The 54,980-nt window shown below is 66.5% G+C and carries 52 protein-coding genes and 2 pseudogenes (1 of these 54 only partly in view); 26 read left to right on the top strand and 28 right to left on the bottom strand.

What is annotated here, in order from left to right:
• Window positions 1-1,199: the 5' portion of a Cdc6/Cdc18 family protein gene (locus tag CHINAEXTREME_RS07395; RefSeq protein ID WP_007140188.1), read on the bottom strand. It extends 1 nt beyond the left edge of the window; the window shows 1,199 of its 1,200 coding nt (coding positions 1-1,199); the start codon lies at window positions 1,197-1,199; the stop codon is cut by the window's left edge — 2 of its three bases fall inside, at window positions 1-2.
• Window positions 1,200-2,043: 844 nt separating this feature from the next.
• Window positions 2,044-2,706 carry an imidazole glycerol phosphate synthase subunit HisH gene (gene hisH / locus CHINAEXTREME_RS07390; protein ID WP_007140189.1) on the bottom strand — a complete coding sequence of 221 codons (663 nt, stop codon included), beginning with the start codon at window positions 2,704-2,706 and terminating at the stop codon, window positions 2,044-2,046.
• Window positions 2,707-2,904: 198 nt separating this feature from the next.
• On the opposite strand from hisH, the gene CHINAEXTREME_RS07385 reads away from it, so the two are divergent.
• Window positions 2,905-3,741: a glycerophosphodiester phosphodiesterase gene (locus CHINAEXTREME_RS07385; RefSeq protein ID WP_007140190.1), complete on the top strand. Its 837-nt coding sequence runs from the start codon at window positions 2,905-2,907 to the stop codon at window positions 3,739-3,741.
• A gap of 48 nt (window positions 3,742-3,789) precedes the next feature.
• On the opposite strand, the gene CHINAEXTREME_RS07380 is transcribed toward CHINAEXTREME_RS07385, so the two are convergent.
• Complete coding sequence (locus CHINAEXTREME_RS07380) at window positions 3,790-5,376, bottom strand: FAD-dependent oxidoreductase (RefSeq protein WP_007140191.1); 1,587 nt, start codon at window positions 5,374-5,376, stop codon at window positions 3,790-3,792.
• 154 nt (window positions 5,377-5,530) lie between these two features.
• Between CHINAEXTREME_RS07380 and CHINAEXTREME_RS07375 the strand changes: the two genes are divergently transcribed.
• A complete protein-coding gene (locus CHINAEXTREME_RS07375; RefSeq protein WP_007140192.1) occupies window positions 5,531-5,977 on the top strand; it encodes a response regulator in 447 nt (148 codons plus the stop codon).
• Window positions 5,978-6,013: 36 nt separating this feature from the next.
• Here the strand turns inward: CHINAEXTREME_RS07375 and CHINAEXTREME_RS07370 are convergent, their stop codons facing one another.
• Window positions 6,014-6,901: a TIGR01548 family HAD-type hydrolase gene (locus CHINAEXTREME_RS07370; RefSeq protein ID WP_007140193.1), complete on the bottom strand. Its 888-nt coding sequence runs from the start codon at window positions 6,899-6,901 to the stop codon at window positions 6,014-6,016.
• A gap of 99 nt (window positions 6,902-7,000) precedes the next feature.
• Window positions 7,001-7,417: a UPF0146 family protein gene (locus CHINAEXTREME_RS07365; protein WP_274520351.1), complete on the bottom strand. Its 417-nt coding sequence runs from the start codon at window positions 7,415-7,417 to the stop codon at window positions 7,001-7,003.
• Between the two features lie 39 nt (window positions 7,418-7,456).
• On the opposite strand from CHINAEXTREME_RS07365, the gene CHINAEXTREME_RS07360 reads away from it, so the two are divergent.
• On the top strand, window positions 7,457-7,978 hold the full coding sequence (locus CHINAEXTREME_RS07360) for an archaemetzincin family Zn-dependent metalloprotease (RefSeq protein ID WP_007140195.1): 522 nt from the start codon (window positions 7,457-7,459) through the stop codon (window positions 7,976-7,978).
• Window positions 7,979-8,083: 105 nt separating this feature from the next.
• Here CHINAEXTREME_RS07360 and CHINAEXTREME_RS07355 read toward each other — a convergent pair whose 3' ends face one another.
• Together CHINAEXTREME_RS07355 and CHINAEXTREME_RS07350 are read right to left on the bottom strand one after the other, a co-directional pair.
• Window positions 8,084-9,898: a ribosome biogenesis/translation initiation ATPase RLI gene (locus CHINAEXTREME_RS07355; protein ID WP_007140196.1), complete on the bottom strand. Its 1,815-nt coding sequence runs from the start codon at window positions 9,896-9,898 to the stop codon at window positions 8,084-8,086.
• 2 nt (window positions 9,899-9,900) lie between these two features.
• The gene (locus tag CHINAEXTREME_RS07350) at window positions 9,901-10,230 is read right to left on the bottom strand and encodes an EMC6-like membrane protein (protein ID WP_007140197.1); all 330 of its coding nucleotides are present in this window, start codon (window positions 10,228-10,230) and stop codon (window positions 9,901-9,903) included.
• A 185-nt stretch (window positions 10,231-10,415) separates the two neighbouring features.
• Here CHINAEXTREME_RS07350 and CHINAEXTREME_RS07345 point away from each other — a divergent pair, with 185 nt between their 5' ends.
• The 5 genes from CHINAEXTREME_RS07345 to CHINAEXTREME_RS07325 all read left to right on the top strand — a co-directional run bounded on the left by CHINAEXTREME_RS07345 (window position 10,416) and on the right by CHINAEXTREME_RS07325 (window position 14,484).
• On the top strand, window positions 10,416-12,026 hold the full coding sequence (locus CHINAEXTREME_RS07345) for a long-chain-fatty-acid--CoA ligase (protein ID WP_010546534.1): 1,611 nt from the start codon (window positions 10,416-10,418) through the stop codon (window positions 12,024-12,026).
• Window positions 12,027-12,218: 192 nt separating this feature from the next.
• The gene (locus CHINAEXTREME_RS07340) at window positions 12,219-12,512 is read left to right on the top strand and encodes a MarR family transcriptional regulator (protein WP_007140198.1); all 294 of its coding nucleotides are present in this window, start codon (window positions 12,219-12,221) and stop codon (window positions 12,510-12,512) included.
• A gap of 98 nt (window positions 12,513-12,610) precedes the next feature.
• The gene (locus tag CHINAEXTREME_RS07335; RefSeq protein ID WP_007140199.1) at window positions 12,611-13,024 is read left to right on the top strand and encodes a hypothetical protein; all 414 of its coding nucleotides are present in this window, start codon (window positions 12,611-12,613) and stop codon (window positions 13,022-13,024) included.
• A 126-nt stretch (window positions 13,025-13,150) separates the two neighbouring features.
• Entirely contained in the window at window positions 13,151-13,810 is a 660-nt protein-coding gene (locus CHINAEXTREME_RS07330) for a metal-dependent hydrolase (protein ID WP_007140200.1), read from the top strand.
• Window positions 13,810-14,484: a metal-dependent hydrolase gene (locus CHINAEXTREME_RS07325; protein ID WP_007140201.1), complete on the top strand. Its 675-nt coding sequence runs from the start codon at window positions 13,810-13,812 to the stop codon at window positions 14,482-14,484. Before CHINAEXTREME_RS07330 ends, CHINAEXTREME_RS07325 begins: the two co-directional genes overlap by 1 nt.
• A gap of 24 nt (window positions 14,485-14,508) precedes the next feature.
• On the opposite strand, the gene CHINAEXTREME_RS07320 is transcribed toward CHINAEXTREME_RS07325, so the two are convergent.
• On the bottom strand, window positions 14,509-15,111 hold the full coding sequence (locus CHINAEXTREME_RS07320) for a hypothetical protein (RefSeq protein WP_007140202.1): 603 nt from the start codon (window positions 15,109-15,111) through the stop codon (window positions 14,509-14,511).
• 167 nt (window positions 15,112-15,278) lie between these two features.
• Between CHINAEXTREME_RS07320 and CHINAEXTREME_RS07315 the strand changes: the two genes are divergently transcribed.
• Window positions 15,279-16,004 (top strand): bacteriorhodopsin, encoded by a 726-nt coding sequence (locus CHINAEXTREME_RS07315; RefSeq protein ID WP_076738706.1) that lies wholly within the window; start codon window positions 15,279-15,281, stop codon window positions 16,002-16,004.
• A 402-nt stretch (window positions 16,005-16,406) separates the two neighbouring features.
• Here the strand turns inward: CHINAEXTREME_RS07315 and CHINAEXTREME_RS07305 are convergent.
• A pseudogene (locus tag CHINAEXTREME_RS07305) lies at window positions 16,407-16,652 on the bottom strand (ATPase); the annotation flags it as partial.
• A gap of 11 nt (window positions 16,653-16,663) precedes the next feature.
• A pseudogene (locus tag CHINAEXTREME_RS07300) lies at window positions 16,664-17,011 on the bottom strand (hypothetical protein); the annotation flags it as partial.
• Between the two features lie 167 nt (window positions 17,012-17,178).
• Between CHINAEXTREME_RS07300 and CHINAEXTREME_RS07295 the strand changes: the two are divergent.
• Window positions 17,179-17,904 carry a bacteriorhodopsin gene (locus CHINAEXTREME_RS07295; RefSeq protein WP_076738706.1) on the top strand — a complete coding sequence of 242 codons (726 nt, stop codon included), beginning with the start codon at window positions 17,179-17,181 and terminating at the stop codon, window positions 17,902-17,904.
• Window positions 17,905-18,315: 411 nt separating this feature from the next.
• Here the strand turns inward: CHINAEXTREME_RS07295 and CHINAEXTREME_RS07285 are convergent, their stop codons facing one another.
• Window positions 18,316-20,202: a PINc/VapC family ATPase gene (locus tag CHINAEXTREME_RS07285; RefSeq protein ID WP_007140205.1), complete on the bottom strand. Its 1,887-nt coding sequence runs from the start codon at window positions 20,200-20,202 to the stop codon at window positions 18,316-18,318.
• Between the two features lie 143 nt (window positions 20,203-20,345).
• Between CHINAEXTREME_RS07285 and CHINAEXTREME_RS07280 the strand changes: the two genes are divergently transcribed.
• Window positions 20,346-22,037 carry a globin-coupled sensor protein gene (locus CHINAEXTREME_RS07280; protein WP_007140206.1) on the top strand — a complete coding sequence of 564 codons (1,692 nt, stop codon included), beginning with the start codon at window positions 20,346-20,348 and terminating at the stop codon, window positions 22,035-22,037.
• Window positions 22,038-22,089: 52 nt separating this feature from the next.
• Window positions 22,090-23,190, top strand: a complete 1,101-nt coding sequence (locus CHINAEXTREME_RS07275; RefSeq protein WP_007140207.1) for a M20 family metallopeptidase — start codon at window positions 22,090-22,092, stop codon at window positions 23,188-23,190.
• A 134-nt stretch (window positions 23,191-23,324) separates the two neighbouring features.
• Here CHINAEXTREME_RS07275 and CHINAEXTREME_RS07270 read toward each other — a convergent pair whose 3' ends face one another.
• Window positions 23,325-23,681 (bottom strand): hypothetical protein, encoded by a 357-nt coding sequence (locus CHINAEXTREME_RS07270; protein WP_007140208.1) that lies wholly within the window; start codon window positions 23,679-23,681, stop codon window positions 23,325-23,327.
• Window positions 23,682-23,825: 144 nt separating this feature from the next.
• Here CHINAEXTREME_RS07270 and CHINAEXTREME_RS07265 point away from each other — a divergent pair, with 144 nt between their 5' ends.
• The 6 genes from CHINAEXTREME_RS07265 (at window position 23,826) to CHINAEXTREME_RS07240 (ending at window position 30,287) form a co-directional block, all read left to right on the top strand.
• Window positions 23,826-25,355, top strand: a complete 1,530-nt coding sequence (locus tag CHINAEXTREME_RS07265) for a carboxypeptidase M32 (RefSeq protein ID WP_007140209.1) — start codon at window positions 23,826-23,828, stop codon at window positions 25,353-25,355.
• 92 nt (window positions 25,356-25,447) lie between these two features.
• Window positions 25,448-26,983, top strand: a complete 1,536-nt coding sequence (locus CHINAEXTREME_RS07260; protein WP_007140210.1) for a carboxypeptidase M32 — start codon at window positions 25,448-25,450, stop codon at window positions 26,981-26,983.
• Window positions 26,984-27,190: 207 nt separating this feature from the next.
• Window positions 27,191-27,619, top strand: coding sequence for a universal stress protein (locus tag CHINAEXTREME_RS07255; protein WP_007140211.1), 429 nt, complete (start codon window positions 27,191-27,193; stop codon window positions 27,617-27,619).
• 105 nt (window positions 27,620-27,724) lie between these two features.
• A complete protein-coding gene (locus tag CHINAEXTREME_RS07250; RefSeq protein ID WP_007140212.1) occupies window positions 27,725-28,477 on the top strand; it encodes an SDR family oxidoreductase in 753 nt (250 codons plus the stop codon).
• 86 nt (window positions 28,478-28,563) lie between these two features.
• Window positions 28,564-29,244, top strand: coding sequence for a hypothetical protein (locus tag CHINAEXTREME_RS07245; protein WP_007140213.1), 681 nt, complete (start codon window positions 28,564-28,566; stop codon window positions 29,242-29,244).
• Window positions 29,245-29,315: 71 nt separating this feature from the next.
• Window positions 29,316-30,287 (top strand): cobalamin-binding protein, encoded by a 972-nt coding sequence (locus CHINAEXTREME_RS07240; RefSeq protein ID WP_007140214.1) that lies wholly within the window; start codon window positions 29,316-29,318, stop codon window positions 30,285-30,287.
• 87 nt (window positions 30,288-30,374) lie between these two features.
• On the opposite strand, the gene CHINAEXTREME_RS07235 is transcribed toward CHINAEXTREME_RS07240, so the two are convergent.
• The 10 genes from CHINAEXTREME_RS07235 to CHINAEXTREME_RS07190 form a co-directional block, all read right to left on the bottom strand.
• Entirely contained in the window at window positions 30,375-30,812 is a 438-nt protein-coding gene (locus tag CHINAEXTREME_RS07235; protein WP_193790362.1) for a hypothetical protein, read from the bottom strand.
• A gap of 107 nt (window positions 30,813-30,919) precedes the next feature.
• The gene (locus CHINAEXTREME_RS07230; RefSeq protein WP_007140216.1) at window positions 30,920-32,416 is read right to left on the bottom strand and encodes a sulfatase-like hydrolase/transferase; all 1,497 of its coding nucleotides are present in this window, start codon (window positions 32,414-32,416) and stop codon (window positions 30,920-30,922) included.
• A gap of 42 nt (window positions 32,417-32,458) precedes the next feature.
• A complete protein-coding gene (locus CHINAEXTREME_RS07225) occupies window positions 32,459-33,184 on the bottom strand; it encodes a helix-turn-helix domain-containing protein (RefSeq protein ID WP_007140217.1) in 726 nt (241 codons plus the stop codon).
• A gap of 455 nt (window positions 33,185-33,639) precedes the next feature.
• Window positions 33,640-34,938, bottom strand: coding sequence for a histidine--tRNA ligase (gene hisS, locus CHINAEXTREME_RS07220; RefSeq protein ID WP_007140218.1), 1,299 nt, complete (start codon window positions 34,936-34,938; stop codon window positions 33,640-33,642).
• A gap of 121 nt (window positions 34,939-35,059) precedes the next feature.
• The gene (locus CHINAEXTREME_RS07215) at window positions 35,060-36,073 is read right to left on the bottom strand and encodes a hypothetical protein (protein WP_007140219.1); all 1,014 of its coding nucleotides are present in this window, start codon (window positions 36,071-36,073) and stop codon (window positions 35,060-35,062) included.
• Window positions 36,070-37,083 (bottom strand): S49 family peptidase, encoded by a 1,014-nt coding sequence (locus CHINAEXTREME_RS07210; protein ID WP_007140220.1) that lies wholly within the window; start codon window positions 37,081-37,083, stop codon window positions 36,070-36,072. Before CHINAEXTREME_RS07210 ends, CHINAEXTREME_RS07215 begins: the two co-directional genes overlap by 4 nt.
• A 239-nt stretch (window positions 37,084-37,322) precedes the next feature.
• Window positions 37,323-37,985 carry an HAD family hydrolase gene (locus CHINAEXTREME_RS07205; RefSeq protein WP_238593365.1) on the bottom strand — a complete coding sequence of 221 codons (663 nt, stop codon included), beginning with the start codon at window positions 37,983-37,985 and terminating at the stop codon, window positions 37,323-37,325.
• Between the two features lie 126 nt (window positions 37,986-38,111).
• Complete coding sequence (locus tag CHINAEXTREME_RS07200; protein ID WP_007140222.1) at window positions 38,112-38,702, bottom strand: alpha hydrolase; 591 nt, start codon at window positions 38,700-38,702, stop codon at window positions 38,112-38,114.
• A 10-nt stretch (window positions 38,703-38,712) separates the two neighbouring features.
• The gene (locus CHINAEXTREME_RS07195) at window positions 38,713-39,060 is read right to left on the bottom strand and encodes a DNA-binding protein (RefSeq protein WP_007140223.1); all 348 of its coding nucleotides are present in this window, start codon (window positions 39,058-39,060) and stop codon (window positions 38,713-38,715) included.
• A 170-nt stretch (window positions 39,061-39,230) separates the two neighbouring features.
• A complete protein-coding gene (locus tag CHINAEXTREME_RS07190; RefSeq protein WP_007140224.1) occupies window positions 39,231-39,686 on the bottom strand; it encodes a 30S ribosomal protein S19e in 456 nt (151 codons plus the stop codon).
• A gap of 133 nt (window positions 39,687-39,819) precedes the next feature.
• Between CHINAEXTREME_RS07190 and thiL the strand changes: the two genes are divergently transcribed.
• Window positions 39,820-40,752: a thiamine-phosphate kinase gene (gene thiL, locus CHINAEXTREME_RS07185; protein ID WP_007140225.1), complete on the top strand. Its 933-nt coding sequence runs from the start codon at window positions 39,820-39,822 to the stop codon at window positions 40,750-40,752.
• Window positions 40,753-40,754: 2 nt separating this feature from the next.
• On the opposite strand, the gene CHINAEXTREME_RS07180 is transcribed toward thiL, so the two are convergent.
• From CHINAEXTREME_RS07180 to CHINAEXTREME_RS07170, 3 genes are all read right to left on the bottom strand, one after another.
• Window positions 40,755-41,918 carry a site-2 protease family protein gene (locus CHINAEXTREME_RS07180; RefSeq protein WP_007140226.1) on the bottom strand — a complete coding sequence of 388 codons (1,164 nt, stop codon included), beginning with the start codon at window positions 41,916-41,918 and terminating at the stop codon, window positions 40,755-40,757.
• A gap of 187 nt (window positions 41,919-42,105) precedes the next feature.
• Window positions 42,106-42,351, bottom strand: a complete 246-nt coding sequence (locus tag CHINAEXTREME_RS07175) for a DUF7123 family protein (RefSeq protein WP_007140227.1) — start codon at window positions 42,349-42,351, stop codon at window positions 42,106-42,108.
• A 251-nt stretch (window positions 42,352-42,602) separates the two neighbouring features.
• Window positions 42,603-43,490, bottom strand: a complete 888-nt coding sequence (locus tag CHINAEXTREME_RS07170; RefSeq protein ID WP_007140228.1) for a molybdopterin synthase — start codon at window positions 43,488-43,490, stop codon at window positions 42,603-42,605.
• A gap of 103 nt (window positions 43,491-43,593) precedes the next feature.
• On the opposite strand from CHINAEXTREME_RS07170, the gene CHINAEXTREME_RS07165 reads away from it, so the two are divergent.
• From CHINAEXTREME_RS07165 to CHINAEXTREME_RS07145, 5 genes are all read left to right on the top strand, one after another.
• Window positions 43,594-44,631, top strand: a complete 1,038-nt coding sequence (locus CHINAEXTREME_RS07165) for a CapA family protein (protein ID WP_007140229.1) — start codon at window positions 43,594-43,596, stop codon at window positions 44,629-44,631.
• 217 nt (window positions 44,632-44,848) lie between these two features.
• On the top strand, window positions 44,849-45,595 hold the full coding sequence (gene pyrH, locus CHINAEXTREME_RS07160; protein WP_007140230.1) for a UMP kinase: 747 nt from the start codon (window positions 44,849-44,851) through the stop codon (window positions 45,593-45,595).
• Complete coding sequence (lysS, locus tag CHINAEXTREME_RS07155; RefSeq protein WP_007140231.1) at window positions 45,592-47,292, top strand: lysine--tRNA ligase; 1,701 nt, start codon at window positions 45,592-45,594, stop codon at window positions 47,290-47,292. Before pyrH ends, lysS begins: the two co-directional genes overlap by 4 nt.
• 108 nt (window positions 47,293-47,400) lie before the next feature.
• On the top strand, window positions 47,401-49,239 hold the full coding sequence (locus CHINAEXTREME_RS07150) for a site-2 protease family protein (RefSeq protein WP_007140232.1): 1,839 nt from the start codon (window positions 47,401-47,403) through the stop codon (window positions 49,237-49,239).
• Between the two features lie 254 nt (window positions 49,240-49,493).
• Window positions 49,494-50,408: a formyltransferase family protein gene (locus CHINAEXTREME_RS07145; RefSeq protein ID WP_007140233.1), complete on the top strand. Its 915-nt coding sequence runs from the start codon at window positions 49,494-49,496 to the stop codon at window positions 50,406-50,408.
• Between the two features lie 14 nt (window positions 50,409-50,422).
• Here the strand turns inward: CHINAEXTREME_RS07145 and CHINAEXTREME_RS07140 are convergent, their stop codons facing one another.
• Window positions 50,423-50,944: a PadR family transcriptional regulator gene (locus tag CHINAEXTREME_RS07140; protein ID WP_007140234.1), complete on the bottom strand. Its 522-nt coding sequence runs from the start codon at window positions 50,942-50,944 to the stop codon at window positions 50,423-50,425.
• Window positions 50,945-51,076: 132 nt separating this feature from the next.
• On the opposite strand from CHINAEXTREME_RS07140, the gene CHINAEXTREME_RS07135 reads away from it, so the two are divergent.
• Complete coding sequence (locus tag CHINAEXTREME_RS07135; protein WP_007140235.1) at window positions 51,077-52,618, top strand: heme-binding protein; 1,542 nt, start codon at window positions 51,077-51,079, stop codon at window positions 52,616-52,618.
• 93 nt (window positions 52,619-52,711) lie between these two features.
• Window positions 52,712-54,049 (top strand): dicarboxylate/amino acid:cation symporter, encoded by a 1,338-nt coding sequence (locus tag CHINAEXTREME_RS07130; protein WP_007140236.1) that lies wholly within the window; start codon window positions 52,712-52,714, stop codon window positions 54,047-54,049.
• On the opposite strand, the gene CHINAEXTREME_RS07125 is transcribed toward CHINAEXTREME_RS07130, so the two are convergent.
• Both CHINAEXTREME_RS07125 and CHINAEXTREME_RS07120 read right to left on the bottom strand, forming a co-directional pair.
• The gene (locus CHINAEXTREME_RS07125; protein WP_007140237.1) at window positions 54,050-54,235 is read right to left on the bottom strand and encodes a hypothetical protein; all 186 of its coding nucleotides are present in this window, start codon (window positions 54,233-54,235) and stop codon (window positions 54,050-54,052) included.
• Between the two features lie 125 nt (window positions 54,236-54,360).
• Entirely contained in the window at window positions 54,361-54,750 is a 390-nt protein-coding gene (locus tag CHINAEXTREME_RS07120) for a DUF5611 family protein (RefSeq protein ID WP_007140238.1), read from the bottom strand.
• Between the last annotated feature and the right edge of the window lie 230 nt (window positions 54,751-54,980).

The raw sequence follows: 54,980 nt of genomic DNA, 5'->3' as shown, positions 1-54,980 counted from the left end.
CACTCCGACTCGTTACAGGCCGCGAGGATAACCGCCGGATCGTCGATCAGCCGGTTTTCCATGTAGTTACCCTTCCCCTTGCCGGCCCACTTGCGCTCCTGTTCGATGATCGAAAGGAACTCGAGTTCCGAGAGGATGTCCCGAACCCGGCGCAGTTTCAGGTGGTCGGACTGGTCCCGCTCGCAGAGGCGCTTGTAGAGATCGTAGGCCTCGTTGGTCGTCACGGGCGCGTCGTCGCCCTCCTTCTGCTGGGTCAACAGCGCCATCGCCTCGAGCACGAGTTTCGCGTGGCTGGGACTCTTGGAGATCAGTTCCGCCAGCCGGCTTGTCTCCTCGCGCTCGTGGGCCTGATCGACGCAGCCCTCGGTGACCGTCTCGAGGTCGTTCTCCTCGGCGATCTCGCCGGCAAAGCGGAGGATGTCGATCGCCTTTCGCGCGTCGCCGTGTTCCCGGGCAGCGAGCGCCGCGACGCGGGGGACGACGCCGTCCTCGAGGACGCCCTCGTGGAACGCGTCCGAGCGCGACCGCAGGATCTCCCGTATCTGGGTCGCGTCGTACGGCGAAAAGACGTACTCGCGTTCACAGAGGCTCGATTTGATTCGCTCGTCCAGCGAATCCTTGTACCGGACCTTGTTCGAAATGCCGATGACTCCAACGGTGCTCGAGGTGAGTTTGCCGGACTCGACGGCCCTCGAGAGTTGCATCAGGATGTCGTCGTCCTCGATCTTGTCGACCTCATCGAGGATAATGAGGGCAACGTCGTAGCGGGTATCGATGATCCGCCACAGCCGCCGGTAGTACTCCGACGTGCTCAACCCCGAGTGGGGGATCGAGATGTCGGTCTCGGGATCGTCGTTGAGCTGGTGGCCGGCGGACTGGACGGCCTGGGTCTCGGTCGACTCCTGAAGGCAGTCGACGTAGGCGACGCCGATCGACACGTCGTTGCGCTCTGCCCGTTCGACGGCCTGTGTCGTGATGAACTTCGAGCACAGCGATTTGCCGGTCCCCGTCTTGCCGTAGACGAGCACGTTGTTGGGCGTGTTGCCCCGCGTCGCCGGTTTGATCGCGTTCGCGAGGTTCGACAGTTCGTCCTCGCGGCCGATGATACGGTCGCCGTCGGGGAGATGGGAGACCTGCAGGAGTTCCTTGTTCCGGAAGATCTCGTTCTCGCTCCCGAAATAGTCCATCGAATCCGACATTCAGATACGAGTACCGTTTCGCGGGTTCAACTTAAGCGTTCGGGACCGAAGTTCCGCTGTATAGCGTGACTTTCGGATCTTGACGTCCGCTGAATAGGAATACGGACCCCGGATTTCCGCTGTATGGCGGATCAGGCACCCCGCGGTTCCGCTGTATAGCCGCCGACCCCGCGGTGCCGCTGTATAGGTGCGGCCGACCCCGGAGTGCCGCTGTATCGTGTCCTCTCCGGTCGTCTCCAGTCGTTCCACGAGCTTCCGCCCACGTCGCGACAGGCGACGCGAAGTCGGATCGCCGACCTCGAGCGCGGCGCGAACACCGTATTTCCGCTGTATCGATTCAAAAGGTTTGTCATCGAGGTCGAACGGATCGTTCGACACCCCTCGGTGCCGCTGTATAGGGAGACACACACCCCGGAGTGCCGCTGTAACGGTGTGGGAAGGCCGTCGATTCGAAACAGAGGTTCGGCTGTCCTGGGATCGGAAGGGGCGGCCGTAAGAGCCGAAAACACGCAGTGGACGTCGAGGAAGGCGTCTCCTCGAGAGCGTACGGCCGTTCGACCCCGCCCGAAGGCCAAACCGTTCGATCCGCTCGATGGAATTTAACACAAGTTTTCTAGTTAATGGTAGCGATTCATAGTGGCCCCGCCTCTCACTCGCCCTCTCCTTCGGACGATTAATATGAGTTATAATCCCTGTATTCAGCACACTCCGTCCGTCTCGAGAACCTATACAGCGGCACCGAGGGGTGTGTCTCCGGACGGATCGCGACTCTCCACTGGTCACCGATCCCGAGGGTCGCCCATACCGATCCGGAACGTACCCCTCGAGAGGGAGAATCGAAAAACTACTCGTCGGCGCAGATTTCGACGAAGTTCCGCAGGATCCGCAGTCCCGTCTCACCGCTCTTCTCCGGGTGGAACTGGGTCCCGAAGACGGTGCCCTCCTCGTTGGCGACGATCGAGGGGAACTCCCGTTCGTAGTCGGTCGTCGCGACCACGGCGTTCCCGTCGTCCGGAACGGCGTAGTAGGAGTGGACGAAGTAGGCGTGCTCGCCATCTACTCCGTCGACGAGCGGGTGCTCGCGCTCGACCTCGAGCTGGTTCCAGCCCATGTGCGGGACCTTCTGGCCGTCGTCGAAGCGAACGTTGGTGCCGGGGATCAGATCGAGTCCACGGACGGCCGACTCGCCGTCGTTTTCGCCCTCCTCGCTGGTCGTCAGCAGCATCTGCATGCCAAGACAGATGCCGAACAGCGGCGTGTCGCTTTCCGCGACCGCGAGCAGGTCCTCGCGGAGGGGGTCGGCGTTCTCGACGCCCTCACGGAACGCGCCGACGCCCGGCAGGACGACCCCATCGGCCGCCTCGAACGCCGCGGGATCGTCGGTGATCTCGACGTCTGCGCCCGCGCGCTCGAGGCCACGGGTGACGCTGCGCAGGTTCCCTAACCCGTAGTCGACGACGACCACGGAGGCGAGCAACTGCGTCGGTTCGGACGGGACGGTGCTCATACCCGTACTCGGAGGAGAATGCTCAAGTGTGTTGTCTTTCGTGCAACGAGCGGCACGCAGCGCTCAAGTATGTCGTCTTTCCTGCAACGAGCGTGCCGCTCGAGACCGGGAACGAGGACGCGAACCCCTCCTGCGGGGGAAACGCAGACGACGGAAGGGCAGCACAGCCTCCATTACCCGGGCCGTCGTCGTTCCGGTATGCACGCGTCCGCGCCCGAGGTCATAGATATCGCCCACAGGGGGTACGCCGGCGTCGCACCGGAGAACACCCGCCGCGCCGTCCGGGAGGCCGCCGCGAGCGACGCGACGATGATCGAGATCGACGTCCAGCCCGCCGCCTGCGGAACGCCAGTCGTCGTCCACGACGAGCGCCTCGAGGGCACCCAGGAGCGCGACGGTCGGCCGCTGACCGACGCCGAGGGACCCGTCCGGGAGACCCCCCTCGAGGAGATCCGGTCGGCTCGAGTGCTCGGAACCGACGAGACGGTGCCGACGCTGGCCGAGGTGCTCGAGGCGGTCCCCGAGACGATGGGCCTCAACGTCGAGTTGAAGAACCCCGGCGCAGCAGACCTGCGCGTCGGCGAGTCGCTCGCGCCGGACGAACGCGACGATCGGCGGGCGGTCTGGGAACCGTTCGTCGAGCGCGTCGTCGAGGTCTGTGACGGCTTCGACGGCGAACTACTGTTCTCCTCCTTCTGTGAGGGCGCGCTGGCCGCGCTCCGGGCGGTTGACTCCCGGTACGCCGCCGCGGTCCTCGTCTGGGACGACCTCGAGGCCGGGTTCGAGGTCGCCGACCGGTACGACTGCGAGGCGATCCATCCGCCGCGAAACGCGGTCGCCGGAACGGCGCTCGCGACGACGGCCTACGCCGGGTTCCCGGCCGACGAGCCGTCGATCGACGTGCTCGAGCGAGCCCACGAAAAGGGCCGAGCGGTCAACGTCTGGACCGTCGAGACCTGGTCCCAGTACGACCAGCTCGCGGCGGCCGGCGTCGACGGGATCATCGCGGAGTATCCGGGGCTCTCGAGTCGCTGATCCCCGCTGCCCCCCGCTGCTCCCGCCTACGCTCGGACGACGGTCCCGTCATTCGCCGGGCGATTCCCGTGAGGACAGCCCCTCCGTCGCCGGCCCCTCGAGAAGCGTGCCGTCGGGCGAAAACCGCGAGCCGTGACAGGGACAGTCCCAGGTCGCCTCGGCGTCGTTCCAGTCGACCAGACACCCCGTATGCGGGCAGATCGCCGAGACGGCGTAGCGCTCGCCGGCGGCGTCGCGCGCGCAGGCGATCGGTTCCCCGCCGCGTCGCAAGACCGTCCCCTCGCCCCGCTCGAGGACGGAGCGGTCGGGCGAAAAAAACGTCCGCAGCCAGTCGGTCGCGAACTCGCTAACGGCGTCGGCGTTCTCGGTGAGCGCCGTCCCGAGCGAGACCTTCGGCGTCAGCCGCAACGGGTCGAAGACCTCGAGTTCGGCCGGCCCCTCCCCGGGCGTCGTGATCCGCTCGGCGAGGAGCCGTCCCGCCGCGACGCCGTTCGTCATCCCCCACCCGCGAAAGCCGGTCGCGACGAAGACGTTCGCGACCCCCGGCCCGGCACGGCCGACGAACGGAACGCGGTCGGCGGGAACGTAGTCCTGGGCCGACCACCGGTAGGCGACGGACCTGACGGGGAACCGCTCCCGGGCCCACCGCAGCAGGCGGCGGTACCGCTTCCGCGTCGATCCACCCTGGCCCGTCTTGTGGTTCTCGCCGCCGACGAGCAGGAGCCGACCGTCCTCGTCGCGGTGGGGCCGTACCGACCGGTAGTTCTCCCCCGTCCGGTAGTACATCCCCTCGGGTGCGCGGCCGTCGAGCCGGAGCCCGAGCACGTAGGAGCGTTTGGGGTGCAACCGGGTGAAATAGCCCGCCCGATCGAGGATCGGGTACCCCGTCGCGACGACGGCCCGACGCGCGACGAGCGTCCCGTCCGGACTCCGGACGCGAACCGGCGCGCCGGGCTCGAGGTCCGTGACCCGCGTCCCTTCGAACAGGAAAGCGCCCTCGTCCGCCCGCAGTTCGTCGGCGACCGCGAGCAGGTACTTCCGCGGGTGGAACGCCGCCTGGTCGTCGAACCGGACCGCGGCCCGAGCGCGCTCGAACGGCGGGACCGAGGTGACGTAGCTCGCTGGCAGCCCCGCCGCTTCGGCGGCCTCGGCCTCGCGCTCGAGCGGGTCCGCGTCGTCGCCGTAGAGATAAGCAGGTCGACGCTCGAAGGCGGGGTCGATCCCAAGTTCCTCGATGCGGTCTTCGACCGCGTCGATGGCCTCTTCCTGCACGCGCCCGTACGTGGCGGCCGTTCGCGGTCCGAACTCCCGGCGCAGGTGATCGTAGATCAGTCCGTGCTGGCTGGTCAGTTTGGCCGTCGACCGCCCCGTCGTCCCGGCCGCGACACGGTCGCGCTCGAGAACGGCGACGGTCTCGCCCCGGTCCCGGAGTTCGATCGCGGTAGAGAGGCCGGTGATCCCTGCCCCGACGACGGCCACGTCGACCGACCGGAGGGACTCGAGCGAGCGGTCGGATGCCGGATCGCCGGCGTCGTCGCTTGCCTCGCGGTCGCTTCCGGTCTCCCCTCGAGTCGTCGCCAGCCACGGGGAAGTCGGTTCGCCGGGGAGATCGTCGTCGCGGGTAAACGACGGCATGGATTGACACCGCTACACCGGCGGCGGGCAAAAAACGGGCGGCGGTCAGCGTTCGGCCCTCGCTGCGTGATCCGTCACGCCCCGTCGGACATCCGTAGAATCGAGGAATCGACGTCACCGAGACGTTGATCCGATTCGCCCCGTACTATCCCGTATGGACCCCCCACAGTCTGCAGATGCCGTCACGATCCTGCTCGTCGAGCCGAACGAAGGGGACGCCAGACTGTTCTCGGAGTCGTTCGAAGAGGCGGGCATCGCCTGTGACGTCCACACCGTCTCCGACGGCGAGGCCGCGCTCGATTTCGTCTACGGACGCGACGAGTACGCCGATCGTCCCGACCCGGACCTGGTGTTGCTCGACTTTCACCTGCCCGGGATCAGCGGCGCGGACGTCCTCTCGGAGCTGAAATCCGAACCCGAACTCCGCCGGATCCCGGTCATCGTGATGACGAGTTCCGACGCGGAGGAGGACATCGCACGCTCGTACGACCTCCACGCGAACGCCTACGTCCAGAAGCCGGTCGAGCCCGAGGAGTTCGTCGACCTCGTCAGCTCCTTCGAGGAGTTCTGGCTTACCTTCGTGCGGCTCCCCTCGAAGTGACGGCTCCCCTCGAAGTGACGGCTCCGACGATGGCAGTCAGGACTCGAGCAGTGCCGGCAGATCGTTGACCGACTCCAGGACCGCGCTCGCGCCCTCGCGTTCGTACTTCCGGTGACCCTCCTCGCCGGTAAGCCCGCCGGTCAGGACGCCGACGCCGTGATACTCCCGCGCCGGATCCGTCTCGCTCGCGTTGACCGCCGTCCGGACGTCGTCGAGCGTGTCGCCGACGAACGCGACCGCGTCGGCGTCGAACCGCTCTGCGAGCGTCGTCAGCGCCCGGGGGTGTGGTTTTCCTTCCTCCCAGTCGTCCATCGTGAACCGGTGCTCGAGGGAAACTTTCGACTCGAGTCCGACGCGCTCGAGCGCGATCTCGGCCTCCGCTTCGGGCCGACCCGTCAGGATCCCGACGTCGTACTCGGTGAGCAGTCGCTCGCGGGCCGCGTCCTCGAGCAAGACCGGTTCGTCGTGGATGAAACCCGCGTCCTCGGAATCGATGTCGTCGTCGAACTCGCCGCCCTCGAGCCCCCGGTAGAGTTCGGGGCCGAGGTAGAGTTGCTGGAAGACGTCCCGGAGCCGGTCGCGGTCCCAGCGATCCGTCACGCGCTGGGTCGCTCGCGCGCCGATCCCCTCGCGGACGGCGGTCTCGGCCGCCTCGAGCCCGCCGCCCTCGGCGGCGATGCGGTCGGTGAACTCGTCGATCGAGGCGTCGTAGCCCTCCTCGGTCGCCAGGACGTACAGCGCGGCCGCGTCGGTCAGTTCCCAGTCGTTGTTGAACCCGCCCGCGTCCTTGAACGGCTGGACGTCCTCCTTGCGGATCGTCCGGCCGTAGACGTGCTCGATCGACTCGAGGATCGCGCGCCGGTAGGAGTCGGCGACGTCGACGAGCACTCCGTCGACGTCCAGTACGACGGCGTCTGCGTTCATACGGCCACGAACGGGCCGGCGGGAATAAAGCCGGTCGGTTTGTAGTCGGCCAGGTCGGTGAGGGGGACGGAACGACGCTTTCTCGGCTGCTCGTTACGGTTACTCCCCGTCGGAACCCGGCCCCTCCCGAGCGACGTACAGCGTCCCCTCCCGTATCGTCTTCCGCTCGACCGGAATCGCCGGCTGGTCACCCCCCAGGGTGGTGAACAGCAGGTCGGCGTCGGCCTCGCGAGCGACCTCGAGCGCGGGCCGGTGGAGTTCGGGCGGCAGGTTCCGGGCGTAGACCGCGTCGGCGCCCGTGTAGACCGCAGGGTCGGGGTCGACGACGTCGTCCTCGACGAACCGGACGCCGTCTGGGACCGCCCGCGGGTGGACGTCGGTCGCCGTCACCGCCACCCCCTCGCGGACGAGGGTCGCGGCCAGTTCGGTGCGGCGACCGATCCCCACCTCCACGACCCGATCGTAGCCGCGCAGGTAATCGATCATTGACTCGAGATTTCGGCGAGAGTGGGACACGGCGGGACGTTTATGGTATCGCCGCCCATAGCAGTTGCCATGCTCGTCGACATCGTGCCGGTCGGTAACGTCACCGCCGAGGTCAAGCGGGCGGCCTCGTCGGCGTTACGATCGGTCTACGACTGCGAGGTGACGGTCAACGACTCGCAGTCGGTTCCAAACGGTGCCTACGACTCCGGCCGGAACCAGTACTCCGCGGAGACGTTCATCCAGCTCGCCGAACGCGTCGGCCGCGGCGACAAGAACATCGCGATCACGCCACACGACCTCTTCTATCGCCGGCGAAACTACGTCTTCGGGCTGGCCTACCTCGACGGCAGCGGGAGCGTGGTCTCGACCTACCGGCTCCAGACCTCGAGCGACGGCGGGTTCTCGAACAAGAGCGCGAGCGAAATCTTCGAGAACCGCGTCCGCAAGGAGATCGTCCACGAGATCGGCCACACCTACGGGCTGGAACACTGCGACAACAACCGCTGCGTGATGAACTTCTCGCCGACCGTGCGCGAGGTCGACATCAAAGAGGAGAACCTCTGTGGGAGCTGTCAGCGATTGATCGGCTGACGGTCGATCGACCGCCACTTCCGCCGGAACCAGGCGAGGTCGTTCGGACTCGAGTTACACGCTCGAGAGAAACGAGAAGCGAAAACGGAACGCGGTGTCGGCGTCTCAGGGCGCGTAGTAATACTCGCCCTGTGATTTCTGTTCCTTGTCCAGCTGAGAGCCAGGCTTGTTGATCCGCGGCCGCGACGTGCGGTCGTCGCGCCGGAACGTAACGTCGAGGTTCGCCAGGAACTCGTTCATGCCGTCACGCATCGACTGCGGCGGGGTCGCACGACCCTCGACGGCCGGTTCGCCGTCGAAAACCATCAGCCGGTCGGCCAGCAGGTCGATCGTGTAGATGTCGTGGTCGATGACCATCACCGTCGCGTCCTGCTGTTCGGCGTACCGGCGGATCGCGCTCGTGGCCTGCACCCGCTGTTCGACGTCCAGGTGCGCGGACGGTTCGTCGAGCAGGTAGAGATCGGCGGAGTCGGAGAGACAGGCCGCGATCGCCACCCGCTGGCGCTCCCCGCCGGAGAGATCCGAGAGGTTCTGTTCCATGATCCGCTCGAGCTGGAGCGGCTGGGCGATCTCGGTGTTCCAGTACGAGGAGCCGAACTGGTCCGTGATCGAGGAGAGGAAGGCGTCGACCCGCATGTGCTGGTCGATCGTCACGTACTGTGGCTTGTACGAGATGTCCAGATCGAGATCGGTCTCGCCTTCGTCGGGCTCTAAGTTGCCCGTCAGGAGATTTGCGAAGGTCGATTTCCCGATCCCGTTCGGCCCGACGATCCCCAGTACCTCGTTCTCGCGGATCTCGCCGCCCTCGACCTCGAGGGTGAACTCGCCGTCGCCGTAGCTCTTGGTGAGGTCGGGGTAGTCGACGAGGACGTCGCCGTGGGTAGCCGTCCGGGGCGCGTGCTCCTGGAACTCGATAGGATCCTGGCGGATCCGCATGTTCTCGTTGTCGAGGTAGCCCGCGAGGTACTCGTTGATTCCGTTACGGACGGACTTGGGCGACGTGATGACACCGTAGGCCCCGGGCTCACCGTAAGCGACGTGGAGCGTGTCCGCGACCAGATCGAGGATCGCGAGGTCGTGTTCGACGACCAGCATCGACTTGCCCTGTTCCTCGGCGAGTTCGCGGATCAGCCGCGCGGCCGTGACCCGCTGGCCGATGTCGAGGTACGGCGTGATCTCGTCGAGGAAGTAGAAGTCCGTATCGCGGACCAGCGTCGCCGCGAGCGCGACCCGCTGGAGTTCGCCGCCCGAGAGGTCCTCGATCGACTGCTCCATGACCGGACCCAGCGAGAGCCGTTCGGCGATCTCCTCGAGTGCGCCGCGTTCGTCCGTGCTCTCGAGCAACTGGCGGGTGTTGCCGTCGAACTGGTTCGGGATCTGGTCGACGTACTGGGGCTTGCGGGCGACGGTGATCTCTCCGTCGCGGACGTCCGCGATGTAGTCCTGGATCTCGGTGCCGCGGTACTCCTCGAGCACCTCGTCCCAGCCCGGCGGGTCCTCGTGGCGGCCGAGGTTGGGCTCGAGTTCGCCCGCGAGGATGCGGACGGCGGTCGTTTTCCCGATCCCGTTGGGTCCGAGGATGCCGGTGACCTGGCCCTCCTGTGGGGCGGGTAGCCCGTACAGCGAGAAGGCGTTCTCCCCGTAACGGTGGGCCGGCTCGTCCCCCAGTTCCTGTGGGAGGTTGATGATCTCGATGGCGTCGAAGGGACACTTCTCGACGCAGATCCCACAGGTCTCGCCCAGGCAGATCTCCTCGGAGATGCGGACCTGTTCGGGCTGGCCCTCGTCCGCCTCCTCACCTCGAAGGGTGATACACTCCTTGCCCGTCCGGTTTGGCGGACAGTAGTTCTTGCACTCGTAGCTACATCGATCGGGCTGGCACCGCTCTAGGTCTACGACGGCGATACTATCGTCGGCCATGGTTAGAGTTGTGCCTGGAACTCGGCGGTCAGCAGGATCCCCCAGACGACGAACCAGAACGAGAAGGTCATGAACGTGATGAACAGGTAGTGTTTCACGCCGAACTCGTCCTCGCCGTAGAGACCCGAGTACTCGATCAGCGGGAACTGGACGAGGATCGCCCCGACGACGATCGCCAGCGCCCGGGAGTCGGTCGCTGCTTCGACTGGCGGCAGATCGCCCGTGAGGGCAAACGACGCCAGCGCCGCGCCGACGCCGAGCAGCGCGGACAGCGCCGTCACGCTGACCGAGCGGATATGCTCGCGTCGGTCGCTAATCGATTCGGTCGACATGGACGTGACTCTGTCGTCGGTGGTGAAAAGGGGTTCGGGTTCGGGATCCAGACGACGGCTCGAGCCGAGGACGAGCGGACGGAGAAAGGAACCCCACTCGAGGCTCCGCCGGAGAGTGGTTGTCGGTCCTGGCGTATGTCTCCCTGAAAGGAACTATTATCATGGTCGTTGCTGAACGTCCGATCATGGAGACACCACTCATCGTCACGGACTTCCTCGAGCAGGCCCGCAACCACTACGCCGACGAGGAGGCGGTCGTCGGGGCCGACGGCGACCGCTTTACCTACGCCGAACTCGGAGACCGTGTCGACCGGTTCGCCGCGGCGCTCCAGGAGCGCGGGATCGAGAAGGGGGACCGCGTCGCCGTCCTGGACCCGAACACCCACTATCACCTCGAGGCGGCCTACGGAGCGATGAGCATCGGCGCAGTGTTTACGCCGCTGAACTACCGGCTCACGTCCGACGACTACGAGTACATCCTCTCCGACGCGGGCGTCGACGCCATCTACGCCGACTACGAGTACGCAGAGAAAGTCGAGGAGATCCGCGACGACGTGCCGACGGAGACGTTCATCACCAACGATACGGAACGCGTCGACGGCGAGTGGGAGTCGTTCGACGTCGCGATCTCCGATACCGATCCCGACTACGACGAACCGGAGATGGCCGAAGACGAAATCATCACGATCAACTATACCTCGGGAACGACGGGTGATCCGAAAGGCGTCTGTCGCACCCACCGGACGGAGACGATCCACGCCTACCTGATGTCGATCTACCACGAGATCACGAGCGACGACACCTACCTGTGGACGCTCCCGATGTTCCACGTCAACGGCTGGGGCCACATCTACGCGGTGACAGGGATGGGTGCAACCCACGTCTGTACGCGTGGGGTCAATGCCGACGAGGTCGTCGACGCGATCCGCGAGGAGGACGTCTCCTTCCTCTGTGCCGCGCCGGCAGTGCTCAACCAGTTGATCGACTACTACGAGAACAACGACCAACCCGAGATGAGCGGCGCGAACCAGGTCCGGGTGACGACCGCCGGAAGTGCGCCGCCAGAGGCGACGATCCGGGCGGTCGAGGACGAGTTCGGCTGGTACCTGAAACACCTCTACGGGGCGACCGAGACCGGCCCGCTGATCACGATCTCCGACGCCAAGCGGCTCATCGACGACGAGAACCGCTTCGAGATCAAGAAGCGCCAGGGGATGGGCGTGCTCGGGACCGAGGTCCGGGTCGTCGACGAGGACGGTAACGACGTCCCGCAGGACGACGAGACGCTGGGCGAGGTCGTCGTCCGGGGCAACCAGGTGATGGACCACTACTGGAACAAGCCCGAACAGACCGAGGAGGCGTTCAACGACCGGGTCGAGGGCTACTACCACATGGGCGACCTCGCGACGGTCGACGAGAACGGCATGATCGCGCTCCGGGACCGCAAGAAGGACATCATCATCTCCGGCGGCGAGAACATCTCGAGCATCGAACTCGAGGACACGCTGTTCGACCACGACGCGGTGGCCGACGCAGCGGTGATCCCCGCGCCGAGCGAGGAGTGGGGAGAGACGCCGAAGGCGTTCGTCGTGCCATCGAACGGCGATGCGGAGAACCCGCCGGTGTCGGCCGAGGAGCTGACCGACTACACCCGCGAACGGCTCGCGAGCTACAAGGTCGTCCGCCGCGTGGAGTTCGTCGAGGAGCTACCCAAGACGGCCACCGGGAAGACCCAGAAGTACGAACTTCGCAAACGTGAGTGGGAGGACGAGGACCGGATGATCGGCGAAGGATAACGGAGGGTCCGGCCGCGACCCGTCGTTTTCGGCGTCTCTCTATCGGCCGATCCTGACTAGGCAGTCAAATGCGTATTTCGTCCGCCTCGACGCCACACAATGCATTTTAACTCTACAACACTCACGGAATTTTGTACGAAAAACGCTGGTAAGGCTCAAGCTTTATACTCCTGGGACCTTTCGAATCGTAATATGGCAGAGACTGACGGGGAGGAAATCGAGGACTTACCTCCAAGTGCGAAACTCGTTTTCAAGGTACTCGAGTACGACGGGCCCCTGACGCAGAAACAGATCGTCGAGGAATCGATGCTTTCGGCCCGGACGGTTCGATACGCGCTCGAGCGACTCGAGGAGATCGGCATCGTCGACGAGGACATCTACTTTGCGGACGCGCGACAGAGTCTCTACCGGCTCGAAGAACCGGTCGCTGCGGACGGCAACGGCGTCGACGAGTCGCCGAAGAAAGACGCCTGCTGCGCGGAGTAACGGTGCCGACGCGACGCTGACGTCCCGGCCGATGCCGGTCACGAACCGGGAAACGGACAAACGGCAGGATTATTTTCCAGCAGTAACCGTTCCCGATCATGGACAAGGAACGGTTACCGCGGTGGGGCTGGCTGCTGGTGGGACTGTTCGCCGCGTCGCTCGTCGCGCAACTGGTCAACGCGGTGTTGATCTCCCAGGGGATCCTTCCGGAACGGTACCAGGTTATTACCATCATCACGGCGATGTCGCCCGTGCTGATCTACGTCGGGGTCTGGTACGACGAGGACCGCCAGCAGTACTGGGAGAACCCGCGCGAGCGCATCGTCGGCGACGTTGCGTTCGTCCTCGTCGGCGCGGCGGTGGGGTCGTCGATCGCACTCGTCGCGATCATCGATCTGGGGACCTGGCGACTGCTGCAGGAACTGGTCGCGATGGCAGCCGGATTCCTGCTCTCGTGGGGTCTGTTCTGGTGGCGCAATCCGGACCTGTACACGATGGAAACCGACGGCTAGGCGGTCTTCTTTTTCCGTCGCGGGTCTGCCCGCGTCTCCCGCCGACTGGGGGGCAATCCCGGCGGATCGGCGCCGGAAACATAACGCCACCGATACGTTTACCGGCCTCGAGTCGGAGTTGCTACCATGGCACCGACGACGGTCAACGTCGCCGTCGGCGCGTTGTTCGCGCTCGCGTTGCTGGGTTCGGCGTTCGATCGCCGGTCCGTCCTCGTCGTCGCCGTCGCCGCGGCGGTTCCCGACCTCGACGCGGTTCTGGGCCTCGCGGTTCCGGGCGCGACCAACGCCGCGTTCCACACCCTGTTGCTCCCGGGTGCGGCGTTCGTCGCCCTCTACTGGGATACCCGCTACCGAGATCCCGACCGATCGTGGCTCCGCCGACAGTGGGGCTGGGACGGCATCCGCGTCGCCTGGGTCGCGCTCGCGGCCTACGCAGTCGCCGGAATCGGTCTCGATCTGTTCGGGCCAGGCGGCGTGAACCTGCTCTATCCACTCCACGACCGGTTCTACGCGGTCGTCGGCCGACTCCTCCTGTCGACCCACGAGGGCGTGATCCTGACGTTCGTCGAACGCGGCGAGGGTCTCCTGTGGCTGTCCTCGCCCGGCACGACCGCCACCCACCACGTCGAGACCTGGGTGAACCCGACTCCCGGAACCGGACTCGAGCGGGGCGTCGAACGGCGACTCACGATCGTCGAGTCAGGCTGGCAACTGACCGTGGTCGGGGCTGCGGTGGCTGCCGTCGCTGTTCGCTTCCACGTCGCGGGGGCGGCAGGTGATCGCTGATGCCGTCGACGACCGTCCACGCCGGCTTCACCCTTCTGCTCGCAGCGGGACTGCTGCGGGGAACGCTCGATCGACGGGCCATTGCCGTCCTCCTCGCTCTGGTCGCCCTCCCCGAGATCGACTCGGCCGCCGGCCTGTGGCTGGATGGCGCCCACCGCGCCCTGTTGCACAATCTGACGATCCCACTGCTGGCCGGCCTGTGGCTGTACTGGGACACCCGTCTCCGGGAGACCGACCGCTCGTGGCTCCGCGGACGATGGGGGCAGTGGGGCGTGACGGTGGCGTGGGTCGCCCTGTTCGTCCACGTCTTCGCACACGTGCTGCTGGATTACGCCCACCTCGAGGGGATCAACGCCTTCTACCCCGTCTACGACCGATTCCTGCGTCTCGAGGGGGAACTCGCCCTCTCGACGACCGACGGGATCGTCCAGACGTTCGTCGACGTCGACGTCGGCGCCGACGGCGGCGAGATGACGGACGTGGGTGCGACGGGGACGACCGCGGATACACACGTCGCCAACCCGGTCGAACCCTCGGAAACGGTCGAGGAACCCGACGAACCGGTCGAGCGGCTGTTCCCAGTCGCAGAGAGCGGCTGGCAGCTGTTCCTGGCCCTCGCGGGTCCCTTCGTGCTGGTCGCTCGTCGGTTCCAGGAGCGACGGGACGAGGCCTGACTCGAGTCAGTCACTCGGCCGCGTTCACTCGCGAGAGAGGTACCGGCCGATCGAGTACACGACGGAGGAACTGATCGCCGCCGCGGTGCCGACTGCGATCACGGGGACGGAGAGACCGGTCGCTCCGTAGGGGTTTCGCGGGGCGGCTTCGACGACGGAGGAGAACGTCTCGGGACCGGCGTGACCGAGCAAGAAGAACCCGACAGTGATCAGGATCGCGAAGCCGCCGGTCGCCAATCCGAACATCGACGCGACGTCCTCGACGTTCAGTAACGCGTGCACCTGCGACTCCGAGAGCCGGGATTCCCATCGGCGACGAACGAGAGCCACCGCAACGAGACACGTTGCAGTTGCCAACTCGATGCCGCCGGCGTAGACGCCGACCCAGAGGACAAGCGGCGACGACCACAGTGGATCGCCGCCCGGGAAGCCGGCCTGGACCGAGGATGGATAGGTAGCGACGATCGGAACGACGAGCGCGAGCGCGAACAGGAGGGCGCTCTGGTAGACGAGTTTTTCCGGAATCCGTCGTTTGATCAGCGCGTATCGCTCCACTCGGAGCCGTTCGTACGTCGATTCGCCGAGCAGTGCGTCCGCGATCGGATCGTTCGGATCGGTTGGGGTCATCTGTTCTGGAAGGAGTCGCGTCGGGCTATGTATTGGGAAACGAGGACACTGGATATACGCTACGGTTTTGTACCCATGGTCAACTATCCGGACGTTCAGTCGCTCGGAGGGGGAGGGGTATCTCGTTAGGCATAACCAGTATATAACAATCGTTCATACATTTGTGTATGACCACAGCAGTCGGTCCAGAATCCCTGTGGCTGTGGATCGGGACGATAGGAATGACACTCGGCACCCTGTACTTCGTCGGCCGCGGACGCGGCGTTCGCGACGCGAAGATGCAGGAGTTCTACATCATCACGATCTTCATCACGTCCATCGCGGCGGTGAATTACTTCGCGATGGCGACGGGCTTCGGCGTCACCGACGTCATGGTCGGCGACGAGGCGCTCACGATCTACTGGGCGCGATATACCGACTGGCTGTTCACGACGCCGCTCCTGTTGCTCGACCTGTCGCTGCTGGCCGGGGCGAACCGTAATACGATCGCGACGCTGATCGGACTCGACGTCTTCATGATCGGCACCGGCGCGATCGCGACGTTCGCCTCGACGCCCGCGACCCGCATCGCGTGGTGGGGCATCAGCACCGGCGCCCTGCTGGTCCTGCTGTACGTCCTCGTGGGGACCCTCTCCGAGAAGGCCCGAAGCAAGTCGGCCGAGGTCGCGTCACTGTTCGGCACCCTTCGTAACCTGGTCATCGTGCTGTGGCTTCTGTACCCGGTCGTCTGGATCCTCGGCACCGAAGGGACGTTCGGCATCCTCCCGCTGTACTGGGAGACTGCCGCGTTCATGGTGCTCGACCTCTCGGCGAAGGTCGGCTTCGGTGTGGTCCTGCTCCGCAGTCGCTCGGTCCTCGAGAGCGCCGTCACGCCGACGGCCGCACCGAGCTAACGACCCGACAACGCCGATCCGACGGCCGGTTCGGCGCCGGCCGTCGCGAAACCGCAAAACCGCGAAATCGACCCGCGATCGATTTTTTCGGCGACCGAACGTAATCGACCGATAGCGGCGGCGATCGCGCTCCCGCACGAGACCTGGATCTCGCACACGTATCCTTTTCTCGTCGGGTTCGCTCGCGGTGCTCGCTCATCACTCCTTCAAAAAGCTACGCCAAAAAGCCGACTACGAGGACGGCACGACCGTAATCGGATCCTTCCGATCGATCGCCCCCTCGAGTTCCTCGGCGATCGCGCTCCCGCGGGACACCTGGATCTCACGCGCGCACCTTTTTCCGCTCGGGTGCGCCGCTGGCGCACCGCTCGCGCAAAAATCTGCACCAAAAAACGGCTGTACTCAGGACGACGGCACGACCGTAATCGGATCCTTCCGATCGATCGCCCCCTCGAGTTCCTCGGCGATCGCGCTCCCGCGGGACACCTGGATCTCCCCGCCGCGGCTCACCGTCGCGGTGAAGAGGTAGTCGCCGCCGGCCTGGACTTCGACGGTCTCGCCGTGGTTGCCGTCGACGGGGATGACGATGTGCCTGGAGGTCACTTCGGGCGTAACCATCTGTCCGGCCTGACCCCCGCTGCCGCCGTCACCGCTCGCTGCACCTGCGACTCCGAGAGCCGGGATTCCCATCGGCGACGAACGAGAGCCACCGCAACGAGACACGTTGCAGTTGCCAACTCGATGCCGCCGGCGTAGACGCCGACCCAGAGGACAAGCGGCGACGACCACAGTGGATCGCCGCCCGGGAAGCCGGCCTGGACCGAGGATGGATAGGTAGCGACGATCGGAACGACGAGCGCGAGCGCGAACAGGAGGGCGCTCTGGTAGACGAGTTTTTCCGGAATCCGTCGTTTGATCAGCGCGTATCGCTCCACTCGGAGCCGTTCGTACGTCGATTCGCCGAGCAGTGCGTCCGCGATCGGATCGTTCGGATCGGTTGGGGTCATCTGTTCTGGAAGGAGTCGCGTCGGGCTATGTATTGGGAAACGAGGACACTGGATATACGCTACGGTTTTGTACCCATGGTCAACTATCCGGACGTTCAGTCGCTCGGAGGGGGAGGGGTATCTCGTTAGGCATAACCAGTATATAACAATCGTTCATACATTTGTGTATGACCACAGCAGTCGGTCCAGAATCCCTGTGGCTGTGGATCGGGACGATAGGAATGACACTCGGCACCCTGTACTTCGTCGGCCGCGGACGCGGCGTTCGCGACGCGAAGATGCAGGAGTTCTACATCATCACGATCTTCATCACGTCCATCGCGGCGGTGAATTACTTCGCGATGGCGACGGGCTTCGGCGTCACCGACGTCATGGTCGGCGACGAGGCGCTCACGATCTACTGGGCGCGATATACCGACTGGCTGTTCACGACGCCGCTCCTGTTGCTCGACCTGTCGCTGCTGGCCGGGGCGAACCGTAATACGATCGCGACGCTGATCGGACTCGACGTCTTCATGATCGGCACCGGCGCGATCGCGACGTTCGCCTCGACGCCCGCGACCCGCATCGCGTGGTGGGGCATCAGCACCGGCGCCCTGCTGGTCCTGCTGTACGTCCTCGTGGGGACCCTCTCCGAGAAGGCCCGAAGCAAGTCGGCCGAGGTCGCGTCACTGTTCGGCACCCTTCGTAACCTGGTCATCGTGCTGTGGCTTCTGTACCCGGTCGTCTGGATCCTCGGCACCGAAGGGACGTTCGGCATCCTCCCGCTGTACTGGGAGACTGCCGCGTTCATGGTGCTCGACCTCTCGGCGAAGGTCGGCTTCGGTGTGGTCCTGCTCCGCAGTCGCTCGGTCCTCGAGAGCGCCGTCACGCCGACGGCCGCACCGAGCTAACGACCCGACAACGCCGATCCGACGGCCGGTTCGGCGCCGGCCGTCGCGAAACCGCAAAACCGCGAAATCGACCCGCGATCGATTTTTTCGGCGACCGAACGTAATCGACCGATAGCGGCGGCGATCGCGCTCCCGCACGAGACCTGGATCTCGCACACGTATCCTTTTCTCGTCGGGTTCGCTCGCGGTGCTCGCTCATCACTCCTTCAAAAAGCTACGCCAAAAAGCCGACTACGAGGACGGCACGACCGTAATCGGATCCTTCCGATCGATCGCCCCCTCGAGTTCCTCGGCGATCGCGCTCCCGCGGGACACCTGGATCTCACGCGCGCACCTTTTTCCGCTCGGGTGCGCCGCTGGCGCACCGCTCGCGCAAAAATCTGCACCAAAAAACGGCTGTACTCAGGACGACTACGAGGACGGCACGACCGTAATCGGATCCTTCCGATCGATCGCCCCCTCGAGTTCCTCGGCGATCGCGCTCCCGCGGGACACCTGGATCTCCCCGCCGCGGCTCACCGTCGCGGTGAAGAGGTAGTCGCCGCCGGCCTGGACTTCGACGGTCTCGCCGTGGTTGCCGTCGACGGGGATGACGATGTGCCTGGAGGTCACTTCGGGCGTAACCATCTGTCCGGCCTGACCCCCGCTGCCGCCGTCACCGCTCGCGCCGGCACCGCCGGAGCCAGCGCCCGCGCCGTAGTTCGGGTTCTCGTCGTGAGTCCGAACGTCGATGTCGATCCCCAGGCGGTTCTCGACGTCCGTGATGCGGCCGCCGCCCTTGCCGATGACGCTCGAGATGTCGTCCTCCTCGACGTAGACGACCGCCTTGTCCTGGCTCCGGAGTTCGACGTCGACGTAGCCCCGGGCGATCGAACGGATCTCGCGTTCGATCTCCTGTTTGGCGATGCGATCGACGCCGGACTCGCTGCCGGGGCCGCCCTCCTCGTCTTTGAGCGGGACGGTGACGACCTGGCGGTTGAACGTGTAGATCTCGTACTCGGGTTCACCCGTCTCGAAGTTGGTGACCTGGATGACCGGGCGGGCGAGGTCCTCCTCGGTGAGGCCCGCGGGGACCTTGACCTCCGTCCGCACGTCGTAGACGGTCTCGACCTCGCCGGCCTCGATGTAGACGACGGTGTCGACGACCTGCGGGATCATCCCGAGTTCGACGCGGCCGACGAGTCGCTGGAGGGCGTCGATCGGTCGGGTCGCGTGGACGACGCCGATCATCCCGACGCCGGCCAGGCGCATGTCGGCGAAGACCTCGAAGTCGTCGGTCTTGCGGACCTCGTCGTAGATGGTGTAGTCGGGACGAACCATCAGCAGGGCGTCGGCGGTCTTTGCCATCTGCCCACCGAGTTCCGTGTACTGGGTGATGTCGGGGCCGACCTGCAGGTCCCGGGGCTTCTCCATCGTCTTGACCGCGTAATCGTGGTCCGAGATGAACCGGGCGACCGCCTGCGCGAAGGTCGACTTCCCGGCCCCGGGCGCACCCGAGATGAGGACGCCGCGCTGACGCTCGAGCAACCGCTCTTTCAGTTCGTCGGCGTTCTCGTAGTCCTCGATATCGGTCTGGGCGATCGGGCGGACCGCCGTGATCTCGATGCCGTCCGAGAACGGGGGACGGCCGATCGCGATCCGGTAGTCCCGGAACTGGACGATCTTCATGCCCGGCTCGGAAAGCTCGAGGAAGCCGTCCGGCGACTCCTTTGCCGCGTCGACGACCTCGCGGGCGTACTCGTCCATCGTTCCCTCGTCGAGGGGATCCTCGGCGATCTCCTGGTAGTGCATGTCGCCGAGTTCGCCTCGCTTGGCCATTGGCACGGCACCGGTCTTGAGGTGAACGCTCATCGTCGAGTCGTCGAAGTAGTTCTCGACGGTGAGCGTGCCGACCTCGACCTCGCGGGTCTCGGGGGAGATATGTTCGACGTCGAGTCCCTTCGCCTCGGCGACCTCCGCCTGGACGACATCGCTCGTGAGGAAGGTCGCGTCCAGGTCCTCCGCCAGATCGCGGATGATCGCGTCGATCTCGCCCTCAGAGGCGTGGCCGCGCTCGATGGCGCTGGGTCGTTCGCCGACGTACTCGAGTTCGATCTCGCCCTCGTCGGCCAACTCGGCGAGCCGCTGGAGTTCCTCGAGGCCGTCCCAGCCGGTCTCGATGCCGTCGTTGGCCTGCGCCTCGAGTTCCGCGACGACGGCTTCGGGAACCGAGATCGTCGCTCCCTCGAACTGCCCGTCTTCGATCGTCGACGAGACGCGGCCGTCGATGACCACGCTCGTGTCCGGCACGACGTTCATACGCTCACTCGGGTACGTACGCCCATAAGGGTGTTCACGTCGTTAGACGGGATGCCAGCCCGCTCCAGCCCGCCCTGGGGAGAACTGTCACGTTGTTGGAATCACCGACCAAAATTTAAATTCCGAACCGAACACGTTCTGCCATGGATCCGGAGCAAACGTTCGGCCAGGGTGGGCTGAACGAGTTCCTCGAGGTCGAACGGCTCGTCGACGGGATCGGACTCGACGCCGAAGACATCGCCTGGCGCAAGGACTTCATCGGCTTCGACGAGGCCGACGGGCGCCGACTGGCCGACCTCGAGCCGATGCTGCGCGAGAGCCAAACCGAGATCGCCGACGAGTTCTACGAGAACCTGCTCGAGTACGAACAGGCCCGGGAGATCATCGAGCGCTCGCCGAAGGGCGTCGAACAGCTCAAACAGACCCAGCGGGCCTACCTCGTCTCGCTCGCGACCGGCGACTACGACCTGTCGTACTTCGAGAACCGGGCCCGGATCGGCAAACTCCACGAACTGCTGGACATGCCCCTGAAGCAGTACGTGGGGCAGTACGGCGTCTACTACGATCTCATCATGCGCCGGGTGAACGAGCGCGTCCAGCAGCAGGTCGTCGACGCGATCGAGGAGTGGCTCGCCGAACGCGAGGACGAGGCCGACGGCGGGCTGGGGCGGCTCGTCGGTGCCCTCGGCCTCGCGGACGACGACTCCGAGGTCGACGGGCTCGAGGAGACCTTCGAGGAGACCGTCCGCGGAGCGATCGACGACGGGATGCAGGACGTGCTCTCGCTGTTGCGGATCATCAACCTCGACATGCAGATCGCGACCGAGACCTACGTCGAATCGTACGCGCGGGACCTCGAGGAGGCCATCGAGCGCCACGAACGGCTCGCCCACGACGTCGAGGCGGACGTCGAGAAGCCCCTCGACGAGATCCACGAGGCCAGCGAGGTCGTCGCGCGCCGGGCGGAGGGGATCAGCCAGCACACCGAGAGCCAGGCGGCAAACGTCCAGGAGGCCGCAAGCGAGATCGACGAAGTCAGCGCCGCCGCACAGGAGGTCGCGAGCGTCGCGGCAGAGACCCGCGAGGAGAGCGAGCGAACCGAACGGCTCGCGGCCGAGGGGGCCGACGCCGCCGACGAGGCCCTCGCGGAACTCGAGGCGATCGAGGCGGCGACCGACCGCGTCGCGTCGGCGGCGGCGGATCTCGAGTCCCGGACCGAGGAGATCGACGAGGCCATCGAACGGCTCGACGCGCTCGCACAGCGGACGACCATCCTCGCGTCGAACGCCAAGATCGAGTCGACCCGTTCCGAGGGGGACGACGACGCGCTGGCGATCATCGCCGACGAGGTGCGTTCCTTCGCCGAGCAGACCAAAGCCGACGTGGACGCGATCGAGACCGCCCTCGAGGGCGTCGCAGCGGCGACCGAGGACGCCGTCGAAACGGCCGACGAGACGAGCGAACGCGTCGACCGCGGCGGCGACTGCATCCGGGAGACGGCCGCGTCGCTCGAGGAGATCCACGAGTCCGCCCGGTCGACCGCCGCGGGGATGGACGACGTCGCCGCGGCGGCCGACCAGCAGGCCCGCAGCGTCGAGGCGACGGCCGAGTCGGTCGACGCCCTCTCGCGGACCGCCGAACAGGTCGCCGACGCGGCGGAGTCTGTCGCGGCCGCGAGCCAGGAACAGACCGCGAGCCTCCAGGAGGTGAGCGAGGCCGTCTCGCGGCTGACCGACGTCGACACGGTCGACCGGGAACCGGTGTACGAACGCGTCGCCGAGGGCCAGGGCGAGGACGGGGCCGGGACCGGGGCCGGGACCGAACGGCGAGCGTAGCCGACGCGAACGCGCCGGTGCAATCAACACGCGGGCCGCCGAACCGTGGTCCATGGACGCGAACGCAAGCGTCGTCGACCTGACCCGCGAGTTGGTCTCGATCCCGAGTTACGACGACGAGACCGCCGCGGGCGATTTTCTCGAGGAGTGGCTGCGACGGGAAGCCGACGCGGACACGACGATCACTCGCGACGGGGTCGGGAACGTGATCGCGAGGAAGGGTGCTGCGGGCGGAGAGACGCTCGCGCTGGTCGGCCACCACGACGTGGTCGAACCCGCCGCGTCGCAGGTCGCGAGCGACGACGAGTACACCGTCGAGGAGCGCGACGGGCGGCTCTACGGCCGCGGGACCGCGGACATGAAAGGCGCCGTCGCGGCCGCCGCGCTCGCGTTCGTCGAGGCCGACCCCGCCGGCGAACTCGTCTTCGCCAGTTTCGTCGGCGAGGAGGTCGGCGGTGTCGGCGCGCGACACGCTATCGACGAAGGATTCACACCCGACTACGCCGTCGTCGGCGAGGGATCGACCGGCTACTCGAGCCCGGGCGTCACCGACGTCGCCGTCGCCCACAAGGGGCGACGCGGGAGCACGATCACGGCGGTCGGGACGGCCGCCCACGCCAGTGAGGCCGACGCCGGCGAGAACGCCGTTTACCGGGCGACCGACGCCGTCTCCGTCGTTCGGGACCTCGAGCCCCCGGCCGTGGAGGTGGCCGGCGAGCGACTCGAGGGGAGCGTCGTCGTCACCGAGATCGAGGGCGGGACGGCGATGAACGTCGTGCCCGACCGCTGTGAAGTCACGGTCGACGAGCGGACGGTACCCGACGAGCGTGCGCCGCTCGAGCGCGTCGAGGGGATCGAGGGCGTCGCGTGGACCGTCGACCAGGACCTGCCGCCGATGCGCTGTGACGACGAGACCTTCGCCGAGGCCGTCCGCGAGGCGGCCGACGCGGCCCAGTCGGGGACACCCGAACGCGTCGTGAAACCCCACGCGACCGACGCCGGCTGGCTCTCGGCCGCCGGGACGGAGTGTGTCGTCTGTGGCCCCGCCGAACCCGGCGAGGCCCACACCGACACGGAAAGCGTCTCGATCGACGTGCTCGAACGCTGCCGGGAGACGTACCGGCGGGTCGCGGAGGGGTGGACGGGCGAGTAATACTGTCGGACAGAAGTCAATACGAAGCCGATCGTGAGTTCGGCGTCGTCGCCACCGGTGACGACTCCAGGGGACCGATCGGCTTCACGTAGTTCTGTCCAACAGTATAAGGAGCCGTCGCGGTGACCGCCTGGTTACAGTCCCGGGACGCCGACCGCGTTGAACCCCGTGATCCCGACCGCTGCGAGCGCGTAGAGCGCGACCAGGACGGTCACCCACGCGAGCAGGCCGATCATCGCGGCGGCCGTCCAGTCGCCCGGGTACCGGACGTTTATCACTGCGACGTATGCGAGCAGGGCGAGCAACGGCCCCAGAAGCGGTATCCAGCCGACGAAGAAGCCGACGACCGCCCAGACGATCGCGCCGATCAACGCGGTGACGATCGCGTGATCGTAGTCACCCGCGCCGACGATCACGCGCGCGCCGACGTAGATGCCGAGCGCGCCGATGAGCAGGCTAGCGACGAAGACGATGATCGATGCGACGACCATGTGTAGAACTCGTCAGCCGGAACGAACAGTTCACGGCTTGCACCTTCTCGTCGGATTTTACCCGTAGCCTCGAGTCGTTCCGCGAACCGCTCGAAGACGCCCGGAACCAAGACGTTGATGACAGTTCATCCAATACATCCGACGATGGCAACCGATCAGGCCGAGCCCGAAGGGGACGGAACCGAAGACGCCTACGAACGGTTCGAGGAGCGCGTCCAGCGCATCTCGAACGTCTCGAACGCTGCCGGCGTCCTGCGATGGGACCAGGAAGTCGTCATGCCCGAGGCGGGGACGCCCGCCCGGGCACAGCAGCTCTCGACCCTGTCCTCGATCGGACACGAACTGCTGACCGCCGACGAGACCGGCGACTTGCTCGAGGAACTCGAGGACTCCGAACTCTCCGGCGAGCAGGAGGCCGTCGTCCGGGAGATTCGCCGCCAGTACGACCGCGAGACCAGCGTCCCGGGGGAACTCGTCGAGGAGATCTCCGAGACGACCGCCAACGCCCACCCGAAGTGGAAAAAAGCCAAGGAGGAAGACGACTTCGAGGAGTTCGCGCCCGTCCTCGAGAAACTCGTCGAACTCAAGCGGGAGTACGCCGAACACGTCGATCCCGACGCCGACCCCTACGCGGTCCTCTTCTCGGAGTACGAGCCGTACCTCGACCTCGAGACCGCCGAACGCGTGCTCGAGCGGCTTCGGGACGAACTCGTCCCGCTGATCGACGCGATCGACGACAGCGACGTCGACCTCGCGACCGACGCTTTCAGCGGGGAGTTCGACGACGACGACCAGGAGGCGCTCGCCCGCGACGTCCTCGACTCGCTGGGCTACGACTGGGATCGTGGCCGCCTCGATACCGCGCCCCACCCGTTCTCCTCGGGAACACAGTTCGATGCCCGCGTTACCACGCGGTTCGACGAGGAGGACCTGCTGGGCTCGATCACGTCGACGATCCACGAGTTCGGCCACGCCAACTACACGCTCGGCCTGCCCGACGACGGCTACGGGACGCCGCTTGGCGAATCCCGCGACCTCTCGGTCCACGAGTCCCAGTCGCGACTCTGGGAGAACCACGTTGGTCGCTCCCGGCCGTTCTGGGAGGGCTTCCTGCCGACCGCCCGCGAGCGGTTCCCCGGACTCGCCGAGGTCACGCCCGAAGAAGCGTACGAGGCCGCAAACCAGGTCTACGACGACAACCTCATCCGGGTCGAGGCGGACGAACTCACCTACCACCTCCACATCGTCATCCGGTTCGAGATCGAGCGCGAACTGATCTCGGGCGACCTCGCAGTCGAGGACGTGCCGGAGGTCTGGAACGACAAGTACGAGGAGTATCTGGGTGTCCGCCCCGAGACCGACGCGGAGGGCTGTCTCCAGGATATCCACTGGTCGCACGGCTCCTTCGGCTACTTCCCGACGTACTCGCTGGGTTCGGTGCTCGCGGCGCAGCTGTATGCCGCCGCCGAGGACGAGCTAGGCGACCTCTCCGAGGACATCCGCGACGGCGAGTTCGACGAGCTCAACGGCTGGCTCCGCGAGAACGTCCACCAGCACGGCTGTCGGTACACCACGCCCGAACTGATCGAACGCGCGACCGGGGAGTCGTTCACCGCGGACTACTTCCTCGAGTACGTCGACGAGAAATACGGCGACCTCTACGACCTCTCGTAAGGTAATTCGGTCGCCACCGCGCGTTCTCGTCGAGCCTTCGTCGGTCGCCCCTACCCGAGGATTTAGTATCGTTCCCCGTTTCGAACCGAAACATGGCAACTGCTGACGAGGGCCACGACATCGAGAGTGCGCCCGACGCGTACCGCGACCTCCTCGAGCGCTCCGAGAAACTGACGAACCTCCGAATGGCGTCGATGGCGCTGGGCTGGGACCAGCGCGTGATGATGCCCGAAGGCGGGACCCCCGCCCGCGCGGGCCAACTCTCGACGATTTCGGGCGTGAGCCACGATCTGCTCGTCGACGACGAGGTGGGGGAGTGGCTCGAGGAATTGAAGCCCGCCGAGCTAACCGACGAACAGGCCGCCGTCGTCCGCGAACTCCGGCGGGAGTACGAGCGCTCCGCGGAGGTACCGTCGGATCTCGTCGAACGGCTCGCGGCCCACCAGGCCGAAGCCCAGCAGGTCTGGCAAGAGGCCAAAGCGGAGGACGACTTCGAACACTTCGCACCCGCCCTGGAGGAGCTGCGGGACCTCCACCGCGAGCGGGCGGCGGCGATCGACTCCGACGCGAACCCCTATCGGGTGCTCTACGAGGACAGCCAGCCGTACCTGCCGCTCGAGACCGTCGAGGACATCTTCGACGAACTTCGCGAGGGGCTCGTGCCGCTGATCGAGGCGATCGAGGCGGACGGCCGGGAGCTACCGTCGGTGTTTCGCGATCTGGAGTACACCTACGACGAGGCGGATCAGATGGCCCTCTCGGAGGAAGTCGTCGATCTGCTGGGCTACCCCGAGGAGCACGGCCGCCTCGACACCGCGCCCCACCCGTTCATGTCGGGCAACCAGTTCGACGCCCGGATCACCACGCGGTTCAAGGATGACGACCCGATCGATGCGCTGACGGCGACGATCCACGAGTTCGGCCACGCGAGCTACCAACTGGGCCTCCCGAAGGCGGAGTACGGCAATCCGCTCGGCCAGTCCCGATCCTCCGGCGTCCACGAGTCACAGTCCCGGTTCTGGGAGAACCACGTCGGTCGCACGAAGCCGTTCTGGGAACTGTTCCTGCCGCGGGTGAAAGAACACTTCCCGCACTTGGAGGACGTCACCGTCGACGAGGCCTACGCCGCCGTCAACCGGATCTACCCCGAGAACCTCATCCGGGTCGAGGCGGACGAACTCACCTACCACCTCCACATCATCCTCCGGTGTGAGATCGACCGGGCGTTCGTCGAAGGCGACCTCGCGGTCTCGGAGATCCCCGAGGTCTGGAACGAGAAGATGGAGGAGTACCTGGGCGTCCGCCCCGAGACCGACGCGGAGGGCTGTCTCCAGGACACCCACTGGTCGAGCAGTTTCGCCGCCTTCCAGGGGTACACCGTCGGCAGCGTCCTGGCCGCGCAGTTAGACGCCGCGATCCGGGAGGACTTGGACGTCGACGGTCTCGTCCGCGAGGGCGAGTTCGAGCCGATCTGGGAGTGGATGACCGACCACGTCCACCGGTACGGGCAGCGGTACCCGACTGAGGAACTGATCGAGGTCGCGACGGGCGAACCGCTGACCGCCGATTACTTCCTCGAGTACGTCGAGTCGAAGTACGGCGAGTTGTACGACCTCGACGGCTACTGATACGGATCGTTGGTGCGTTTTACCGGTAATCGCCGTCCTGGCGGATCGATCACCGGTAACGAACTCCAACGGACCGTATGAGTCGACCGGCTCCCCGTCGCTCACGAAGGCACGGCCGGTACGCCGGTGTCGCCTCGAGTCGGCGACGGGTCGAAACCGCTACCCGGAGCCGCAAAACCTTATGCTGCGGGTCGGTCTTGTACGCACATGGACACGAGCTACGATCGGGACCTTCTCGAGCACGTCCTCCTGCCAGTCGCACACCCGGACGATGCCCGCCGGTCGGCGAAAGCCCTGGCGCGGTACGACCCCGGCCGTGTGACGACCCTGCACGTGGTCGAGAAGGGCGAAGGCGTCCCCGACAAGACGCCGGTCGAACAGTCCGAGGAGATCGCCGCGGAGTCGTACGCCGCCGTCCGGGAGGTGTTTCCAGACGCCGGCGAGCACACGGCCTACGCCCGGAACGTCGTCGACGCCATCCTCGAGGCCGCCGACGAGGTCGGTGCGAGCGCTATCGTCTACCGGTCGCGCGGCGGCAGCCGACTGATGCAGTTCCTCTCGGGGGACCTGTCGCTGAAACTGGTGACCAAGGCCGACCGGCCGGTCGTCGCGCTCCCGACCGCCGAGGACGACTGACCGTCGACTGCCGCGGGGACTGCACGCGCTCGGTCGAGGTCCTTTCGGCTCGAGCGAGGCCCGCTCCCGAAACCGATTAGGGCCGCGACGCGGTCGTTTCACTCGATGACACGACCCAGCGACGGCACCCTCGAGCGAAGCGTCGCGATCGTCACCGGCGCGAGTGCCGGCATCGGCGCGGCGACCTGCCGCCGGCTCGCGGCGGCGGGAGCGAACGTCGTACTGGCGGCCCGCAGCGAGGATCGGCTGACGGAACTGGCGACCGAACTCGAGGCCGAACACGGCGTCGAGACGCTGGTCGTTCCCACGAACGTTCGGGAGGAGGAGGAGGTCGACGCGCTGATCGACCAGACGATCGAGGCGTTCGGCGGCATCGACGTGCTGGTGAACAACGCCGGCCTCTCGCGGGGCAGCGACGTCGCCGAGCTAACGACCGAGGAGTACGAGACGATGCAGGAGACCAACGTCGACGGCGTCTTCTACGCGACGCGGGCGGCGATCCCCCACGTCCGCGAGCGCGACGGCCACCTGATTTTCGTCGGGAGCTTCGCCGGCCAGTACCCGCGGTCGTTCAACCCCGTCTACGCGGCCTCGAAGTGGTGGGTTCGCGGGTTCGCCAAGAGCGTCGCCGCCCAGGTCGGCGACGACGACGTCGGCGTCACGATCGTCAACCCCTCGGAAGTTCGCTCGGAGTTCGAGGCCACCGACGGGCAGACCTTCGCCGAGCGCTTCGAGGAGGGCGAGGTGACCGAACCCGAGGAGGTCGCCGACGCGATCGTCTTCGCCGCGAGTCAGGAGCGCTCGAGCGTGAGCGAACTCGACATCAACCGCCGGGACAAGTTCGCGGACGGGTTCTGATCGGCGGAGAGTCCGTTCGCCCGATATACCCCGACCCTGGATCTGCCGGCATGGCACTCAGGAGCCGTCGTCGCCACGACTCGAGTATGCGCGTCTCCATTCCAGGCGTTCCGGGCCTCTACTACGACACCGACGCGGGAACGACGGCGATCGCGACGGTCTTCTCCGCGGCGGGTCGCCGAGCGCCGAAACCCCAGGGATACGCACTGCAGGTCCTGCCGTACCTCTGGTCGTTTGACGTGGACCTGCGGGAAGTACCCAACGAGCACCCGATCCAGTACCTCCATCCGGAAGGAGCACGGAGCCCCGGCGAGTTGCCCTCCGGGGTGGCCCGCGACCTCGGGGCCGGGCCGGCGATGGCCGCGGGTGACCTGTCTCCCGATTACGATCATGACACCGACCACGATCATACCCACGACTCCGAACTCGCACCCGAATCCGGGCCCGAACCCGAACCCGACCGCGGGCACGGACCCGGACGCAGCGCCGTCGGCTCCGCCGGCGCGGAACTCGAGTCCGTGTTGCGATTCGTCTGGGAGGTCAACCGCGAGGTCGAGTCGGCCGCGAGCCGAATGCTCGGCCGGTCCGAGGACCACGACGGCGTCGTGGTCGAGATCCAGGAGGGAAGCATCAACGTCGACGGCGACGAACTCGAGACCGACGAGTTCGACGTCGAGGACGGCGACAGCCCGGGCGGATCGGACCTCGACGCCGATCCGGACTCGAACGCGGACGCCGATCGATACGACACCGGCGGCGAACGATAGCCTGTGCCAACCACGGCGCCGTTTGTTTCACTATGACAATGATTTTGTCCGTCGGCGTCCAACCGGGGCTCATGCGCGTCGTTACCACGCTCCCGTCGGCGACGGAGATCGTCGCCGCGCTCGGGCTCGAACCCGTCGGCGTCTCCCACGAGTGTGACTTTCCCCCCGAGGTCGAATCGCTGCCGTCGGTTACCCGATCGCGCATCGAGTCGGCCGCCTCGAGCGGGGAGATCGACCGACAGGTACTCGAGACGACGGCCGACGAGGACGGCGTCTACGAGGTCGACGTCGCCACGCTCGAGCGGCTGGACCCCGACCTGATCGTCACCCAGGGGATGTGCGACGTCTGTGCGGTCGACGAGGCCGTCGTCGCCGACGCCGTCGCGGAGATCGACGCCGATCCGGAAGTGCTGACCACGGACCCCCACAGCGTCGAGGACGTCCTCGCCGACGTGGACCGCATCGGCGCGGCGACGGGCCGCGAGGAGCGCGCCCGCGAGGTCCGAACCGAACTCGAGGAGCGGATCGCCGCCGTCAGGGACCGCACCGCCGGGCTGGGCCTCGAGAGCGAGGATCGCCCGCGGGTCGCGATCTTCGACTGGACCGACCCGGCGATGATCGCCGGCCACTGGACGGCCGAACTCGTCGAGTGGGCCGGCGGCGAGTACGGCCTGGCCGATCCGGGCGAGCGGTCCCGACCCCGCGAGTGGGACGAGATCCGCGACTACGACCCCGAGGTCGTGATCGTCGCCCCCTGCGGGTTCGACCTCGAGCAGACGGCCGCGAACCGGACCGACCTCACAGAGCGCGAGGGGTGGGCGGACCTGACGGCCGTTCGCGAGGGACGCGTCTGGGCGATGGACGGCGACCACTACCTCAACCGGCCGGGCCCGCGGCTGGTGGACACGCTCGAGGCGGTCGCGCCGATCGTCCAGCCGGGGCCGGGGGACGTCGGGCCGCCGACGGAAGTCGCGATACCGTTCGACGAACTCGCCGAACTGGAGTCACGCACCCTCGCGCCGACCGACTCCCGGGGGGAGTGATCGTCCGGCCCTCCCGCGAGTCGATGCTGGCCTCGAGGCGGTCGGGAATCAGGAGCCGTCGTCTTTCTCTTCGTCTCGCTCTCGCTCTTACTCTTGCTCTCGTTCGAGTTCGTGTGCCTGCTGCCGGAGCTTCGCCGCCTCCTCGCGCAGCTCCGTGGTCTCGTCTTCCAGTTTCTTCCCGACGAGGTACTCGAAGTCGTCGGGCATCAGTCCGCGCTGGATGTCGATCGTGACCATCGCGTCGCAGTCCTCGACGATCTCGGGCGCCCACGATCCCTGGGCGAGCTTCGACTCGTCGGAGACGGCCGCCTCGCCGTCCTCGACGTCGATGAACGCCGTCACGGTGTTCCAGATCCCCGGGTCGCTCGTCGTCGCCTCGTCGTACAGGCCCTCGAGTCGGGTGTCCCTGACGGGGTTGTCCCGAAGTTCGACGATCAGATCCTCGAGCCCACTGGCGATCCGTTCGAGGTCGTCGGCCTCTTCTCGGAGTTCGTCGGGGCCGGGGTCGCCCGCAGCGGCCGTCATCGTCGCCACACCCCCTCGGGTTCGTTCGCGTCGTCGGTCATGGACGGGGGTAACCGCCTCGGGACCGTAAACGTACGCTTTGGCGAGGGCCGATCGCGTCACGGGAGTCAGTCCGCCGACGTCTCCTCGAGGTCGAGGGCGTCCGGCACCCATCCCCGGTTCGGGTCGTCCGTGCGATCCATCCATTCGACCAGTCGCTCCCGCATCGACGCCCGGACGTCCGCGTAGTCGGGGTGATCGATCAGGTTCTGCAACTCGGCCGGGTCGGCCTCGAGTTCGTACAGTTCGTCGACGTCAGGGCCGTTGTAGACGTACTTGTACCGGTCTGTGCGGACCATCCGCTGGCTGTAGAGGCCGAACTCGTCGCCGTGATACTGGGCGAAGACCGAGTCGGGCCACACGTCGTCGGGGACTGTCCCCCCGTTCTCGAGTAACGGGACGAGGCTGCGGGCGTCGAACGCCCCGGGAACCGAAACGCCGGCCAACTCGAGGAACGTCGGTGCCAGGTCGTGCAGGAGGACGGGGGCCGCACGGACCGACCCCGGGTCGATCTCGCCGGGCCACCGTATCTGCAGCGGGATCCGGTAGGTGTCGTCGTACATCAGCGGCCCCTTGTTGAACTGGCGGTGACCCCCGGCGAAGTCCCCGTGGTCGGAAGCGTGAACGACGACCGTCCCGTCGGCCAGGCCGTACTCGTCGAGCGCCTCGAGGACCCGTCCGAGTTGGTCGTCGATCAGCGTCACGAACCCCCAGTACTTCGCGATGGCTTCGGCCCATAGCTCCCGGTCGAAGCCGGCGACGCCCCGGTAGTGGAGGTAGTTCTCGTGGACCTGTGGCTTCCCGTCGAAGGTCTCGGCGTAGCTGTCGGGTAGTTCGACCTCGTCGGGATCGTACATCGAGGCGTACGGTTCGGGGACGACGTAGGGGTGGTGGGGCCCGTAGAAGTCGGCACGGTGGAAGAACGGGCCGGGGTCGCCGTCCCCATCAGCGTGGGACTCGAGCGCCTCGATCGTCCGCTCCGCGAGGAACCAGGCGCGGGTCTCCTCGACGTCGACCGGCGTCGTCGCCGCGACGAAGGTTCCCTCGCTGCCGTCCCGCGGGTCCTCGCCCGTGTAGAGTTCCTCCTCGAGGTCGACCTCCCCTACGGGAGTGCCACGCTCCCGCCGGTACTCGCGGAACGCGTCGTCGATGTCGTCGTGGTGGACGTCGCTGCCGCCCAGATAGGAGAAACCGAACGTTTCGGGCGTCTGATCCCGGCCGACGTGCCACTTCCCCGTGTACGTGCAGTCGTAGCCGTTCGCGTCCAGCAGTTCGGAGAACGTCGGGATGTCGGCGGGCAGGTTCGGTCGGATGGCATCGTCCTCGTGGCAGTTGTTCAGCATCCCGTGGCCGTGGGGGAACTGGCCGGTCAGCAGCGACGCGCGGGCGCTCGAGCAGATACTGATCGGGGTAAAGGCCCGTTCGAACCGCAGCCCTTCACTCGAGAGTCGGTCGATTGCCTCGGTTTCGGCCGGCGGACCGTCCGGGGCCGAGAGATCGTATCGCTCCTGGTCCGTGAGCACGAGTAGAACGTTCGGGCGGGTGTCGGGGTCGGAATCGGCCATCGGACGTCGTACACCGGCCCCGTAGTTAACGGTGGGCCTGGATCACGACGCGTTTTCCGGCTCGCGGTCTCCGTCCCCATCCCGGCCAGTGTCGGCATCGGCCTCCTCGAGATCGGCACCCACCGTCGACCCGACGAGCCGCGAGAGTCCGCGGTGGAGCCGTCGGGAGATCGCCCGCTGGCTGAGTCCGAACTCCTCGGCCAGTTCGGTCTGGGTGATCCCCCGCGGCTGGCGGAAGTAGCCCGCCTCGTAGGCGTGTCGGACCGTCTCGCGTTGCTCGTCGGTGAGTTCGTACCCGCCGTCGGCACCGGCTTCCAGCCCCGTTTCCGCGGCCGTATAGATCCTGTCGACCGTGATCGAGACGTCGTGCTCGTGACAGTACTCTCGGAACCGACTCACAGCAGCCCGCTCGCCGAATCGGATGGTGACGCGCCATCCCTCTTCCGTCCCCCGCCCGCGGAGGATCGTCCCGCCGATTTCGGTGACGCCGCGGACGAACCCCTCGATCTCCGCGTTCCACCGCGCCCGATACAGCCGGCCCTCGTCGGTCCGGGAGACCTCCTCGAGTTCCCGGACCGCGCGACGTTCCCGGAGATCAGACTCGAAAGCGTCGCGCTCGGTCTTCCCCCACACCCAGAAGAAAGGGAGAGCCGTCTCGTCGGTCGGGACGATCCGCTCGAGTTCGACCCGGCGCGACGGCTCGCGTTCGATCGCCACGCCGAGCGGGAACGCCGCTAACGGAAGGCGAAACTCGAGTATCGTCGACATATCGGTCCTATCGGCGTGATCGGAAAATATTCTGTGCCTGTACCGATCGGTCGGTCTCATCAACCCCGTCTATGTAGAACCAGTTCGTTCACGGGACGTGCACGCGTCGGTGCCGTCGTGGGGGACGCGTACTGCAGAACCTGCGACTGGCAGGAAACGGCAGGGGAGTCGACGGCACTCGATCGGGCGATGCTCGAACACTTTCGCGAAACGGGGCACGCGGTCGAGCGAGCGGACATCGAGCGGGGTGGCTCCGGCGATCACGGAAGGCACGGAACAGCGGAGACGGCCGGAACGGGCACGGCTCCCAGGGGTTCCGGTTCCGGTTCCGGTTCCGGTTCCGGTTCTGGGAGTCGATTCCCGGCGATCGGTCGACTCGAGCGGACGCGAGAGCGTTGACGGGGGCAGAGGGCGTAACGACTACGACACCGACACCGACACCGTAGACCGCCGCGTCAGGCGAAATCGTCGAACGTCGGACGGTCGCGCTCGCCGGGGAACTCGTCGACGGGGACCTGTGTCTGGTCGCCCGTTTCCATGTCTTTGATCGTTAGTTCGTCGTTCGCCAGGTCCTGTTCGCCGACGATGACGACCGTCTCGGCGTTGATCGAGTCCGCGTAATCGAGTTGCGCGCCGAACGACCGGCCCGCGACGTCGGTCTCGACGACGTGACCGCGGTCGCGCAGCGTCTGGGTAACCCGGGCGGCTTCCGTGCGGGTATCGCCGATCTGGAGGACGTAATAGTCGGTCGTCAACTCCTCGTCGGGCCAGACACCCGCCCGCTGGAGGAGCAGCGTCAGCGGTGCGAGTCCAGGTGCGACGCCGACCGCAGGAGTGGGCTGGCCGCCGAACCCCTCGATCAGGTCGTCGTACCGGCCGCCGCCGAAGATCGCCCGCGAAACTTCGCCCGTCGAGTCGAAACACTCGAAGACGACGCCCGTGTAGTAGTCCAGACCACGGGCGGTCTCGAGCGAGATCGTACAGTGCTCGCGCGCGCCGAAGTCCTCGGTGGCAGCAAGCACGTTCTGGAGGTTCTCGACCGCGTCGGTCACCCGTTCGGTCTCGGCGAAGGCCTTGACCTCCTCTAGGTCCCCGCCGGCGACGAGGTCGTCGAACTCGGCCGCCTGATCGTAGTCGAGGCCGGCCTCGACGAGCAGGTCGTGGTACTCTGCAGTCGAGATCTTCTCTGACTTGTCGACGGCCCGAATCGCTTCGATAGTGTCGACGTCAGCATCGTAGGTCTCGAGAACGCCACCCAGGATATCGCGGTGGGAGATGCGGAACTCGAAGTGCTCGCCCGTGAGCCCGAGGTTCGTCAGGGCGTCGGCGGCCCACGCCAGGATCTCGGCGTCGGCCTCGGGTTCGGCCGAGCCGAAGATGTCAACGTTGGTCTGGTAGAACTCGCGCTGGCGGCCCTGCTGGACCTGCTCGTAGCGCCAGAACGGCCGCGTGGAGAACCACTTGATCGGCTTCGAGAGTTCCTGCTGTTTGGCGACGACCATCCGCGCGACGGTCGGCGTGAGTTCCGGCGTCAGCGTGACGTGGCGGCCACCCTGGTCCTCGAACGCGTACAGTTCCTCGACGATCTCGTCGCCGCTCTTGTCTGTCCACATCTCCGCGCGCTCCAGAGCGGGCGTCCCGATCTCGCGGAAGCCGTACTCACGGGCGGTATCCTCGAGGGTATCGATGGTCTCCCGACGAGCGGCCATCTCCTCGGGGTAGAAATCACGAAAGCCCTTGATTCGGTCGTACATGGAAAGGGGTTGGCCGAGCGCGGACTTCTATCCTTTCCTCTCGACCGGAGAGTCAAGAGTCTGCGCGTACCGCTCGAGTCGGGCCCCAGAGAGCAGGGTCGAACTCCGTAATTTCGCCCCGCTATTCACCCTGGGCAGGAGCACGATCGGGATCAGCGTCGGTATCGGCCTCGTCGTCGCCGAGATCGTCGGTCGCCGCGTCCCCGCTGACGAGGAACTCGAGAACGTTCCCGATGAATACCTCGTTGTCGGCGACGTTGTAGTTCTCGGTGGTCATGAGGGCCGTATCACCGATAGCGACCGCGTTGTCGTTCCGGGCGGCGACGGCGTACTCGTCGGCTTCGCGGCTCTCGGAGTGTTCTACCGTCGGGTTCGTCGTCAGCAGTTCGTCGCCTGCGGTCAGCACCTGCGTCGGACCGTCGAGAACGACGCGATCGACCCCTTCGGTGAGGTCCGAGTCGGCCGGCGGCGTCACGCCGATCGTTCGATAGTTCGTCTCGTAGTTCTCCATGTCGTACAGGTAGCCGGTGTCGTAGCCGATCCCGAAGGGGGAGGTCACCGACGCGAACTCGCCGTCGTCGTCCATCGTCGGCCCCATCAGCCCGAACGGACCGAGGATCGACCCGCTGTCATCGCTCTCGGGACCGCCGAGGAACAGGACGCGACCGTCCGCCTCCGCGAACTCGGAGACGAGTTCGGCCTCACTCGGCAGGTACCGGGCCCCGGGGTCGACCACGACGTACGCGTCGGCTCCCTCGAGCGCGTCGGTAAGCCCTTCCTCGCGCTGCTCGGGCCGCGCGTCGGGGTCAAGGTCGTAGTATTCGACCGTGTGCCCGGCCGCCGTCAGGGCCGAGACCGCCGGCTGGAGGTCCTCGACGGAAACGTCGTTCGCGTGGGCGACGTCGATCACGATCGTCTTCGAACCCGTCCCAGCGTCGATCGAGATGTCGCCGCCGCGCTCGAGTACCGGTGCGTCGACGCTCTCGGGCTGAAGGTGAGCCTCCTCGACGGTGGGTTTCTCGGTCGTGCCCTGGTCGGTGACGACGCCGGCGGTGGCGACGCCAGTGACCGTCAACGCGACGACGACGGCGAACACGAGGAGCCGCGATCGAAGTTCGTCCCGATTCACGGTCATGGTCGTTCACCTCCGTCGGTATCGGCGTCTCCGTTTCCGTTTCCGTTTCCGTCTGCGATCTGCGTGGCGGCATCGGATTCGGCCGTATCGACGACCGTCCCGCTCTCGCCCTCGACCGAACCCCACACAGCGAGGAACGCGGGTGTCTCGACGCCGCCGTAGTCGCCGAACGTCTGGGGGTGGTCGTGCGGTTCGTCGACGACGACTGGGTCGCCGTCTTCGCCACCCTCGAAGAGGATCGGCAGTCCGAGCGTCCGATCGTCGCTCAGTTCGACGACCTCGTAATCGTTCAGTCCGGCCCGTTCGGCGGCCGCTCCGATCGCGACGTCCGTGTCACCGATCTCGTCCGCGAGTCCGTTGTCGACGGCTTCGACGCCGATGTAGACGTTCGCGTACGCGAGTTCCGTCTCGGAGAGGTCGAGTTCGTCGCCGCGGTGTTCGACCACCGAGCCGATGAACGTCTGTTTCATCTTCTCGGCCCGCTGTTTGACCTGTTCTCTCGTCATCCCGGATTTGTCCGGACCCGTCGTGATCTCCCGGTCAGGGGACGAAGAATCGATGTGGGTCGCACGCACGCCGATGCTTCCGACGGTCGAACTCGGGTTGACGTAGATTTCGTCGCTGGGGGCGCTCATGTAGTACCCGCCCGACGCACCCACGGACTGGATGCTCGTGACGACTGGCATCTCCTGGGCGGTTCGCTCGACCGCCAGGTAGAGACTCTCACTGGCCGTGACCCCGCCGCCGGGACTGTCGACGGCCAGGACCACGGCGTCGATCGATTCGTTCTGTCGCGCTTCCCGCAAGTCGTCCGTCACTGCTTCAGCGCTCCGTTCAGTTATCGAACTGTCCATCTCGATCACTGCAACCGTGCCGTCGGGTTCGCTCGTCGCCCCCCAGGCAACCGGAGCGACGGCGGCTCCGACGAGGAGGGCGATCAGGACGATCGTCACGTACGACCGCGCGATCGTCCCGAGCAGGTTCCGGACGGCGTCTAGATATCCACTCATGTTCCAGTGCGGCCGAAGTTATATAGTAAGTATACTAAAATTATTCTATCTTATTTTACTCTAGAAATTGCGGACTAATAGCTGGCGAGAGGCGGACCGGGGATCGACAGCAGTATCACCTTATCGAACTGGCATAAAAGGGGGAGACGAGCGTTTTCCGGGTCTGAAATCGCGCGACGGACCCATGTTGGCCCACCACTGGTCGAACGCTCCGCTACCAACGGCGGGACGCCTCGCAATCAGGAACTGATCGTCCCGTCCAGTAGGGGACGCAACACTGCGGCCAGATCGTCGAGATCGGCCACCGTCAGTGTCGCTTCCGTGCGAACGTCGTCGCCGACGTACACCGTTTCGAACCCACACTCTCGAGCGGGAACGATGTCCTCCTCGAAGGTGTCGCCGACGTAGACGAACGTTTCAGCGGGAAGTTCCGCCTTCGCGTGCTCGAAAATTTCGCTCGCCGGCTTGCGAGCGCCGAACTCGTTCGAGACGACGACCGACTCGACGAGGTCGTCGAGTCCGTGCGCTGTGAGTTTGCGCCGCTGCATCCGCCCGTCGCCGTTCGTGAGAACTCCGGCGCGGTGATCCCGGGCGACGAGTTCGACGAGTCGACGCGTCGTTTCGGGGACCCGGGTCGCGGCGACCTCGGTCTCGACGTATTCGTCCGCGAGCGCCGCGGGATCACCCGGCACGTCGTACTCGCGACAAACGGCGGCGAACGCCCGCTCGTAGGGATCGTCCTCGAGGTCGTCCAGGGCGGCGAGCACCCGGTCGGAGTAGGTCTTCACCATCGATTCGGTCGCATCGACCCCGTCGGGCAGCGTCCGCTCGAACAGCTGGTCGAACGGGCGCGTGTACTCGAGCAGCGTTCCATCGAGGTCGAAATACACGGTCGCTGTCACGTTCGCTGGTCGATTTCCCGGTACGTAATCGTTGCTATCGGGGACGGGAGACGACCGACAGGTACGACGACACTGCGTCGGATCTCGAGTCCAGCACGGAACGGCGAAACCGAAAACCAGGTGGCGTTATCGCACTCCGGTCACGTACGTCTGCTCGTGATCCGGGAAGAAATCCCGGACCGCCTCGCGGCCGTCTTCCTCGGCGATGATCGCCCGTAGTTCGGCCTCGTAGTCGGCCCGGCGGATCTCCTCGCTGGGGCCGACCGTCACCTCGAGGTGGGTGTCGACCAGGCGGTCGACCGCGCCGCGGCCGAATCCCGAGAGGGGTGCGATGTAGTCGACGTCGTGTCGATCCTCGAGGCTCTGTGCCTGTGCGCGGGAGACGGTCGGCACGCGGTCGTCGCGTCGGGTCCCGTCCGCGATGGCGGCGAACTCCGCGGCCGCGAGTTCCTCGAGCGCGTGCTGGTGGACGTGCTGGATGCCGTTCCGGGGGAAGCCGTCCTCCCGGATGCGGTCGACGGCCTCGTAGGCGACGTCCGGATCGAGTTCCAGACGTCGGAAGTCGAACCCGAGGTCGTCGGCGGTCTCGCGGGCGTGCTCCCAGTCGTCGCTGATGCCGAAGTGGGCCGTCGTCAGGGTCACGTCGTAGAAGTCCTCGAGGAGAAGCGCCGCGAGCGTCGAATCCTTCCCGCCGCTGTAGAGCAAGCCGAGGTCCATCACCGTCACGTCACCGGCGCTGGATGTCGAAGCTCTTGGAGTCGGGTTTCAGCTCCTTGAGGAGCTGTTTCATCTTTTCGTCGTCGATTTTGCCCTGGATCCGGCCGCTCCGGGCGAGCGAGACGACCTGGCGCTCGACCTGCTCGCCGAACTGGGGCTTGCTCATCTTGACGGTGTTGAGTCGCTTGCGGGCGTCGTCGGTGAGGTGCTGGCGCAGCACCGCGTTCTTCTGGGCTTCGGCCTGCTGCTTTGCGGCCTCCTGCGTCTCGGCGTCTTGCCCTTCGGCCCGTTCCTGCAGTTGCTCCATCTTCTTCTGTCGCAACTCCTCGAGTTTCTCCTCGTCCGGGCGTTCGCTCATGACTATACGAGTATACTCCTGCAGGCGGGAAAATGATTACGGACTTCCGACCGACAGACGCCGGGCTGTCGGAGAAAGCGAGGGTGTCGCCGGGAAAACGAACGTCCGCGGCGTCGGGGGAGGTTACGGTATCGTGCCGTCTCGTCTCGTATAGTGGAGTGTAGTGTAGTCTACGCGTAGCGCTCGAGTTCCGGACGGTCGAGTTCTTCCAGGACGTCGCCGGCCGTGTCGTCCAGCAGACTCTGGCCATCGGGGGTGACGCGGCGACCTTCGCCCTCGGCGGTCTCGACGAGCCCTTCCTCCTCGAGTTGCTGGAGGATGGTCCGGATCAGGTTCCGGGAGCCGTCGGTACGGTGAGCGGGAGCGACGCGGTAGCGGGTGGACCCGCCCTTCGCGCCGCCGTACTCGGTCGCGAGCCGTTCGACACCGACGGGGCCGCGGTCGGCGACCTTGCGCAGGAGACTCGCGGCGCGGACTGCCCAGAAGTCCTCCTGTTCGGGCGGGAGTTCGCGGTCGGCGCCGGTCTTGGTGAACTGCGCCCAGTCGGGTTCGTCGAGCCGTTCCTCGAGGTCCTCGGCGAGCGCCTCGATGAGGTCGTCCGCCGGAACGTCGTACATCGTAGCCATTGGCGTTGGGTTCCCTGCCGCGGCATTTAAGACCATCGTATTCGTGTCCGCGCTGCGGTCCCGGCTTCGGTCGACGCCGCCCGGGACGACTCGGTCCCGGACCGTTTTTCGCCCTCGAGGCGAAACGGCGGGTATGGACGAACGCGGGGCACTGGCGCTGTTGGACGCGGAACTCGAGGCCGTCGGCGACGACGCGGCCGTGATCGACGGGCTGGTCGTGACGACGGACATGCTCCACGACCGGACGGACTTCCCCGAGGGGACGACCCGGTACACGGCCGGCTGGCGGTCCGTCGCCGCGTCGCTGTCGGACGTGGCGGCGATGGGGGCCACGGCGACGGCCGCGGTCGCCGCCTACGCCGCCCCCGCGTTCGATCGGGAGGAACTGCTCGCGTTCGTCCGCGGCGCGAGCGACGTCTGCGAGGCGGTCGACGCCGAGTACGTCGGGGGCGACCTCGACGAACACCAGGAGTTCACGGTGGCGACGACCGCGATCGGTCGCACGGGCGCGGGCGGCGACGGCACGGACCCCGTCCCCAGAAGCGGCGCTCGTCCCGGCGACCGCGTCTGCGTGACCGGGACCCTGGGGCGAAGCGCCGCCGCCCTCGAGATGTTCGAGCGGGCGAGCGACGCCAGCGCCGGCGACTCGAGTGCGGCCGACCTGCGGGAACGTGCCAACGACCTCTTCCGGTTCGAGCCCCGGGTCGCCGCCGGCCGCGCGCTCGCCCCGCACGCAACCGCGATGATGGACTCGAGCGACGGGCTCGCCCGCTCGCTCCACCAGTTGAGCGAGGCCAGTGACTGCGGGTTCGCGATCGACGGCGATCGGGTCCCCATCGACGACGCCGTCCGCGACGTGGCCGACGACGAAGCGGCGGCTCTGGAACTGGCCACGACGTTCGGCGAGGACTTCGAACTGGTCGCGACCGTTCCCGAGGACGAACTCGCGGCCGTCCGGGAGGCCGCTGACGTGCCCGTGACCGAGATCGGGACGGTCCTCGAGCGCGAGGAAGGGATCACCCTCGACGGAGAGCCGTTAGCGGACGAGGGGTACACGCACGGCTAGGGCTACTCGATCACCACGATCGGCACCTGCATGAAACACAGCAAGCCGAGCGCGAAGGTGACGATCCCGAGGACGAACCGTCCGGTCCCGAGTTCCCCGTCGTCCATCGGCTCCGCGGGGCCGACCGACGCCAGTACCGCGGTGAACACCCCCCAGATGCCCCAGATGAGCACCGAGTTCAGCCCGTAGTCGGCCACGTAGTAGAGGTAAGCAGCGAGGCCGAACAGCACGCCGGGCACCAGCGCCGCGATCGTCTCCTGGTAGCGGCCCGCCATCGCCCGCAGGATGTGGCCGCCGTCGAGCTGGCCGACGGGGATCAGGTTGAGGAAGGTGACGAACATCCCGACCCAGCCGCCGATGACGACCGGGTGGACCGCCGTCGCGGGATCGTCCCGGTACAGCGGCTGGTCGAACGCCGCCGCGAGCAACTCGAGCAGCGGCGGGTAGCCTAACTGGATCTGGATGGCGTCGGGATCCTGGACGACCTCCGCGGGCGCGGTGACCGGCGGGAGGTGGAGCCCGACGATCGTCACCCCGATCGTGGCGACGAGGCCCGCGAGCGGCCCGGCGACGCCGATATCGAACAGCGCCTTGCGGTCGGGCATCCGTCCTTTCATTTTGATGACCGCGCCCATCGTCCCGATCAGCGTCGGGACGGGGATGAAATACGGCAGCGACGCCTTGACCTTGTGGTAGCGGCTCAGTACGTAGTGGCCCATCTCGTGAACCCCGAGAACGCCGAGGATGGCGACCGTGAACGGCCACGCGCGCCACATCTCGGTCGGGTTGGCGATCGGGTCGATGTGATACCACATCGACCCGGCAAACAGCGTCGAAACGACCGTCAGCGCGAGCAGGAGGACGTTCGTCCAGGGAACGCCGTCGATCCCGACGCTGATCGGCTCCGCGACGAGTACGTACTCCCCGTGGCGTGTCCGCAACTCGAGGTCGTACCCCGCTTCACGGAAGACGGGCCACAGGTCCTGCATCACCTGCTCGGGCTGTTTCAGCGGGTCACCGTAGTACACGAGCCGGTCGTCGTCCTCGCCCTCAGTTCGGACCTCGTAGACCGCGAACGCCGACCGGATCCGCACGAGGGGCGGCCCAGCCTCGAGGCCGGCGTCGGAGGGCGCCCTCCCGAACCCGGTCGAATCGCCGTCGTCCATCGTGTGCTCTTGACGATGGCCGGGTATAAATCGACTGCTGTCGGTTCGCCTCCCTGCGAACGGGCGAAATCGAGGGTCCTGGCTCCCGTGCTGGAGTCAAACGCAAAGCGGGGCAGAGCGGAGCATGCCGGGGCGAGGGAGGACAGCGAAAGCAGAAAAAACGCGATGATGCGGGGACCAGGCCGCTCTACGCGGGTTCCACGCGCCACGTGGTCGCGCTCGTGTACGACCACTTCTCGATCTCGAGATCACTCGCCGATTCCGAGAGTTTGACCATCAGCGCGCCGATCTCCTTCGGGGAGAGCCCGACCTCGTCGGCGATAAACTTGCCCTTAAAGTAGAGCTCTCCGTCTTCGGCGCGTTCGCGCAGGTAGCGTTTCAGGCGGTGTTCCTTGCTTTCCGTGGAGGGTTGCGTTGTCGTGCTCATCGACATCACCGCGTTGCGGCGGGGGTATGTTATAAAGGCGGGACGGTTAGCGCCGTTTCGTCCGCGTTCAGCAGTTCCGGCGGTAATTGATCTTTTATTCTTTCGTAGTAGATCTTTTACTACCACTTCAGATGGCCCGAGACGTTTTATCGTCGTATCTAATCTATTATACCGTTCGCAATACTCACGGTACCTTTCCGTTCCATTTACCGAGAATGTGGTCGTATTCTAGTAATGTTGGCGTGGAGAAAAGCGGTTCAGGACCGGTCGTGGACCCAGAACTCCTCCTCGACCGTCACTTCCTTCTTGAACAGCGGCACCTCGTCTTTCAGCCGGTTGATCCCGTCTTCGACCGTTCGGAACGCCTCCTCGCGGTGGCCAGCGAGAACGACGACGAAGACGATGTCTTCCCCGTCCTCGACGACGCCCGTCCGATGGTAGAGTTCGACCTCGAGGACGCCGTCGCGGTCCTCGAGTTCCCGTTCGATGGTCGCCATCCGCTCGTCGGCGACGCCCTCGTACTTCTCGAACTCGAGGTACTCGGTGCGGGCGTCGTCTTCGGCGTCTTTCGCCCGGACGCGGCCGGTGAACGTGGCGATCGCCCCGGATCGCTCGGCCTTCGGCGATCGCTTGACGTGTTCGACGAGCGAACCCAGCGTCTCGTAGGGTTCAGTTGCCTCGAGGGCGGCGACGAGGCCGTCGTCCGTCTCCTCGCCCTGGTCGGGTGCGGGGAACGCCGTCTCGAGATCGGCGGGAGCGTCGATGACGGCCAGCCGGGAGTCGTCCCCGTCGGCTTCGGTCGCCTCCGGTCCGACGGCGATCGACGGGTATCGCAGTTGGGAGACGCCCACGACGACTGCGTAGTCGCAGTCGATCGCGAGTCGGTCGAGCGCGTCCTGGACGGTCAGCCCCGTCCCCGTGGCCATCCAGTCGCCGTCCGCGCCGAGGTCGTAGGTGACGTCGCCGCCGAGCGCGACGGAGCCCCCGTCGTCGCGGGCCTGGACCGGCGTCCCGTCGGCGATCGTGGCGTCGTACCTGACGACGCCGACCCGTCCGGTCCGGGAGAGCCGGTCGACGACCCGATCGACGGCCCGTTCCACGGCGTCGCCGTCGGCCCCGCGGTCGATGATGCCGAGTACGTGCATATGCCCGAACCATAGTCGTGTCGGGGTTTGTAGCTGTCGCCGCCCCACCGCGACCCCCGTGGCACCCTGGATCGTTTTGTCTATCACCGTCGAACGTTACCACATGACTCGAGAGGAGGAGACCCACCGGATCGGCTTCGTCGGCGACGTCATGCTCGGTCGCCTGGTCGACCGGCGACAACGCGAGCGGCCGCCCGACGCGGTGTGGGGAACGATGCTCGAGCGGCTCCGGGAACTCGACGCACTCGTCGTCAACCTCGAGTGCTGTCTCTCGACGCGGGGCCGGGAGTGGCGGCGGACGAACCGCCCCTTCCACTTCCGGGCGGACCCCGACTGGGCGGTGCCGGCGCTCGAGGCGGCCGGGGTCGACGTCTGCGCACTGGCGAACAACCACGTGCTGGACTACGAGGTGGTGGCGCTGCGGGATACCCTCGAGCACCTGGACGAGGCGGGGATCGCCCGCACGGGTGCTGGGGAGACGATCGACGAGGCGCTCGAACCGGCGGTCGTTACGGTCGACGGCGACGACCGGAGCGAGGACGCCCTCGAACTTGCCGTCGTCTCCCTGACCGACAACACCCGCGAGTACGCGGCCGACGAGGAGTCGCCCGGAACCGCGTGGATCGACGTCGACGTCGACGACGACCGGACGAGCCGGCGCGTCCGGGAGGCCATAGAGCGCGCTCGAGAGGCGGAGCCGGATCTGCTGGTCGCGTCACTGCACTGGGGTCCGAACATGGTCACGGAACCGCCCGACTCGTTCCGCGAGTTCGGCCGCTGGCTGGTCGAGGAGGGTGTGGACCTCGTCCACGGCCACAGCGCCCACGTCTTCCAGGGGATCGAGGTTCACGACGGGCGGCCGATCCTGTATGATACGGGCGACTTCGTCGACGACTACCGGGTCGATCCGGAACTGCGAAACGACCGGAGTTTCCTGTTCGTTCTCTCGGTCTCGTCGGACGGCGAGCTTCGGGAGTTGCGGCTCGAGCCGACGGAGATCGACGACTGTGCGGCCCGCGAGGCGGGTCCCGACGCGGCCGAGTGGGCCCGAGAGCGGATTCGGGAGCTGTCGTCGCCGTTCGGGACCGAGTTCGAACGCGACGCCGAGTCGCTGGTGCTTCCGTTCGAGCGGGATCGCTAGGGCAGCAGCCGATCTTATCAGTGAGTGAATATCCGAATCGCTGTGCGGCGTACTCGGCGACCGACGAGGTCGGCGTGGCAGGCCCTCTCGGGAACCGAGCGAGCCGTCGTCGGCTCGCTCTCGAGCCGCTGGCTGGCACCGCTTGGCAGACGAACGTATGCCGCCCGCCGGCCAGTTGGCAACCCTTAAGATAGCATCCCGGTTAGACCGGGTTAGCATGAAAGTGGTCGTCTCTATCGGTGGGAGCGTGCTCGTGCCGGAACCCGGTGCGGATCGAGTGGCCGAACACGCTGCCGTCATCGAGGACCTCGTCGAGGACGGCTGTCGGGTCGGCGCCGTCGTCGGCGGCGGGGGTGTCGCGCGCGAATATATCGGAGCCGCCCGGGATCTGGGGGCGAACGAGATCGAACTCGACCAGCTCGGGATCGACGTCACGCGGCTCAACGCACGGCTGCTGATCGCCGCGCTCGGCGAGGAGGCCGTCACCGCGCCCGCGGAGGACTACGACGAGGCCGGCGAGGCACTGCGTCGCGGCGACGTCTCGGTCATGGGCGGGGTCGCCCCGGCCCAGACCACCGACGCCGTCGGGGCCGCGCTCGCGGAGTACATCGACGCCGACCTGCTCGTGTACGCCACGAGCGTCCCCGGCGTCTACAGCGACGACCCCAACGAGTCCGACGACGCGACGAAGTACGACCGGCTCTCGGCCGGCGAACTCGTCGACGCCATCGCCGGCCTCGAGATGAACGCCGGCTCCTCCGCCCCGGTCGACCTGCTGGCGGCGAAGATCATCGAGCGGTCGGGGATGCGAACGATCGTCCTCGACGGCACCGATCCCGACCGGATCGCCCGCGCGGTTCGACAGGGCGATCACGAGGGAACCGACGTGATCCCGGACGGCGTCGGCGAGGAGCCGACGTACTGGGCCGGGGACGAGGAAGCGGAGGACGACCGCGAGCGATGACCGACGAGACCGATACGAACGACACCGACGATCTCGCCTCTAGAGCCGAAATCAGCCCCTATACGCTCCAGCGGGACGACATCGAGACGCAACACGCGTTCTGGGCGGACACGGTCGCGGACCGGATCGAAGACCGCGATCCCGAGGAACCGATCGTCATCAAGGGCGGCATCTCCCCCTCCGGCGTCCCCCACCTCGGGAACGTCAACGAGATCATGCGCGGCTACTTCGTCGCCGAAGCCCTCCGCGAGCGGGGCCACGAGGTCCGCCAGGTCTTCACCGCCGACGACCGCGACCCCCTGCGGAAGCTCCCGCGTACCCTCTGTGATCTCGAGGGGAACCTCGTCGATCTGGGCGAGGTCGACGCCGGCGCGCTCGGCCGCAACCTCGGCTCGCCGTACACCGACATCCCCGACCCGTTCGGCTGCTGTGACTCCTACGGCGACCACTTCTCGCAAATCATTGTCGACAGCGCCGAAGCCGTCGACGTCCCGATCGATCTCGTCTCGAACACGGAACTGTACGAGAACGGCGACCTCGAGGACGTCACCCGGTTCGTTCTCGAGCACCGCGAGCGCGCCCGCGAGGTGCTCGCGGCGTACCAGGACAAGGTCGACGACGAGTACGTCCCGTTCAACCCGATCTGCGAGGAGTGCGGGAAGATTACCGAGACGGTGACGAGCGTCGATCTGGACGGCGACGAACCGACCGTCGACTACCGCTGTACGGACATGGACGCCGGCGACCGCACCATCGAGGGCTGTGGCCACGAGGGTACCGCTACCCTGCGGGAGGGGAAGATGCCCTGGCGCTTCGAGTGGCCCGCCCAGTGGAAGGAACTCGGCGTCGACTTCGAGCCCTTCGGCAAGGACCACGCCGAGGGCTCCTGGCCGAGCGGCCAGGACGTCGCGCGCAACGTCCTCGAGATCGAACCCCCCGTCCCGATGGTCTACGAGTGGTTCACCCTCGAGGGCGAACCGTTCTCCTCCTCGGAGGGCAACGTCATCCTCGTCTCGGACGTCCTCGAGTTGCTCGAACCCGAAGTCCTGCGGTACTTCTTCGCGAAGGATCCCGTGAAGGCCCGGGACTTCAGCATCGAACGCCTCGACCAGCTCGTCGACGAGTTCGACCGCCTCGAGCGGATCTACTTCGGCGAGGTCGAGGCCGACGAGGACGAGACGGCCTTCGCCGAGCGGGTCTACCCGCTGCTGGTCGAGGACCCCCGCGAGGAGCGGATTCGCCTGCCGTACACGTTCGCCGCCGTGCTCGGGATGTTCGACGACCCGGACCTCCGCGAGGAGGTCGCCCGCAAGGAAGGCCACATCCCCGACGACGCCCCCGAGTGGGCGGTCGAGGACGCACTCGCACGCGTCGAACGCGCCCGCAACTGGGCGCGTCGCACGGGCAACGAGTTCGATTACGAACTCAAGCGCAGCGAGATCCCCGACCACGACTTCGACGCGGCGACCGAGGACGCCCTCGAGGAACTGGCCGAGTTCATCGAGGCGGGCCACGATCCCGAGGAGATCCAGGGCGAGATCTACGAGACGGCCAAGCGCCACGACGTCGACGTCGGCGCGTTCTTCGCGGCCGGCTACCGCCTGTTCTTCGACGAGGACCAGGGGCCGAAGCTCGGGCCGTTCCTCGCGAAACTCGATCGGGAGTTCGTCGTGGCCCGCCTGCGCCGCGAGCGATAGCGGTTCCGCGTCGCTCGGCGCTCGGGACCGCGACACGTCCGCACCTGTACCGGCCGGAAACACACACAGACAAAAGCCCTTTGAGAACGCCTCCCTGAGTTAGGAGCGATGGACTACGGGTTCCCTGCTTTCATCTCGCCGCCCGAACTCTTCGGTTCGGAGCTACTGACGTGGGTCGTCGTCGGCCTGGGGCTCTACTGGGCCGCGATCATCGCGCTGCGGAACGCGGACCTGCTCCCCGACTTCGTCGGCACCCAGGGTCCGATCCTCACGTTCCACACCAAGCGTGGGCGCGAGTTCCTCGACTGGCTGTCCGGACCCAGGCGGTTCTGGCGGGCCTGGGCGAACCTCGGCATCGGCATCGCGCTCGTCGTGATGGTCGCGATGTTCGGGTTCCTCCTGCTCGCGGCGATCAGTTCGCTCTCCTCGCCGCAGCCGTCGACGGCCGTCCAGCAACCGCGGAACGTCCTCGTCATCCCCGGCGTCAACGACTTCCTGCCGCTGTCTGCCACCCCCGGCATCGTCTTCGGACTCCTTGTCGGACTCGTCGTCCACGAGGGCGGCCACGGGCTGCTCTGTCGGGTCGAGGACATCGACATCGACTCGATGGGGATCGCGATGCTCGCCGTCCTCCCCGTCGGCGCGTTCGTCGAACCCGACCAGCAAAGCAGCAAGAACGCCTCCCGCGGCAGCCAGACCCGGATGTTCGCCGCCGGCGTCACGAACAACTTCGCGATCACGCTGGTCGCGTTCGCCCTGCTTTTCGGTCCCGTCGCGGGTTCGATCGCCGTCGCCCCGGGTGCCGCCGTCGGCGGCGTCGCCCCCGACTCGCCCGCCGCCGAGGCCGGCCTCCAGCCCAACGATCGGATCACCGCCATCGACGGCACCCCCGTCGAGAGCAACGACGACCTCGCCGACCGCCTCGAGGGCGCCGACGGCGAGCAGGTAACCGTCGAGATCAACGACGGAGAGACGATCACGTTCGACCGCTCGCTGATCGTCACCGCGGCGGTCGACGGCGGTCCCGCGGGACTCGAGGCCGGCGATGCGATCGTCGCGGTCGACGGACAGGAGGTCGCGACCGAACACGAGTTCCGCCAGGCCGTCGGCGACGACGAGGTCGCGACGCTGACGATCGATCCGACCGACGGAGACCGTCTCGAGCGCGAGGTCCCGATCGGTGCGGCCGTTCAGGTGCTCGAGGGTGAACCGCTCGAGTCCGAACTCGGCCCGACCGACGAGACGTTCGTCATTACCTCCTTCGAGGGCGAGCGCGTCCACAGCTACGCCGACCTCGGGCCGCTCCTCGACGGCGGGGAGCCCGGCGACGAGGTGACCCTCGCCGGCTATCTCGGCGGCGAACGGCAGGAACTCGAGGTGACCCTCGGCGAGAGTCCCTACCAGTCCGACGACGGGTTCCTCGGGATCGGCGCGACGCCGGGGACGACCGGCTTCGAGGTCGCGGACGTCGGCGTGCAACTCTACCCGGCCGAAGAGTACCTGACGGTCCTCGGCGGCGAAGGTGACAGCAGCTTCGGCGTGCTCACCGACAGCTTCCTCGGCAAGATCGGCATCGCCCTGCTGTTGCCGATCGTCGGCGTCATCGGCGCGCTCCCGTTCAATTTCGCCGGCTTCACGGGCGGCATCGAGAACTTCTACCAGGTTCAGGGAACGATGGCCGCGCTCGGCGACACCACGGTGTTCCTGATCGCGAACCTGCTGTTCTGGACCGGCTGGATCAACGTCCAACTGGGCTTTTTCAACTGCATCCCCGCCTTCCCGCTGGACGGCGGCCACATCCTCCGGACCAGCACGGAGGCGGTGATCTCCCGGCTCCCGATCGACGCGACCCGCCGGAGGGTCCGGATGGTGACGACCTCGGTCGGGCTGACCATGCTGATCAGCTTCCTGGCAATGTTGTTCGCACCGGGAATACTCGCCGGGTAACGCCGCGTACGGGCGGCGTTCGTTCGAAACCGGAGCCAACGGCCGTCGTTCGACGCGGCTACCGCTCGAGGCCCGGATTCCGTCCGCCGACTCCGACGAGATCTGCCCGTCCGACAGCCGGAGGCCCTTCCGTCGGTCGATCTTGCGACCGGCAACGGCGCGGCCGACCGAACGTATCGGAGCGATACGGACTCGTTGGCCACGAAAAAGGAACTGGTAACTAAGAGCCAGGAATCCCCGTCCCCGGCAGAGAGATGTCCGCCGCTCACCCGTTGCGGGTCGGAGTCCTGAGTGAGTCCTTTCTCTACGAGTGGCAGGTCCGCGCGCTCGAGCGGTTACGGGACCAAACTGGAACGGAACTCTCGCTGGTCGTCCGGAATGCCGATTCGGACGCGGAAGCCGAATCCTGGAACTCGAAGGATCGGATCACCCTCGCGGACGTCCGAGAGTTCGTCGACACGTTTCGCCTGGAACGGGCCTGGACCTTCGTCCTCGCCGAGCGGGCGCTGGGGCGGGTGCTGGGCGACGAACAGCCACTGTGGCACCGCCGGTCCGTGGAGAACGTCGACGCCGTCGCCGACGCAGATCACCTCGCCTGCGAGCCCTTGACCGACGACGGCTGGAACGAACTCCCCGACGACGCTGTCGATACGATTGCCGACCGGTGTGACGTCGTCGTCCGGTTCGGGTTCGGACTCGTCCGCGGAGACGTTCTTACGGCCCCGGAGTACGGCGTGGTGAGTTTCCACCCGGCCGACATTCGAGAGTACCGGGGCATGGGGCCGCCGGCGATATTCCACGACGGCCGCTCCCGCGCCGGCACGACGCTCCAGCGACTGGACGAGTCGATCGACGGCGGCGAGATCGTCGCCTACGACGAGGTGTCGCTCGAGGGATGTTACACGCTCTGGGACGTGTTCGACCGGCTCGCGACCCTACAGGTTCGGCTGCTGAGCGAGGGAGTCGCCAACCTTCGGGACCCGTCGTTCGAACCCGAATCGGTTCCGGACGACCGACTCGGCGAGTTCTACTACCGGAGCCAGCGCCGGACGGTGCCGTTCGCGGCGCGAGTGCTCGCGAAGAACGTCGCCGGACGGGTTCGCAGACGGCTCGAGAACCGAGAGCCGCTCGAGGAAGGGGTACAGCGGGGCGAACGAACCGAGTCGTAGGGAGCTCGTCACTCCTACTCCTCGTCGATGCCGTGGCGCTCGTAGAACTCCTCGGGAGTCGCGTCGATCCGCTCGAACTCCGTGTCGAAGTAGTGTTCGTGGTGGCGAACGACCTGTTCGACGACCCACCGGCTGAACTCCTCGGTGAACCGCCACTCGCCCTCGACTTCGGGGATTTCGAACCGGTCGTCCGTCGAGAACGCCGCGTAGACGTGGAAAAACCCCAGGATGACGTCGGCGAAGTCACGCCCCTTCTCGGCGCTTTCCTCCCGGCGGGCCGCGAGTTCCTCGCGCCCGTCGTCGGTGAGTTCGAAGTACTTCCGGTCCGGTTCGTCCTCGCGTTCGATGCGTTCTGCCCATCCCTTCTCCTCGAACTTGTAGAGGATGGGGTAGACCGACCCGTAAGACGGCTCCCAGTGACCGCCGCTGATATCCTTGATCTCCTTGAGGATCTCGTACCCGTACCGCGGTTTCTCCTCGAGGAGTTCGAGGACGAGATAGGCGATGACTCCTTTCGGCGGCCCACTTTTCCGCATGTGATCCGTGATTTAAACGGACGTACGTAAAGGGTTTCGGTCCCAGCAACGCGCCGTTCGTACGGCCCGTCGAATGCCGGGTGCTGAAAACGAAGCAGTCCCTTCTTATCGGTCGCTTCCTAACCCCCGGCCATGGAAGGACGGACACCACCGCGAACCAAAGAGGGCTGGTACATCCTGCACGACTTCCGGACGATCGACTGGGACGCCTGGCGAGACGCCCCGGAACACGTCCGCGACCGTGCACTCGAGGAGGGGCAGTCGTTCCTCGCCGACTGTGAGCGGGTCGCCGACGCCGAGGACGGCGACTCCGCGCTCTTTGCCATGCTCGGTCACGAGACGGATCTCCTGTTCATGCACATCCGGCCGACGATGGCCGACGTCGAGCAGGTGGGTCGGCGGTTCGATCAAACTGCGCTCGCCGAGTTCACCGAGCGAACGGACTCCTACGTCTCGGTCGCGGAGGTCTCCGACTACGTCACCGACGCCTACTTCGAGGACGACGAGGAGGTCGAAGACACCGGCCTCTCGCGGTACTTAGAGCAGAAACTCTACCCGCAGATCCCCGACGCGGAGTACGTGAACTTCTACCCGATGGAGAAACGGCGCGATCCGGAGTACAACTGGTACGACCTGCCGTTCGAGGACCGCTCGGAACACATGAGTTCCCACGGCGACATCGGCCGCAGTTACGGCGGCAAGGTCAGCCAGATCACCGCGGGCAGCATCGGGTTCGACGACTACGAGTGGAGCGTCTCGCTGTTCGCGGACGACCCCGCGAACATCAAGAACCTGCTCGCCGAGATGCGGTTCGATCCCTCGACCTCGAAGTACGCCGAGTTCGGCCGGTTCTACGTCGGACGGCGGTTCGAGCCCCACGATCTAGACGCCTACATGGCCGGCGACGCGGTTCCGGCGGAAGACGCCGACGCGGGTCATCCCCACGCTCACGGTGAGGAGCATCCGGGTGAAAGCGGCGACGAGGGGCACGGTCACGGTCACGGCGACGACCAGGGCCACGACCACGGCGACGCCGACACCGACGACGCCGGCGGCCCGCCCAGCAGCGTCGCCGGCGACGGCGTCCGCGACGAACTCGAGGAGATGGGCGTCTACGGCGGCCAGCCCCACGGCGAGGACGTCTACGCGGTCGTCCTCTACTCCGAAGCCAACTCCGAGGAACTGTTCGACGAGGTCGAGGGGCTCCGGTCGAACTTCGACCACTACGACACCCACGTCAAGACTGCCGTCTACGACTCCGTGACCGGCGACGAAGGCGCCGAGAACGCCGTCGTCAGCCTCTGGGACACCGAACGGGCCGCAGACACCGCGGCCGGGTTCCTCGCCGACCTCCCCGACGTCGTTCGCCAGGCCGGCGACGACGACGCGGACTCGTGGGGGACGATGGGCATGTTCTACACCGTCAAGCCCGAACACCGCGAGGACTTCGTCGGCACCTTCGGCGACGTGGCCGGCCTGCTCGCGGAGATGGACGGTCACCGGAAGACCGACCTCCTCGCGAACCGCGAGGACGAGAACGACATGTTCATCGCCAGCCGGTGGGACTCCCGCGAGGACGCGATGGCGTTCTTCCGCAGCGAGGAGTTCTCCGAGACGGTCGACTACGGTCGCGACGTCCTCGCGGATCGACCGCGCCACGTCTTCCTGGCCTGAATCGGGTTTCGGCTTCTCCACTCCCGTCGGAGATAACGGTCAGACTCACCGATACCGACACAGGTTGCCGCCCCCTGTCCCAAACGGCAGTCGATGAGTACGACATCCGAGTCGCTTCCGAGACGTACGTGGCGTCGGTATCGATCGATCCCCATCATCTATCGCATCGCGGTCGCGTTCGTCCTCGGGACCGCGCTCGGCGGCCTCGTCGGCGAACGGGCCGGCGTCCTCGAGCCGCTCGGCGATCTCTTCTTGCGCCTGCTCGAGATGCTGATCGTCCCGCTGATCGTCTTCACGCTGCTGGGCGGGATGCGGAAGCTCACGCCCTCGAAGCTCGGCAAGGTCGGCGGGCTGACCGTGGGCCTCTACGCGGTGACGACGACGATCGCGGCCGCGATCGGCCTCGCCGTCGCGAACCTGTTCGACCCTGGGACCGCGGTCGAGTTCGTCGGCGGCGAAGCCCAGGAGGCCGAGCCGCCGACGGTCGCGGAAGTCGTGCTAGGTATCGTCCCCGAGAACCCGCTGGCCGCGATGGTCGACGGCGACATCCTCTCGACGATCTTCTTCGTGGTCGTGTTCGGACTGGCGCTGACGATGGTCCGCGAGGCGACGACCGACGAAACGGTCGCGGACGCGATCGACGGCTTCTTCGCCTTCGTCGACGCCGGCACCGAGGCCCTGTTCAAGATCGTCTGGGGCGTCATGGAGTACGGCGTGATCGGCGTCTTCGCCCTCATGGCGGCCTCGATCGGCACCGAAGGGCTGGGCGCGATCGTCCAGCTCGGGGCGCTCGTGGCCGTCATCGCCGTCGGGATCGTCATCCACATGAGCGTCACCTACCTCGGCGTGATGACCCTCGGGATCCTCGGGGAGTCGCCGCTGTCGTTCCTCGCCGGCGCGAAAGACGCCATGGTGACGGCGTTTACGATCCGCTCCTCGAGCGGTACGCTGCCGGTGACGATCGCCGACGCCGACGAGAACCTCCGGATCGACGAGTCGGTCTACGGCTTCGGCCTGCCCCTCGGCGCGACAATCAACATGGACGGCGCGGCCATCCGGCAGGCGGTGACGGCAGTATTTGCCGCCAATCTGGTCGGCGTCACCCTGGGCGTGGGCGAACAGGTGCTCGTGCTCGCGACCGTGATCCTGATCAGCATCGGGACGGCTGGCGTCCCCGGTGCCGGGTTGATCATGCTGTCGGTCATCCTGACCGCGCTCGGACTACCCCTCGAGATCGTCGGCTTCGTCGCGGGCGTCGACCCGATCCTCGGCCGGATCGCGACGACGAACAACGTCACCGGCGACCTCGCCGTCGCGTCGGTCGTCGGCAAGTGGACCGACGGCATCGACCTCTCCTCGGGCGTCTGGTCCGACGTGCCCGACGAGGCGGCCGGTGAGGGCGGTGGCGAGGGCGTCGCCGCCGGGGACTGATCAGCGCCCTCCCTCGGTCGCTTCGTCGTAGAAGAAGTACCCCGCAACGCCCGCGAGTCCGAGCGCGAGCGTGATGTAGGGCCAGTTTCCGGCGTCGCCGTCAGTCAGCACTGCGTGTCCGGTCACGAACCCCGCCAGTCCGACGTGGGTCACGAGCGTCGCGAGGAGAAACGCCGAGAGGTCCATGTCCGAGGTATTCGAGGGTGCGCGGATAGCCGTTTCGAAGCCACCGGAGAAGCTCCGGCCGATCGCGATACCCGTCGCTGGACGGCGTGTTCCCGAACAGGGAGAGAACAGTGAGTTACGCTCCGTCAGGCGTCGACGTCGTGGTCCGGGTCGTCCTCGACGGCGCGTTTCATCGAGTCGCGACGGGCCTTCGCGTCCCGACCGGTCGCCTCGAGGAGGAAGTCGTTCTTGGCGTCGACGGCCTCGCTCGCGGCCTCGAGTTCGTCGGGGCCGAGTTCGGTGGGGTCGCGTTCGTGGAACTCGACGCCGAGTTTGTCCTTCTTCCCGGAGTATTCGACTGCGCCGACGACGATCTTCTCGAAGACGGGGTTGTCGGGCTCCTCGATCACGTAGAGGTCGCTGCCCTTGTACTCCTGGGTTCCCGTGACGGACCCGAAGTAGTCCTCGATCGTGTCCTGCATGTCCGGGATTCGCTCCTCGAGATATTCACCGCGACGCATCTTGTACTCCTTCATGGATTGGAGATACACGGCGGACTGTTTACCTCTTTTCATAGCCGTCGATATCGGGAGGGAGTGGCGCGTGCGAGACGCGAATCGGCGGTTCGTGTTGTCTGTCTGGTTGACACGAGGGAACCGCGCCACAGGGATTCGAGAGAGAGAGAAAGAAGAACACCAGTGGCCGATCCGCATCGTACGGTTTCCTGTTCCTGTTCCTGTGGGTGGTTCCGGCGAAACCGCGATCA

Source organism: Halobiforma lacisalsi AJ5 (genome assembly GCF_000226975.2).
In the GTDB taxonomy this organism is placed as follows: domain Archaea; phylum Halobacteriota; class Halobacteria; order Halobacteriales; family Natrialbaceae; genus Natronobacterium; species Natronobacterium lacisalsi.
The sequence above is the reverse complement of the archived record's forward strand: the minus strand, read 5'-3'. Positions and strand labels throughout refer to the sequence as shown.

Coding starts and splice junctions, on each gene's coding strand:
- CHINAEXTREME_RS07215 (WP_007140219.1), bottom strand. CDS start 36,073: ATGACCGTGAATCGGGACGAACTTCGATCGCGGCTCCTCGTGTTCGCC.
- CHINAEXTREME_RS07165 (WP_007140229.1), top strand. CDS start 43,594: ATGACTCGAGAGGAGGAGACCCACCGGATCGGCTTCGTCGGCGACGTC.
- hisS (WP_007140218.1), bottom strand. CDS start 34,938: ATGTACGACCGAATCAAGGGCTTTCGTGATTTCTACCCCGAGGAGATG.
- CHINAEXTREME_RS07170 (WP_007140228.1), bottom strand. CDS start 43,490: ATGCACGTACTCGGCATCATCGACCGCGGGGCCGACGGCGACGCCGTG.
- CHINAEXTREME_RS07245 (WP_007140213.1), top strand. CDS start 28,564: ATGCGCGTCTCCATTCCAGGCGTTCCGGGCCTCTACTACGACACCGAC.
- CHINAEXTREME_RS07360 (WP_007140195.1), top strand. CDS start 7,457: ATGCTCGTCGACATCGTGCCGGTCGGTAACGTCACCGCCGAGGTCAAG.
- CHINAEXTREME_RS07350 (WP_007140197.1), bottom strand. CDS start 10,230: ATGTCGACCGAATCGATTAGCGACCGACGCGAGCATATCCGCTCGGTC.
- CHINAEXTREME_RS07255 (WP_007140211.1), top strand. CDS start 27,191: ATGGACACGAGCTACGATCGGGACCTTCTCGAGCACGTCCTCCTGCCA.
- CHINAEXTREME_RS07195 (WP_007140223.1), bottom strand. CDS start 39,060: ATGAGCGAACGCCCGGACGAGGAGAAACTCGAGGAGTTGCGACAGAAG.
- CHINAEXTREME_RS07325 (WP_007140201.1), top strand. CDS start 13,810: ATGCCGTCGACGACCGTCCACGCCGGCTTCACCCTTCTGCTCGCAGCG.
- CHINAEXTREME_RS07330 (WP_007140200.1), top strand. CDS start 13,151: ATGGCACCGACGACGGTCAACGTCGCCGTCGGCGCGTTGTTCGCGCTC.
- CHINAEXTREME_RS07250 (WP_007140212.1), top strand. CDS start 27,725: ATGACACGACCCAGCGACGGCACCCTCGAGCGAAGCGTCGCGATCGTC.
- CHINAEXTREME_RS07335 (WP_007140199.1), top strand. CDS start 12,611: ATGGACAAGGAACGGTTACCGCGGTGGGGCTGGCTGCTGGTGGGACTG.
- CHINAEXTREME_RS07280 (WP_007140206.1), top strand. CDS start 20,346: ATGGATCCGGAGCAAACGTTCGGCCAGGGTGGGCTGAACGAGTTCCTC.
- CHINAEXTREME_RS07320 (WP_007140202.1), bottom strand. CDS start 15,111: ATGACCCCAACCGATCCGAACGATCCGATCGCGGACGCACTGCTCGGC.
- CHINAEXTREME_RS07180 (WP_007140226.1), bottom strand. CDS start 41,918: ATGGACGACGGCGATTCGACCGGGTTCGGGAGGGCGCCCTCCGACGCC.
- CHINAEXTREME_RS07270 (WP_007140208.1), bottom strand. CDS start 23,681: ATGGTCGTCGCATCGATCATCGTCTTCGTCGCTAGCCTGCTCATCGGC.
- CHINAEXTREME_RS07285 (WP_007140205.1), bottom strand. CDS start 20,202: ATGAACGTCGTGCCGGACACGAGCGTGGTCATCGACGGCCGCGTCTCG.
- hisH (WP_007140189.1), bottom strand. CDS start 2,706: ATGAGCACCGTCCCGTCCGAACCGACGCAGTTGCTCGCCTCCGTGGTC.
- CHINAEXTREME_RS07175 (WP_007140227.1), bottom strand. CDS start 42,351: ATGTCGATGAGCACGACAACGCAACCCTCCACGGAAAGCAAGGAACAC.
- CHINAEXTREME_RS07120 (WP_007140238.1), bottom strand. CDS start 54,750: ATGAAGGAGTACAAGATGCGTCGCGGTGAATATCTCGAGGAGCGAATC.
- CHINAEXTREME_RS07345 (WP_010546534.1), top strand. CDS start 10,416: ATGGAGACACCACTCATCGTCACGGACTTCCTCGAGCAGGCCCGCAAC.
- CHINAEXTREME_RS07140 (WP_007140234.1), bottom strand. CDS start 50,944: ATGCGGAAAAGTGGGCCGCCGAAAGGAGTCATCGCCTATCTCGTCCTC.
- CHINAEXTREME_RS07260 (WP_007140210.1), top strand. CDS start 25,448: ATGGCAACTGCTGACGAGGGCCACGACATCGAGAGTGCGCCCGACGCG.
- CHINAEXTREME_RS07225 (WP_007140217.1), bottom strand. CDS start 33,184: ATGTCGACGATACTCGAGTTTCGCCTTCCGTTAGCGGCGTTCCCGCTC.
- CHINAEXTREME_RS07370 (WP_007140193.1), bottom strand. CDS start 6,901: ATGAACGCAGACGCCGTCGTACTGGACGTCGACGGAGTGCTCGTCGAC.
- CHINAEXTREME_RS07150 (WP_007140232.1), top strand. CDS start 47,401: ATGGACTACGGGTTCCCTGCTTTCATCTCGCCGCCCGAACTCTTCGGT.
- CHINAEXTREME_RS07275 (WP_007140207.1), top strand. CDS start 22,090: ATGGACGCGAACGCAAGCGTCGTCGACCTGACCCGCGAGTTGGTCTCG.
- CHINAEXTREME_RS07130 (WP_007140236.1), top strand. CDS start 52,712: ATGAGTACGACATCCGAGTCGCTTCCGAGACGTACGTGGCGTCGGTAT.
- thiL (WP_007140225.1), top strand. CDS start 39,820: ATGGACGAACGCGGGGCACTGGCGCTGTTGGACGCGGAACTCGAGGCC.
- CHINAEXTREME_RS07340 (WP_007140198.1), top strand. CDS start 12,219: ATGGCAGAGACTGACGGGGAGGAAATCGAGGACTTACCTCCAAGTGCG.
- CHINAEXTREME_RS07295 (WP_076738706.1), top strand. CDS start 17,179: ATGACCACAGCAGTCGGTCCAGAATCCCTGTGGCTGTGGATCGGGACG.
- CHINAEXTREME_RS07385 (WP_007140190.1), top strand. CDS start 2,905: ATGCACGCGTCCGCGCCCGAGGTCATAGATATCGCCCACAGGGGGTAC.
- CHINAEXTREME_RS07240 (WP_007140214.1), top strand. CDS start 29,316: ATGCGCGTCGTTACCACGCTCCCGTCGGCGACGGAGATCGTCGCCGCG.
- lysS (WP_007140231.1), top strand. CDS start 45,592: ATGACCGACGAGACCGATACGAACGACACCGACGATCTCGCCTCTAGA.
- CHINAEXTREME_RS07265 (WP_007140209.1), top strand. CDS start 23,826: ATGGCAACCGATCAGGCCGAGCCCGAAGGGGACGGAACCGAAGACGCC.
- CHINAEXTREME_RS07315 (WP_076738706.1), top strand. CDS start 15,279: ATGACCACAGCAGTCGGTCCAGAATCCCTGTGGCTGTGGATCGGGACG.
- CHINAEXTREME_RS07145 (WP_007140233.1), top strand. CDS start 49,494: ATGTCCGCCGCTCACCCGTTGCGGGTCGGAGTCCTGAGTGAGTCCTTT.
- CHINAEXTREME_RS07190 (WP_007140224.1), bottom strand. CDS start 39,686: ATGGCTACGATGTACGACGTTCCGGCGGACGACCTCATCGAGGCGCTC.
- CHINAEXTREME_RS07135 (WP_007140235.1), top strand. CDS start 51,077: ATGGAAGGACGGACACCACCGCGAACCAAAGAGGGCTGGTACATCCTG.
- CHINAEXTREME_RS07230 (WP_007140216.1), bottom strand. CDS start 32,416: ATGGCCGATTCCGACCCCGACACCCGCCCGAACGTTCTACTCGTGCTC.
- CHINAEXTREME_RS07380 (WP_007140191.1), bottom strand. CDS start 5,376: ATGCCGTCGTTTACCCGCGACGACGATCTCCCCGGCGAACCGACTTCC.
- CHINAEXTREME_RS07375 (WP_007140192.1), top strand. CDS start 5,531: ATGGACCCCCCACAGTCTGCAGATGCCGTCACGATCCTGCTCGTCGAG.
- CHINAEXTREME_RS07125 (WP_007140237.1), bottom strand. CDS start 54,235: ATGGACCTCTCGGCGTTTCTCCTCGCGACGCTCGTGACCCACGTCGGA.
- CHINAEXTREME_RS07235 (WP_193790362.1), bottom strand. CDS start 30,812: ATGACGGCCGCTGCGGGCGACCCCGGCCCCGACGAACTCCGAGAAGAG.
- CHINAEXTREME_RS07200 (WP_007140222.1), bottom strand. CDS start 38,702: ATGGACCTCGGCTTGCTCTACAGCGGCGGGAAGGATTCGACGCTCGCG.
- CHINAEXTREME_RS07355 (WP_007140196.1), bottom strand. CDS start 9,898: ATGGCCGACGATAGTATCGCCGTCGTAGACCTAGAGCGGTGCCAGCCC.
- pyrH (WP_007140230.1), top strand. CDS start 44,849: ATGAAAGTGGTCGTCTCTATCGGTGGGAGCGTGCTCGTGCCGGAACCC.
- CHINAEXTREME_RS07210 (WP_007140220.1), bottom strand. CDS start 37,083: ATGAGTGGATATCTAGACGCCGTCCGGAACCTGCTCGGGACGATCGCG.